Source organism: Nocardia vermiculata NBRC 100427 (assembly GCF_001613265.1).
GTDB classification, from domain to species: domain Bacteria; phylum Actinomycetota; class Actinomycetes; order Mycobacteriales; family Mycobacteriaceae; genus Nocardia; species Nocardia vermiculata.
This window is the reverse complement of record NZ_BDCA01000014.1, coordinates 1-57,671: the sequence shown is the minus strand read 5'-3', so window position 1 is coordinate 57,671 and position 57,671 is coordinate 1. Positions and strand designations below refer to the sequence as shown.

The 57,671-nt window shown below is 69.0% G+C and carries 50 protein-coding genes and 1 pseudogene (1 of these 51 running past the window's edge); 18 read left to right on the top strand and 33 right to left on the bottom strand.

Annotated features, from left to right (window positions below):
• The 4 genes from NV2_RS15845 to NV2_RS15830 form a co-directional block, all read right to left on the bottom strand.
• A protein-coding gene (locus tag NV2_RS15845; RefSeq protein ID WP_067874173.1) for a 3-methyladenine DNA glycosylase crosses the window boundary here: on the bottom strand, positions 1-503 show its 5' portion. The gene continues 397 nt to the left of window position 1, outside the view; the window shows 503 of its 900 coding nt (coding positions 1-503); its start codon is at positions 501-503; the stop codon falls past the left edge of the window.
• A gap of 7 nt (positions 504-510) precedes the next feature.
• A complete protein-coding gene (locus NV2_RS15840; RefSeq protein ID WP_067874170.1) occupies positions 511-1,575 on the bottom strand; it encodes a hemolysin family protein in 1,065 nt (354 codons plus the stop codon).
• On the bottom strand, positions 1,568-2,944 hold the full coding sequence (locus tag NV2_RS15835) for a hemolysin family protein (protein ID WP_067874555.1): 1,377 nt from the start codon (positions 2,942-2,944) through the stop codon (positions 1,568-1,570). The genes NV2_RS15840 and NV2_RS15835 overlap by 8 nt, the downstream gene beginning before the upstream one ends.
• Before the next feature lie 273 nt (positions 2,945-3,217).
• Positions 3,218-4,654, bottom strand: a complete 1,437-nt coding sequence (locus NV2_RS15830; RefSeq protein ID WP_067874168.1) for a GuaB1 family IMP dehydrogenase-related protein — start codon at positions 4,652-4,654, stop codon at positions 3,218-3,220.
• Between the two features lie 41 nt (positions 4,655-4,695).
• On the opposite strand from NV2_RS15830, the gene NV2_RS15825 reads away from it, so the two are divergent.
• Positions 4,696-5,154, top strand: a complete 459-nt coding sequence (locus NV2_RS15825; RefSeq protein WP_084474837.1) for a PPOX class F420-dependent oxidoreductase — start codon at positions 4,696-4,698, stop codon at positions 5,152-5,154.
• Positions 5,155-5,160: 6 nt separating this feature from the next.
• On the opposite strand, the gene NV2_RS15820 is transcribed toward NV2_RS15825, so the two are convergent.
• The 7 genes from NV2_RS15820 to NV2_RS15790 form a co-directional block, all read right to left on the bottom strand.
• The gene (locus NV2_RS15820) at positions 5,161-5,679 is read right to left on the bottom strand and encodes a DnaJ family domain-containing protein (RefSeq protein ID WP_067874162.1); all 519 of its coding nucleotides are present in this window, start codon (positions 5,677-5,679) and stop codon (positions 5,161-5,163) included.
• Positions 5,680-5,815: 136 nt separating this feature from the next.
• Positions 5,816-7,261, bottom strand: coding sequence for a DEAD/DEAH box helicase (locus tag NV2_RS32250; RefSeq protein WP_067874159.1), 1,446 nt, complete (start codon positions 7,259-7,261; stop codon positions 5,816-5,818).
• Positions 7,262-7,520: 259 nt separating this feature from the next.
• Positions 7,521-8,498: a M56 family metallopeptidase gene (locus tag NV2_RS15810; RefSeq protein ID WP_067874156.1), complete on the bottom strand. Its 978-nt coding sequence runs from the start codon at positions 8,496-8,498 to the stop codon at positions 7,521-7,523.
• 65 nt (positions 8,499-8,563) lie between these two features.
• A complete protein-coding gene (locus tag NV2_RS15805) occupies positions 8,564-9,001 on the bottom strand; it encodes a BlaI/MecI/CopY family transcriptional regulator (protein WP_067874153.1) in 438 nt (145 codons plus the stop codon).
• A 77-nt stretch (positions 9,002-9,078) separates the two neighbouring features.
• On the bottom strand, positions 9,079-9,951 hold the full coding sequence (locus NV2_RS15800; RefSeq protein WP_067874149.1) for an ABC transporter ATP-binding protein: 873 nt from the start codon (positions 9,949-9,951) through the stop codon (positions 9,079-9,081).
• On the bottom strand, positions 9,948-10,982 hold the full coding sequence (locus NV2_RS15795; protein WP_084474831.1) for a FecCD family ABC transporter permease: 1,035 nt from the start codon (positions 10,980-10,982) through the stop codon (positions 9,948-9,950). Before NV2_RS15795 ends, NV2_RS15800 begins: the two co-directional genes overlap by 4 nt.
• 92 nt (positions 10,983-11,074) lie before the next feature.
• Positions 11,075-12,109, bottom strand: a complete 1,035-nt coding sequence (locus NV2_RS15790; RefSeq protein WP_067874143.1) for a FecCD family ABC transporter permease — start codon at positions 12,107-12,109, stop codon at positions 11,075-11,077.
• 112 nt (positions 12,110-12,221) lie between these two features.
• On the opposite strand from NV2_RS15790, the gene NV2_RS15785 reads away from it, so the two are divergent.
• Positions 12,222-12,929 (top strand): IucA/IucC family C-terminal-domain containing protein, encoded by a 708-nt coding sequence (locus NV2_RS15785; protein WP_067874140.1) that lies wholly within the window; start codon positions 12,222-12,224, stop codon positions 12,927-12,929.
• A gap of 272 nt (positions 12,930-13,201) precedes the next feature.
• Here the strand turns inward: NV2_RS15785 and NV2_RS15780 are convergent, their stop codons facing one another.
• Positions 13,202-14,527, bottom strand: a complete 1,326-nt coding sequence (locus NV2_RS15780) for a bifunctional o-acetylhomoserine/o-acetylserine sulfhydrylase (RefSeq protein ID WP_067874137.1) — start codon at positions 14,525-14,527, stop codon at positions 13,202-13,204.
• A 350-nt stretch (positions 14,528-14,877) separates the two neighbouring features.
• On the opposite strand from NV2_RS15780, the gene NV2_RS15775 reads away from it, so the two are divergent.
• Entirely contained in the window at positions 14,878-15,267 is a 390-nt protein-coding gene (locus NV2_RS15775) for a PaaI family thioesterase (RefSeq protein WP_067874552.1), read from the top strand.
• A gap of 52 nt (positions 15,268-15,319) precedes the next feature.
• Positions 15,320-15,985: an O-methyltransferase gene (locus NV2_RS15770; RefSeq protein WP_067874133.1), complete on the top strand. Its 666-nt coding sequence runs from the start codon at positions 15,320-15,322 to the stop codon at positions 15,983-15,985.
• A 34-nt stretch (positions 15,986-16,019) separates the two neighbouring features.
• Here NV2_RS15770 and NV2_RS15765 read toward each other — a convergent pair whose 3' ends face one another.
• Both NV2_RS15765 and NV2_RS15760 read right to left on the bottom strand, forming a co-directional pair.
• Entirely contained in the window at positions 16,020-16,805 is a 786-nt protein-coding gene (locus NV2_RS15765; RefSeq protein WP_067874130.1) for a VOC family protein, read from the bottom strand.
• A gap of 140 nt (positions 16,806-16,945) precedes the next feature.
• Positions 16,946-17,665: a TetR/AcrR family transcriptional regulator gene (locus NV2_RS15760; RefSeq protein ID WP_067874127.1), complete on the bottom strand. Its 720-nt coding sequence runs from the start codon at positions 17,663-17,665 to the stop codon at positions 16,946-16,948.
• 84 nt (positions 17,666-17,749) lie between these two features.
• Between NV2_RS15760 and NV2_RS15755 the strand changes: the two genes are divergently transcribed.
• The gene (locus NV2_RS15755) at positions 17,750-19,237 is read left to right on the top strand and encodes an MFS transporter (protein ID WP_067874124.1); all 1,488 of its coding nucleotides are present in this window, start codon (positions 17,750-17,752) and stop codon (positions 19,235-19,237) included.
• Positions 19,238-19,348: 111 nt separating this feature from the next.
• Here the strand turns inward: NV2_RS15755 and NV2_RS15750 are convergent, their stop codons facing one another.
• Both NV2_RS15750 and NV2_RS15745 read right to left on the bottom strand, forming a co-directional pair.
• Positions 19,349-20,893: an NAD(P)/FAD-dependent oxidoreductase gene (locus NV2_RS15750; protein ID WP_084474800.1), complete on the bottom strand. Its 1,545-nt coding sequence runs from the start codon at positions 20,891-20,893 to the stop codon at positions 19,349-19,351.
• A gap of 139 nt (positions 20,894-21,032) precedes the next feature.
• A complete protein-coding gene (locus NV2_RS15745) occupies positions 21,033-21,701 on the bottom strand; it encodes a TetR/AcrR family transcriptional regulator (RefSeq protein WP_157102924.1) in 669 nt (222 codons plus the stop codon).
• 85 nt (positions 21,702-21,786) lie between these two features.
• Here NV2_RS15745 and NV2_RS15740 point away from each other — a divergent pair, with 85 nt between their 5' ends.
• Complete coding sequence (locus NV2_RS15740; RefSeq protein ID WP_067874118.1) at positions 21,787-23,250, top strand: cytochrome P450; 1,464 nt, start codon at positions 21,787-21,789, stop codon at positions 23,248-23,250.
• Positions 23,251-23,268: 18 nt separating this feature from the next.
• On the opposite strand, the gene NV2_RS15735 is transcribed toward NV2_RS15740, so the two are convergent.
• Positions 23,269-24,156, bottom strand: a complete 888-nt coding sequence (locus NV2_RS15735; protein ID WP_245662618.1) for a serine hydrolase — start codon at positions 24,154-24,156, stop codon at positions 23,269-23,271.
• Between the two features lie 125 nt (positions 24,157-24,281).
• Positions 24,282-24,488 (bottom strand): hypothetical protein, encoded by a 207-nt coding sequence (locus tag NV2_RS15730; protein WP_067874117.1) that lies wholly within the window; start codon positions 24,486-24,488, stop codon positions 24,282-24,284.
• 383 nt (positions 24,489-24,871) lie between these two features.
• On the opposite strand from NV2_RS15730, the gene recC reads away from it, so the two are divergent.
• Genes recC through NV2_RS15715 form a run of 3 tightly spaced genes read left to right on the top strand, consistent with a single transcriptional unit; the run spans position 24,872 to position 33,638 of the window.
• The gene (gene recC / locus NV2_RS15725; RefSeq protein ID WP_067874114.1) at positions 24,872-28,243 is read left to right on the top strand and encodes an exodeoxyribonuclease V subunit gamma; all 3,372 of its coding nucleotides are present in this window, start codon (positions 24,872-24,874) and stop codon (positions 28,241-28,243) included.
• Complete coding sequence (locus tag NV2_RS15720; RefSeq protein WP_067874111.1) at positions 28,240-31,626, top strand: UvrD-helicase domain-containing protein; 3,387 nt, start codon at positions 28,240-28,242, stop codon at positions 31,624-31,626. Before recC ends, NV2_RS15720 begins: the two co-directional genes overlap by 4 nt.
• The gene (locus tag NV2_RS15715) at positions 31,623-33,638 is read left to right on the top strand and encodes an AAA family ATPase (protein ID WP_067874108.1); all 2,016 of its coding nucleotides are present in this window, start codon (positions 31,623-31,625) and stop codon (positions 33,636-33,638) included. Before NV2_RS15720 ends, NV2_RS15715 begins: the two co-directional genes overlap by 4 nt.
• Before the next feature lie 12 nt (positions 33,639-33,650).
• Here NV2_RS15715 and NV2_RS15710 read toward each other — a convergent pair whose 3' ends face one another.
• Complete coding sequence (locus tag NV2_RS15710) at positions 33,651-34,352, bottom strand: TetR/AcrR family transcriptional regulator (protein ID WP_067874105.1); 702 nt, start codon at positions 34,350-34,352, stop codon at positions 33,651-33,653.
• Between the two features lie 161 nt (positions 34,353-34,513).
• On the opposite strand from NV2_RS15710, the gene NV2_RS15705 reads away from it, so the two are divergent.
• Both NV2_RS15705 and NV2_RS15700 read left to right on the top strand, forming a co-directional pair.
• Entirely contained in the window at positions 34,514-36,085 is a 1,572-nt protein-coding gene (locus tag NV2_RS15705; RefSeq protein ID WP_067874102.1) for a succinic semialdehyde dehydrogenase, read from the top strand.
• 35 nt (positions 36,086-36,120) lie between these two features.
• Complete coding sequence (locus NV2_RS15700) at positions 36,121-36,942, top strand: SDR family NAD(P)-dependent oxidoreductase (protein WP_067874536.1); 822 nt, start codon at positions 36,121-36,123, stop codon at positions 36,940-36,942.
• A 27-nt stretch (positions 36,943-36,969) separates the two neighbouring features.
• Here NV2_RS15700 and NV2_RS15695 read toward each other — a convergent pair whose 3' ends face one another.
• The 3 genes from NV2_RS15695 to NV2_RS15685 form a co-directional block, all read right to left on the bottom strand.
• Entirely contained in the window at positions 36,970-37,467 is a 498-nt protein-coding gene (locus NV2_RS15695; RefSeq protein WP_210749546.1) for an NUDIX hydrolase, read from the bottom strand.
• A gap of 147 nt (positions 37,468-37,614) precedes the next feature.
• Entirely contained in the window at positions 37,615-38,427 is an 813-nt protein-coding gene (locus tag NV2_RS15690; protein WP_067874534.1) for a putative protein N(5)-glutamine methyltransferase, read from the bottom strand.
• A gap of 106 nt (positions 38,428-38,533) precedes the next feature.
• On the bottom strand, positions 38,534-39,406 hold the full coding sequence (locus NV2_RS15685; RefSeq protein WP_067874096.1) for a YdcF family protein: 873 nt from the start codon (positions 39,404-39,406) through the stop codon (positions 38,534-38,536).
• A 205-nt stretch (positions 39,407-39,611) separates the two neighbouring features.
• Here NV2_RS15685 and NV2_RS15680 point away from each other — a divergent pair, with 205 nt between their 5' ends.
• Complete coding sequence (locus tag NV2_RS15680) at positions 39,612-40,460, top strand: bifunctional 5,10-methylenetetrahydrofolate dehydrogenase/5,10-methenyltetrahydrofolate cyclohydrolase (protein WP_067874093.1); 849 nt, start codon at positions 39,612-39,614, stop codon at positions 40,458-40,460.
• On the opposite strand, the gene NV2_RS15675 is transcribed toward NV2_RS15680, so the two are convergent.
• Positions 40,461-41,192, bottom strand: a complete 732-nt coding sequence (locus NV2_RS15675) for a L,D-transpeptidase (protein WP_307613566.1) — start codon at positions 41,190-41,192, stop codon at positions 40,461-40,463.
• A 148-nt stretch (positions 41,193-41,340) separates the two neighbouring features.
• A complete protein-coding gene (locus tag NV2_RS15670) occupies positions 41,341-41,997 on the bottom strand; it encodes a cyclodeaminase/cyclohydrolase family protein (RefSeq protein ID WP_067874088.1) in 657 nt (218 codons plus the stop codon).
• 224 nt (positions 41,998-42,221) lie between these two features.
• Between NV2_RS15670 and NV2_RS15665 the strand changes: the two genes are divergently transcribed.
• Positions 42,222-43,259 carry an LLM class F420-dependent oxidoreductase gene (locus tag NV2_RS15665; RefSeq protein WP_067874531.1) on the top strand — a complete coding sequence of 346 codons (1,038 nt, stop codon included), beginning with the start codon at positions 42,222-42,224 and terminating at the stop codon, positions 43,257-43,259.
• 119 nt (positions 43,260-43,378) lie between these two features.
• Here NV2_RS15665 and NV2_RS15660 read toward each other — a convergent pair whose 3' ends face one another.
• Positions 43,379-43,717 (bottom strand): STAS domain-containing protein, encoded by a 339-nt coding sequence (locus NV2_RS15660; protein ID WP_067874528.1) that lies wholly within the window; start codon positions 43,715-43,717, stop codon positions 43,379-43,381.
• Between the two features lie 263 nt (positions 43,718-43,980).
• Between NV2_RS15660 and NV2_RS15655 the strand changes: the two genes are divergently transcribed.
• Positions 43,981-44,574, top strand: coding sequence for a hypothetical protein (locus tag NV2_RS15655; protein ID WP_067874085.1), 594 nt, complete (start codon positions 43,981-43,983; stop codon positions 44,572-44,574).
• Between the two features lie 70 nt (positions 44,575-44,644).
• Here the strand turns inward: NV2_RS15655 and NV2_RS15650 are convergent, their stop codons facing one another.
• A complete protein-coding gene (locus NV2_RS15650) occupies positions 44,645-45,040 on the bottom strand; it encodes a hypothetical protein (protein WP_067874083.1) in 396 nt (131 codons plus the stop codon).
• A gap of 113 nt (positions 45,041-45,153) precedes the next feature.
• On the opposite strand from NV2_RS15650, the gene NV2_RS15645 reads away from it, so the two are divergent.
• The 3 genes from NV2_RS15645 (at position 45,154) to NV2_RS15635 (ending at position 47,938) form a co-directional block, all read left to right on the top strand.
• On the top strand, positions 45,154-45,609 hold the full coding sequence (locus tag NV2_RS15645) for a MarR family winged helix-turn-helix transcriptional regulator (RefSeq protein ID WP_067874080.1): 456 nt from the start codon (positions 45,154-45,156) through the stop codon (positions 45,607-45,609).
• A 34-nt stretch (positions 45,610-45,643) separates the two neighbouring features.
• The gene (locus tag NV2_RS15640) at positions 45,644-46,666 is read left to right on the top strand and encodes a Gfo/Idh/MocA family protein (protein ID WP_067874077.1); all 1,023 of its coding nucleotides are present in this window, start codon (positions 45,644-45,646) and stop codon (positions 46,664-46,666) included.
• Positions 46,667-46,822: 156 nt separating this feature from the next.
• Positions 46,823-47,938, top strand: coding sequence for a C40 family peptidase (locus NV2_RS15635; RefSeq protein ID WP_067874074.1), 1,116 nt, complete (start codon positions 46,823-46,825; stop codon positions 47,936-47,938).
• Between the two features lie 24 nt (positions 47,939-47,962).
• Here NV2_RS15635 and NV2_RS15630 read toward each other — a convergent pair whose 3' ends face one another.
• The 7 genes and pseudogenes from NV2_RS15630 to NV2_RS15600 all read right to left on the bottom strand — a co-directional run bounded on the left by NV2_RS15630 (position 47,963) and on the right by NV2_RS15600 (position 56,334).
• Complete coding sequence (locus NV2_RS15630) at positions 47,963-49,132, bottom strand: DUF5005 domain-containing protein (RefSeq protein ID WP_067874071.1); 1,170 nt, start codon at positions 49,130-49,132, stop codon at positions 47,963-47,965.
• A 485-nt stretch (positions 49,133-49,617) separates the two neighbouring features.
• Positions 49,618-49,744, bottom strand: a pseudogene (locus tag NV2_RS32970) (TetR/AcrR family transcriptional regulator); the annotation flags it as partial.
• Between the two features lie 325 nt (positions 49,745-50,069).
• On the bottom strand, positions 50,070-51,371 hold the full coding sequence (locus tag NV2_RS15620; protein ID WP_174550598.1) for a dihydrolipoamide acetyltransferase family protein: 1,302 nt from the start codon (positions 51,369-51,371) through the stop codon (positions 50,070-50,072).
• 23 nt (positions 51,372-51,394) lie between these two features.
• Positions 51,395-52,378 (bottom strand): alpha-ketoacid dehydrogenase subunit beta, encoded by a 984-nt coding sequence (locus NV2_RS15615; protein ID WP_210749547.1) that lies wholly within the window; start codon positions 52,376-52,378, stop codon positions 51,395-51,397.
• 19 nt (positions 52,379-52,397) lie between these two features.
• A complete protein-coding gene (pdhA, locus tag NV2_RS15610; RefSeq protein WP_084474794.1) occupies positions 52,398-53,513 on the bottom strand; it encodes a pyruvate dehydrogenase (acetyl-transferring) E1 component subunit alpha in 1,116 nt (371 codons plus the stop codon).
• A gap of 11 nt (positions 53,514-53,524) precedes the next feature.
• On the bottom strand, positions 53,525-54,982 hold the full coding sequence (lpdA, locus tag NV2_RS15605; RefSeq protein ID WP_067874057.1) for a dihydrolipoyl dehydrogenase: 1,458 nt from the start codon (positions 54,980-54,982) through the stop codon (positions 53,525-53,527).
• A 122-nt stretch (positions 54,983-55,104) separates the two neighbouring features.
• Positions 55,105-56,334, bottom strand: a complete 1,230-nt coding sequence (locus NV2_RS15600) for a PucR family transcriptional regulator (RefSeq protein ID WP_067874525.1) — start codon at positions 56,332-56,334, stop codon at positions 55,105-55,107.
• Between the two features lie 270 nt (positions 56,335-56,604).
• Between NV2_RS15600 and NV2_RS15595 the strand changes: the two genes are divergently transcribed.
• A partial coding sequence (locus NV2_RS15595) for an enoyl-CoA hydratase/isomerase family protein (RefSeq protein WP_245662617.1) occupies positions 56,605-57,671 on the top strand: 1,067 nt, incomplete at its 3' end.

The following is a 57,671-nucleotide window of genomic DNA, read 5'->3' as shown; positions in this document are numbered from 1 at the left end:
AGCGGCATCGCGTCGACGACCGCGTCGGTGCCGGCCCGGCCGAGTCGCAACGGGACCTGCTCGTGTCGTAGCTCGTCGCTGCGATACACCATCGCCCACTCGTGCAGACCGAAGCAGGACAGCAGCGGGGGGCGGGTGGCGGTTGCGGCCAGCAGCTCGGCGACGAATTCCACGGTGTCGCGGCGGCGTGCGAGGAAGGCCGGGTCGGCGGTGCAGACCGGCACCGCCGCGTCCGCGCCGCTGATCCGGCGGTAGCCGCGCCGATTCTCGTACTCGCCCGAATTCTCCAGAGCCACTCCGAATCCCGGATGCCAGCGGCGCAGTTGTGCGGGTTTGTGCCCGTAGTACGTGAACAGGAAATCGGTCACCGGATGTTTGTGCCCGTCGGCGCGTTCGCGCAGATAGGGCCCCACCAACGTCTGGACCCGATCCCGATGGGCCCGCGCCCGCTCGCGCCACTGCCGTTCCGGCAGTACATGGACGGTGACTGTGTCGGTCGTCATGCGGTGTTCACTCGGCGTTCCGATGGGTGGCGTCGCGCACGGTGCCCACGAACTCTTCGACCAGGTCTTCGAGCGCGACGATACCGACGGTGGTCCCGTGGCCGTCGATCACCCGTCCGAGATGGCTGTTGGTACGGCGCAGCCGGGCCAGTGCCTCGTAGAGCCCGGTACCGGCGGCGACCGAGGGCAGCGGCCGGATATCGGTACGCGGAATCGGTGTCGACGGTCCGGCCGAGTCGTCGGCCACCTTGTCCAGCACATCCTTGACGTGCAGATACCCGACCACGGAGCCGTCCGCGGTACGCACCGGGTACCGGGAGAAGCCGGTTTCGGCCACCGCGGATTCGATATCGCCCAGCGTGGTGCCGTCGCCACGCAACGGCACGCAGCGGGTCGATGCCAACGGCACCATGACGTCGGCGACGATCCGATCGGTGGTACCCAGCGCCTGGGTGAGCCGGCGGTGCTCCTCCTCGTCGATGAGCCCCTCGGAGCGTGATTCGCCGATCATCTCCGCCAGCTCCACCGAGGAAACGGTGGCGTCGAGTTCGTCCTTCGGCTCGATCCGCATCGCCCGCAGGGTGAGATTGGCGGCCAGGTTGTAGAGCCCGATCAGGGGGCGGGCCAGCCGCAGCCACCACAACATGATCGGCACCAGCAACAGTGCCACCCGCTCCGGACCGGCGAGTGCGATGTTCTTCGGGATCATCTCGCCCATCAGCATGTGCAGGATCACCACCAGCACCAGCGCCAGGGCGAAACCGACCGGGTGCAGCAGCTGATCGGGCATCCCGACGAGCTCGAACGGGCGCTCGAGCAGATGCGCGATGGCCGGCTCGCCGATCCGGCCCAGCAGCAGTGAACAGATGGTGATGCCCAGCTGAGCCGCGGCCAGCATCATCGACAGGTGCTCGGCCGCGCCGATCACCGTCCCCGCGCCACGCTTGCCCTGGGCGGCCAGCGTTTCCAGACGATCACGGCGGGCGGAGATGAGGGCGAATTCGGCGCCCACGAAGAAGGCGTTGGCGCCCAGCAGCACGAGGGTCAGTACCAGCCCGAACACATCACCCATGACTGAGCTCCCAGGTCGTTACCGCAGCCGCGTCGACCGGCTGCAGCAGCACCCGGTCGATACGGCGTTCGTCCATCCGTTCCACCCGGGCCAGCCAGCCGCCGTCACTGTGCGGATCCATGCCCTGTCCGGTCCCCTCCATCGGCAGCAGCACCTCGTCACCGGCGACCGGGATCCGTCCCAGCGTGGTGAGAACGAGTCCGCCGAGCGTGTCGTAATCGCCCTCGGGGGCGACGTACCCGGTGGCGCGGGAGACCTCGTCGATGCGCAGTAGCCCGGAGCAGTTCCAGCCCAGCGTGGTGCGCCGCACGTCGAGTTCCTCCTCGTCGTGCTCGTCGCGTACATCACCGAGGATCTCCTCGATGATGTCCTCCATCGTGACCAGCCCGGCGGTGCCGCCGTACTCGTCGACCACCAGCGCCAGCTGCATGCCGTCGGCGCGCACCCGCTCGAGCACGGTGTCGCCGTCGAGACTGGCCGGCACGATCGGAACCGGACGTGCGATCGACGACAGCGCGATCGTGGCGCGCCGGCCTGCCGGATACAGGAATGCCTGTTTGACGTGCACGATGCCGAGAGTGTTGTCGAGGTCGCCGTCGATGACCGGGAACCGCGACATGCCGGTGCGCCCGGCCGCGTCGATGAGATCGGCGATGGTGTCGTGCTGATCCAGCGATTCGATCTTCACCCGCGGAGTCATGAGATCCTCCGCGCTGCGCTCACCGAACAACAGCGAGCGGTCCACCACCAGAGCGGTGCGCTGATCGAGAGCCCCGCGCTGGGCCGAGGTACGTACCAGTGAGCCCAGTTCCTGCGGAGAGCGGGCCGAGCGCAACTCTTCGGCCGGTTCGATGCCCAGCCGCCGCACCGCCCAGTTCGCGGCACCGTTGAGTAGTCTGATCAGCCAGGAGAACACCGTGGTGAACACGATCATCGGCGCGGCGGTCCAGCGCGCCGTTGTCAACGGCTTGGCGATCGCGATGTTCTTGGGCACGAGTTCGCCGTAGATCATCGACAGCGACGTCGCCAGGACGAGGGCCACGACCAGTGAAATGGCCTCGGCGGTGCGCTCGCTCGCCCCGACCGCCGTGCAGAGCGGAGTGATGAACCGGGCCAGGACCGGTTCGGCGATGTAGCCGGTGACCAGTGTGGTGATGGTGATGCCGAGCTGCGCACCCGACAGCTGGAACGACAGGGTGCGATGCGCATGACGCACCTGGCGAGCGCGGCGATCGCCCTCGCGGGCGTGCGCCTCGACGGTGCTGCGTTCCAGGGCGGTCAGCGAGAACTCGGCAGCGACGAAGACCGCCGTGCCGAGGGTGAGTGCGATGAATCCCAACAGGCTGACGATGGTGAGGACAACGGTCACGATCTGCACCGCCCGCCGGTCGACGGTGGAGTTGTGGAGACGGAGGCGCCGGGTTGGTCACCCGGCTCGATAGAGGAGCCCTCCTGAGTGGCGCCCTCGGACGCGGGTGACAACTGGTTCCTTTCGCAGGGGACGAGCGGGACGATCTGTGCCGCCGGGGCAGTGCGCCCGCCGGTCGGCAAATCCTATGTTACCGGGCCCCGAAGTGGGGCCCGGCGCGGCGGCGCGTCGCACCGGGGCGGGCCACCCCGCCACCGCGGCCGTGCCGCCGTCTCACCAGCCCGAGGGCAGTGGACGGCCTTCGGCGAAACCGGCCGCCGACTGCACGCCGAGGACCGCGTTGGCGTGGAGTTCGGCCAGGGTGGCGGCGCCGGCGTAGGTGCATGCGCTGCGTACGCCCGAGCAGATGTGGTCGATCAGGTCCTCGACTCCCGGCCGTTCCGGATCCAGCCGCATCCGGGACGAGGAGATCCCCTCCTCGAACAGTGCCTTGCGCGCCCGGTCGAATCCGCTGTCGGCGGCGGTGCGGGCGGCCACGGCACGTTTGGACGCCATGCCGAAGCTCTCCTTGTACGCGTTGCCGTCGCGGTCCACGCGCAGATCGCCGGGGGATTCGTAGGTGCCGGCGAACCAGGAGCCGATCATCACGTTGGAGGCGCCCGCGGCCAGTGCCAGTGCGACATCGCGAGGATGACGCACCCCGCCGTCGGCCCAGATCCGGACACCGAGCTCCTGTGCCGCCGCGGCACATTCGGCGACCGCCGAGAACTGCGGGCGGCCCACGCCGGTCATCATCCGGGTGGTGCACATGGCGCCGGGACCGACACCGACCTTGACGATATCGGCGCCGGCCTCGGCCAGATCGCGAGTGCCGGCCGCGGACACCACATTGCCCGCGACCAACGGCACGCCCAGCTTCAGATCCGCGACGGCGCGCAGCGATTCCAGCATCTTGACCTGGTGGCCGTGGGCGGTGTCGATGACCAGTACGTCGGCGCCCGCGTCGACGAGTGCTTTCGCCTTCGCCGGGATGTCGCCGTTCACACCGACCGCGGCCGCGACGCGCAGCGCACCGGCCGCATCCACGGCGGGGGCGTAGATACCGGCACGAACCGCGCCCGTCCGGGTCATGACGCCGGCCAGGGAACCGTCGTCGTGCACCAGTACCGCGAGGTCGGAGTGCGCGGCCTCGAGCAGTTCGAAGATCTCGCGCGGCGACGTCGTCGCGGCGGCGGTCACGAAGTCGGCATCGGCGACGGTGCGCAGGCGGGCGAACCGGTCCACGTCCGCGCACGCGGATTCGGTGACCACACCGACGGGCTTGCCGTCCTCGGCCACGACCACGGCCCGGTGGGCGCGCTTATGGATCAGTGCCAGCGCCTCCGACACGGAATTGTCGGGCTCGAGGACGACCGGGGTGTCGGCGGTGAGCGAGCGGCTCTTGACCCAGCCGATGGTCTCGGCGGCCGCGCTGATCGGCAGATCCTGCGGCAGTACGACCAGGCCGCCGCGCCGCGCGACCGTCTCGGCCATGCGGCGGCCCGCGACCGCGGTCATATTCGCGACCACGATGGGAATGGTGGTTCCGGTTCCGTCGCTGGTGGACAGGTCCACATCGAACCGGGAAGTGACATCGGTGCGGTTGGGTACGAGGAACAGATCGTCGTAGGTGAGGTCGTACGGCGGCGTGTGTCCGGGAAGAAACTGCACTCCGGCCAGTGTAGGGGAAATTGCGTGGGATGATCGGGGTCATGCCACGTATCGCGACTGCTGAACAGGTGGACCGGGCCGAACTGCTCGAATTCGCTCGCCCGCGGCACCGGGGAGTTCTCATGACCAGCCGCGCCGACGGCCGCCCGCAGATGTCACCGGTGACCTGTGGTGTCGACGGATCCGGCCGGATCGTGATCTCGACCTATCCAGGACGGGCCAAAGCACGCAACATCCGGCGGGATCCGAATGTGTCGATCTGCGTGCTGTCCGAGGAATGGGACGGGCCCTATGTGCAGATCGACGGGCATGCCGAGGTGCTGGACATGCCCGAGGCACTCGACGGGCTGGTCGACTACTACCGGTGCATCGCCGGTGAACACCCGGATTGGGACGACTACCGCGCGGCGATGGCGCGTCAGGGCAAATCGCTGATCCGCATCGACGTGCAACGGTGGGGCCCGGTTGCCACCGGCGGATTTCCCCCGGCGGCGGAGTAAGGCGGCTCAGCCGCGCGCGAGCAGGCGACGCCACCACGAGCGCCGGGCCCGTGCCGGAGCGGTGGGCGTCCGCGCGGCGCTCGTCTCGGCCGCGGGCCGCGCGGAGTTCGCGGCGATGGACGAGCGGCGCGCCGAACGCCAGTTCTCGACCACGTCGGCGGTGTGCACGGGGGCCACGCGAACCTGTGGGCCGTGCGGCATTCGGACCCAGTCCACGATCCGGGAGTTGAGGTCGGCGACGTATTCGCGGACCTCGGCCTCCGAGTTCATCGCGGCGACGGTGTCGGGCAGGCGCTCCAGGTCGCGGCGCAGTACCAGTGAGGTGGGCAGCAATCCGTCACCGCCGACACCTTCGCGGTGCAGATAGTTCTTCAGCCACCAGTTCTCGTCGTACGGATCGCCCGTTCCGGGCAGTGGCTTGCCGGCGCCCGGCAGGTTGTCGAATTCGCCGCGTTCGGTCGCCTCGCGGACCTGCTTGTCGATCCAGGACTCGAATTGCATACCGGCTGGTTTGCGTTCGGTCATGAGGCCTCCCCGCAGTGTCGGCGTCGTCCATCGATCCTAACGCGGTGGGAATCGGCGACCTGTGCGGAACGGGCGCCCGGTCGGCCGCCGGTTCTCGAACCGTGGCGCCGGGGCACGCGGCACTGCCGAGATTCGCTTATCGTTTGCTGCGACGTGTGGGGCGTCCGCGGATTCCGGTATTTCGTCGGGCCCTGCCGGGTGTGTCGGAGGATTTCGGCGGCGTGTCGGCCGCCGCGGGGTCGGTGACGGGAAGGCCGCTGGGAGCCCGCGCACCGGTCACCTCGCGTAGCAGCGCGTCGTCCGGTCGAATGCGCGCTTCCCGGTAGGCGACACCGGCGTTGCGGAGGACGACCTGCGCAGCCTCGCCCGCATCGGTGATCAGGGTGACAACGGTGCCGGGCGCGCCCGCGCGCCCGGTGCGGCCGGAACGATGCAGATAATCCTTGGCGTCGGCGGCCGGATCGGCATGGACGACCAGAGTGATGCCGTCCACATGGATACCGCGCGCCGCCACATCCGTGGCCACCAGCACCGGTGCGGTGCCGTCGGTGAAAGCGGCGAGGGTGCGGTTGCGCTGATTCTGCGTGAGGCCCCCGTGGAGCACCACCGCGCCCGTCCCCGATTCACGCAACCGCCGGGCGAGCTTGTCCACACCGTACTGGGTGCGCGCGAAGACCAGGGTTCGCCCGGCGCGCGCCGCGATCTGCGCGAGCACCGGCCGTTTGTCGGCAGGGCGCATCCGCAGCAGATGATGGTCGACCGTGCGGGGAGCTGTCGCGGTGCCCACGGCGCCGGTGGTCCCGTCGGCGTCCGGGAGGGGGCGGGCCGGATCCTGTTGTTCCGCACCGGAAACAGCCCCCTCCTTCCCTTGCTGCGCCGGCACCGTGTGCTCGAGCGTCGCGGATCCGGTGGGGCCCGTCGACGAGCCGTCCGGGGCGGGCGCTGCGCCCGCCCCGATCTCGTGGCGAACGGGGTCGGTGAGGTAGTCGGTGACCAGCGCGTCGACCGCGCCGTCGAGAGTGGCCGAGAACAACAGGTGCCGGCAGTCGCCGGGCAGCCGGTCCAGGATCTCGCGCACCTGGTCGATGAATCCGAGCTGCGCCATATGGTCGGCTTCGTCGATCGCGACGATCGTGACCGCGCCCATACCGACCGCTCCCTGGGCGATCAGGTCGGTGAGGCGGCCGGGCGTGGCGATCAGCAGGTCCACCCCGCGCGCCAGCCGATCGATCTGACGTTTGATCGGCATTCCGCCCACGACTGCGGCGGTGCGCAGTCCCAGTGACAACGCCGGCTCGTCGAGCACCCGCTCGATCTGCACCGCCAACTCACGGGTCGGAGCCAGAATCACGGCCCGCGGTCGCTTCGGTGCGGAGGCGCCGCGGCGCAAGCGCACCAGCATCGGCAATCCGAATGCGAGCGTCTTCCCGGAACCGGTGGCGGCACGCCCCAGCACATCTCGTCCGGCGAGCACATCGGGGATCGTCGCGGCCTGAATGGGGAACGCGGTGTGCAGGCCGCCGCGGCGCAACGCCTGCACCAGTTCCACGGGGAGCCCGAGTTCGGAGAACGGGGGACCCATGCCTGTCCCGGGTCCCTCCGGACCAGGCGGTGCACTGTCGGTGGGACGGCGATTCCCGGACGAGGATCCGTGCTTGTGGTCCGGCGCAGGTGCCGGGGTGGCGCCGGTTCGGTCGGCAGCGGGTGCGGGACGACCACGCCCCGTACGTGGCGGTTGCGAGGTACGGTCCACGGCGCCTGCGCGCCCGGCGCCGCGGCCGTGCGGAGGCCGTCCGCGGCGGGAAGCAGACCGGCCCGATCTTCCGCGTGCTTGTCCGGACTCAGGCACGAAGCAGCCGGTTCAGCTCGACCAGCCACGGGATCGCGACCGCGAGGGTGGGCACGACGAGCAGCGCCGCCGCCGTCACATAAGCGGCTGTCGCGATGCGCAGATCGCCCAGTGGTCCGGTCAGACGTTGAATGCGGATCAGGGTGCTGGGCCCGCCGGCCGCCATGGCACCCTGCGGCGCGGCGGAACTCGAGCATGCCACCAGAGCACGGGCCAGCGGTGCCGGTCCGGTGACCTTCACCGCGGAGTCGTCGGCGAGCAGTTCGATCAGCAATTTCACCGAGTCCAGTGCCGACTTGCTGCGCACGATCCGGGGGAAGGCCTCGTGTGCGGCGGTGAACGCCTCCAGTACCAGGTCGTGGCGGGCACGCAGATGGGAACTCTCGTGGCTGACGATCGCCGTCAGTTCGGCGCGCGTCAGATTCGCGAAGGTGCCCTGGCTCAGGACCACACGCCGACGCAGGCCGGGCAGGCAATAGGCGATCGGCTCGGCCGCGGCGAGCACCCGGATATCCGCGGCCCGGGTGCCGGCCAGTGGCGCCGTCGCCAGCAGTTCACCGCGGTCCGGGTCGGCGGTCTGGTCGAGCAGGTCGACCAGCATGCGGTGGCGGGCGCGGCGGCGGCGAGTGTGCACACCGACCCGGAGCACGGCCCAGATCAGCCGGGCGCCGACCAGCAGGGTCAGGGCGAACACGACGACGTAGATCAGCCACAGCACCAGGCCCAGCGCATCGATCTCCTTGGTGGGAGAGGTGGTGGGGCGGCCGTCGGGGCCGGGAACCAGCAGCAGGCTCGCGATGGCCAGACCGGATCCGAAGGCCGACAGCACCGCGGCGAGGGCGACTGCCTGCCACAGCACCAGCGCCGCGCGCGGGGTCCGGTAGGTCCAGGTGGCTCGACCGAGCAGAGCCGGGACCGGTCCCGCCAAAAGCAAGGCGAGACCGGCGAATACCGGCGCTGTTGCGTTCATACTCAGCTCACTGCGTTGTGGGGCCAGGACCCGAGATCGCGGCGCCGGAGAGCGCCGCGCAGCAGCTACTGCGGCGGGGCGACTCCGTTGTCGTCGGACGCGGTGTTCTCGTCGTCGGACGGAGCGGGCGCGGCCTCGGTTGCTTCGAGCTTAGCGAGTGCATCGCGGAGTGCGGCAGCCTCGTCCTTGCCGACCTGCTCGACGAAGTGTACGAGCGCGGCGCGGCGGGAGCCGACCTCGTCGGCCTGTTGCAATGCATCGAACATCAGGCTGGCGACGAGTTCGTCACGAGTGTGTACGGGGACGTACCGATGTGCCCGGTCGTCGCGCTGCTGCACCACCAGATTCTTCTTCGCGAGTCGCTGCAGCACCGTCATCACAGTGGTGTACGCGAGTTCACGGTGTGCGGCGAGGGCTTCGTGGACCTGCCGGACGGTCTGCGGTTGATCGGCCGACCACAACTGGTCCATAACCGCTTTCTCGAGTTCACCAAGTCCTGCCATTCCTCCAGTTTACGGAGTCAACGACACAAAGGCGTACTACAAATCGTCGTAACCGGCCGGTAGCTGTGTGGGATTTTTCATAGCCCTGACCGGGAACTTTCCCCGGCGTTCGCACCGCGTGGCCCGCCGACCGCGCCGATCACGTGCCGGGAACCGATCGGCACGATCATCGGGCGCTCCGACACCGGATCGGTGTGTACTTCGGCCCGCAGGCCGAATACCGAGCTCAGCAGGTCGGCGTCGATGATGTCGTCGGGTGCCCCCTGGGCGACGATGCGTCCGTCGCGCATCACCACGAGCCGATCGCTGTAGCGGATGGCCAGGTTGAGGTCGTGCAGCACCATCACCACGGTCCGGCCCAGATCGTCGTGCAGGCGGTCGACCAGATCGAGCACCTCGAGCGAATGGGCGAGATCCAGATACGTGGTGGGCTCGTCGAGCAGGAGGATATCGGTGCCCTGCGCGAGCGCCATCGAGATCCACGCTCGCTGCCGTTGCCCACCGGACAGTTCGTCCAGGGTGCGGTCGGCCAGATCCGACACCCCGGTCTGGGCCAGGGCTCGCGCCACCTCGGTCTCGTCGTCGCCCGACCACTGCCGCAGCCAGGACTGGTGTGGGTGGCGTCCCCGTGCGACCAGGTCGGCCACGGTAAGCCCCTCGGGTGCGACCGGAGTCTGGGGCAGCATTCCGACGATGCGGGCCACCTCACGGGTCTTCATGGTGGCGATCGCCTTGCCGTCCAGCAGGACCCGGCCGGAATTCGGGCGCAGCAGTCGTCCCAGGCCACGCAGCAGTGTCGACTTTCCGCAGCCGTTGGGGCCGATGACCGTGGTGATCAGCCCCGGCTCGATGTCGACGCTGAGTCCGTCGACGATGGCGCGCCCGCCGTATCCGAGGGTGATGTCCTGGGCGGCGAGCTGGTGGGCGGTATCCGGGGTTCGGGTGGTCACAGTGTCGCCTTCCGGTTCACGCGTATCAGCAGCAGCAACAGGAACGGGCCGCCGAATGCGGCGGTGAGCAGGCCGACCGGAAGGTCGACGGGTACCACGGTGCGGGCGGCCACATCGGCCGCGATCACGATCACCGCGCCGGTCAGCGCGGCCCCGAGGATCGGCTCACCGGGGGTGCGCAGCAGCCGCCGCGCGATCTGAGGTGCGGCGAGCCCGACGAAAACCAGGGGACCGACCGCGGCGGTGGCCAGTGCGGCCGCCGCGACTGCCGCGCCGATCAGCACCAGCTGCTGGGTCTGCAACCGAACTCCGAGCGCGCGGGTGGTGTCGGTGCCGAATCGCAGCGCGGCCAGGCTGCGGGCGGAGCCGAGGGTGATGGCGGAGACCACGGTCAGTCCGGCGATGGCCGCGGCGGCCCGGGTCCAGTTGGTGCCGTCGAGCGATCCGGTCAGCCACAGTTGCGCCCGGGAGGCGTCGGTCAGGCTCGCCCGGGTGAGCAGCCAGTTGATGCCGGCGAGCAGAAATGCGTTGACGCCGATGCCGATCAGAATGAACCGCATGCCGCTGAGCCCGGTATCGCCACCACGGTTGCGGCCGAGGGCGAGCGCGGCGATGAGTGCGGCGGTGCCCAGGCCGCCGGCCAGCGCGGCCAGCGGAACCCCGAGGGTGGCGACGATTCCGGTCGCGGTCCCACCGGCGCCGGCGATGACCGCGACGGCGGCGAAACTCGCACCCGAGGTGATGCCGAGCAGATCGGGGCTGGCCAACGGGTTGTGCAGGATCGACTGGGTGACCGCGCCCGCGATGCCCAGGGCGGCGCCGGCGACCAGTGCCGTGACCGCGCGCGGCAGCCGCGACTGCATGATCACGTAGCGCTGGGAGCGGCTGCCGCCGCCGGTCAGCACGTCCACGACGCGATCGAGTGCGATGTGGTAGTCGCCGACGGAGATGTCCAGCGCGAACAGCATCACCACGGCGAGTGCGAGTGCGACGACGGCTACCAGAACCCGAACTCGCAGCACCGCCGACATTCCGGCGAAGCGGATGGCGGGCCGGACCCGGGGGAGCAGTTCGGTACCGGGCCGGACCGTGGTCTCGGCCGCCTCGGCGGTTTCGGGGCGGTTCACAGTTCTGCCACCTTCCGCCGGCGCACCAGGGCGATGAAGCAGGGGGCGCCGATCGCCGCCAGGACGATTCCGGCCTGGACCTCACCCGGTGGGGCCACCACTCGGCCGAGCACGTCCGCGAGTAGCAGGACGATGGCACCGAGCAGGCCGGAGTAGGGGATCAGCCAGCGATGATCGGGTCCGGCGATCATGCGACCCAGATGCGGCACCACCAGGCCCAGGAATGCGATCGGGCCGACCGCTGCGGTCGCGGCACCGGTGAGCAGCACCACCGCGGCCAGCCCGATCGCGCGGTTGCGGGCGATGTTCACTCCGAGACCGCGGGCGACGTCCTCACCCAGCCCGATGGCGTTGAGGCCGGGTGCGGCCAGGATCGCCAGGACGATTCCGCCCACGATGAAGGGCGTGATCTGCGCGGCGACCGCGGGGTCGTGTCCGGCGGGGGTGCCGACCACCCAGAAGCGATACGTGTCCAGGGAGGTGGGATCGAGCAGCAGGACGGCATTGGTCAGCGCCTGCAGCAGTGCGGTGACGGCCGTGCCCGCCAGCACCAGTGTCAGCGGCGTCGACCGACCCCCACCGGCGGCGGAGGCGGCGAACACGACCACCCCGGCGATCAGTGCACCGGCGAAGGCGAACCAGATGTATTGACTCGGCTGGGTGAGAGCGAACAGGTGCACCCCGAGCACGGCGAGGAAGGCCGCGCCCGCGTTGAGGCCCAGCAGGCCTGCATCGGCGAGCGGATTGCGGGTGTAGCCCTGGATCAGCGCGCCGGCGATTCCCAGTGCGGCACCGGTCAGGACCGCCAGAATAGTTCGGGGCAGGCGCAATTCGCGCACGATCTGCGCGGCCTGACCGTCGGCGGGACAGGTGAAGGGCAACCCGTCCGCGCAGGTGACGGCGTGTAGTACCGCGGCGGGTGACAATGCCTTCGCGCCGATGGCGAGACCGGCGACGACGGCGATCAACAGCACTCCGGTGAGGAATGCCAGGCCGCCCGCGCGGCGGGTGGTGGTGACGGCTGCGGACACGGCGGCGGGCTACTCCTGGGTGACGCGTTTCATGATTGTACGGCTCTTCGAGTCTGGTAAGCCTAACCTATCTTTCATTGCCGACCGTAACGCCGAACGTTGAGGGGGTTCGATGTCCGAACCAGTGACGATATTCCCGGCTCGTGATCCGGAGCCGTCATTCGATCAGATAAGCGTCCGGCTGCGCGCGCTGCAGCCCGGTCATCCGCGCGTCTATGCGATGGCTGCGATGGCCGATCAGGGCCGTCGTCGCTGGTGGCGGCTGGCCGACGGCGCACGGGAGGGGCGCATCGAGGTGATGTACCGCCGGCATGCGGCAGAGATGGCCAGTGCAGAGATGGCGGCCGAGGTCGTGGCGACCGCCTTGATCCACGCCGTGGTCGGGCGAGTGGTGGCACTGCTCGTCTGTGACAACCGGGCCTGGGATCCGGGACTGGAGAATCTGTGGATCCACACCGACAACGACGGCGGCGTGGACTGGGCGGGCCTGTCCGACACCACCGTTCGTGTTGTCGACGGCGACCCGCTGGCCGGTCGGCCGGGCGTGGTGACGCTGCCGTGTGATCGGGCCCTGCAGGTCTGGCTGGCGCACCGCTGCGAAACGGCGCTGACCATGGTGAGTGAGTCGCTGGCACGATGTGCCGGCCTGAGCCGGGCGCGCTTCTGGGCGCTGGTCGGGGAAACCGTCGTGGGTGCGGCGACCTACGTGCCGGAACTGGCGCGGACCGCAGCCGATACCGGGACCGAACGGGGTCAGGCTCTGCTGGCCGCATTCGCCGATCACGGATTGCCGGTGCGTCGCTCTTGCTTAGTTAGGTAAGCCTCGCCTACACTCTGAATCGGCGTCAGGATCGAGCGAGAGTCCCGAGGGCTGCGGTCGACTCCCCGATCCCCTGCCCGCGGCGGGCCCTTTGTCACGGAGGGCCCGCCGCGTCGTTTTCCCTGCATGCAAGTCTGCACGTTCTGCACCCTTGCATGCGGTGCGGATCGATACGACGATGCCCGGCTCCCGTCTGCGGAGGGGAACCGGGCATCGTCGTATCCACGGAGCCGGAGGTGCTCGTTTCGGGCCGCCGTCTCGTGCGGGCGCGACTAGTGCGTGGCCGCGAAACCGGTGCGCAGATCGGCGAGGATGTCCTCGATTCCCTCGATGCCGACCGCCAGGCGAACCAGGCCCGGGGTGACGCCCGCGCTCAGCTGCTCGTCCGGGGCCAGCTGGGAGTGCGTGGTCGAGGCCGGGTGGATGACCAGCGAACGCACGTCGCCGATATTGGCCACGTGGCTGTGCAGGGTCAGGGCGTCGACGAATTTCTTGCCCGCGTCCACACCGCCGGCGAGCTCGAACGCGATGATGGCACCCGTCCCCTTGGGGGCGAGTTCACGGCCACGCTCGTACCAGGGCGAGGACGGCAGCCCCGCGAAGGAGACGCTGGTGACCTCGGGCTGCTGGGTGAGGAACTCGGCGACCGCCTGCGCGTTGGAGACGTGACGTTCCATCCGCAGACTGAGTGTCTCGAGGCCCTGGCCGATCAGGAAGGCATTGAACGGGGCCACGGCGGCACCCATATCGCGCAGCAGTTGCACCCGTGCCTTGAGTGCGTAGGCCGGTGCGCCCAGATCGGCGAACACCGCACCGTGGTAGCTCGGATCGGGAGTGGTGAAACCGGGGAAGCGGGCGTTGCCCTGTTCGTCGGTGACGCGCCAGTCGAAGGTGCCGCCGTCGACGATCGCTCCGGCGATCGCCGTGCCGTGGCCGCCGAGGTACTTCGTCGCCGAATGGACGACCACGTCCGCGCCGTGCTTCAGCGGCTGGATCAGATACGGCGTCGGGACGGTGTTGTCCACGATGAGTGGCACCCCGGCGGCGTGTGCGACGGCCGACAGGCCGGGCAGGTCCAGGATGTGGCTCTGCGGGTTCGAGACCGTCTCGCCGTAGAACGCCTTGGTGTTCGGGCGCACCGCGGCGCGCCACTGCTCCAGATCGTCGGGATCTTCGACGAACGAGACCTCGATGCCCAGCTTCGGCAGCGTGTAGTGGAGCAGGTTGAAGGTGCCGCCGTAGAGCCGCGGGCTGGCGACGATGTGATCCCCGGCGCCGGCGATATTGAGGATCGCGACGGTCTCGGCGGCCTGTCCCGACGCGAGCAGCAGCGCTGCCACACCGCCCTCCAGTGCTGCGATGCGCTGTTCGACCGCGTCCTGGGTCGGGTTCATGATGCGGGTGTAAATATTGCCCGGCTCCGCCAGCCCGAACAGTGCCGCCGCGTGTTCGGTGTCGCGGAAGGTGTACGAGGTGGTCTGGTAGATCGGCAGCGCACGAGCGTTGGTGGTGCCGTCGGGGACCTGACCGACGTGGACCTGTTTGGTTTCGAAGCTCCAGGCCTGCGTCGGATCGGTCGGCTCGGCGGAGTCGGTCATCTGTTCTGCTCCAAGTGTCGATGGAAGGGCGAGTAGCGGCGGCGGCCGCCGCTCCGGCAGCCGCAGCCGCCACCGTATGTCCGGCGGGTGCCGACAGGCGAGATTTGCGCTCGCTGTGAGCGTAATCATAGCCGCGCCGGATAACGGACATAACGCAGTGTGGTGCAAGGGCTTTCGAGGTGGTATGGCGGTATGCCGGTCGATTACTCCCCGGACACGGGCTGCGCTGCGGGTAGCACCTCGCGGTGATACCGGCGTACCCATCGGTATCGAGGTCGTGTAAGTGTTCTTCTATGACACAGCACGACCGGTTCGAGGAGGGCTCGCTGGCGAATGTCACGCCCGAGCAGATGACGCAGTACAGCGAGGGGACCTTCAGCGATCTGATCGGCCTGAAATACACCGAGGTCGGGCCGGACCGAGTGGTCGGCGAATGGGTGGTGTCGCCGCAGCTGCACCAGCCCGCCGGCATCGTCAACGGAGGGGTGTACTGCACCGTCATCGAAACCCTCGCCAGCGTGGGCGGCGGTGTCTGGTTCGCCGATCGCGGTCATGTGGTCGGAGTCAACAACAACACCGATTTCCTGCGTGCGGTGCGTGAGGGCGCGCTGCGCGGTGTGGCGACCCCGGTGCATCAGGGGCGCTCGCAGCAGTTGTGGCAGGTGCACATCACCGACGACGAGGATCGGCTCGTCGCCCGGGGACAGGTACGCCTGCAAAATCTGGCCGCACCGGAATAGCGGCGCGCGCAGGTCGGCCCACTCGCACGATCGCGGTGGCAGACTGGCCGCTATGACGGATTCCGAATGGGGCACGGTCGATCGCTATCTGGTGGACACGCTGATCGGAGACGGTGATACCGATGTGGCGCGGGCCAACTCCGAGTCGGGTCTGCCCGCGATCGACGTGTCGCCGCCGCAGGGCAAGTTCCTGCATCTGATCGCGCTGACCGCCCGGGCGCGCCGGGTGCTGGAGATCGGGACCCTGGGCGGGTACAGCACCCTGTGGCTGGCGCGCGCGGTGGGACCGCAGGGGCGCGTGGTCACCCTGGAATTCGATGCGCATCATGCCGAGGTGGCGCGGGCGAATCTGGACCGCAAGGGCGTCGGGGAGCGGGTGGAGATTCGGATCGGCGCCGCGCTGGACGTCCTGCCGGGAGTCGAACAGGACAATCCCGAACCGTTCGACCTGGTATTCATCGATGCCGACAAGATCAACAATGCCGAGTACGTGCGATGGGCGCTACGCCTGACCCGACCGGGTTCGGTCGTCATCGTCGACAACGTGGTGCGTCGGGGTGCCCTCGCCGGCGGCGATCCGGACGATCCGGGGGTACGCGGCGCCCGGGAGGCCTTGCAGGTACTCGCCGCCGAACCCCGGCTGGACGCCACGGTCCTGCAGACCGTCGGTGGCAAGGGCTGGGACGGATTCGCCTACGCGGTAGTCGTGGCCGACTAGGCAGACGACGCGACCGCCGGGGAGTTCGTGGCGGTCAGGGGCGGCCGAAGGCCATCAGGGCGAGGGAGGCGCCGACCGGATCGGCGATCACGGCGAGCCGGGACGGACCGGGATTGTCGTGCGGCGGCCGGATCAACGCACCACCCAGTTCGACGGCGCGCGCAGCGGCCGCATCGCAGTCGGGCACGTGGATCGTCAGTTCCCACGCCGGAGCAGGCTCGCCCGGCTGGGCCCTGGCGGCACCGCCGAATTCACGTTCACCGGCCTCGGTGCTCAGCGCCTGATAGGGGGCCTCGGTCGAGGTCTCCCAGGCGGCGTCGGTGTAGTGCCAACCGAGCACGAGTGAGTAGTGCGCCATCGCTCCCGCCGGAGCGCCGGGTGCCGCGTACTGCACCCAGCACGGGTTGTTCGGTTGTGACCAGCGCTCGGTGCCTGGATGCGCGATGAGACGGGCGATGCCGTACGGTGCGCCGTCCGGGTCGGCGAGGAGTGCGAACTCGAGCCGATCCGGCACGGTCGTCGCTGCGGTGACGACCGCTGCGCCGTCGGCCACCGCGGTCTCGATCGTTCCGGAGACGTCCGCCACCGCGAAATAGGGCAGCCACCGGGCGGGCTGGGTGCCGCCGTCCGGTGTCGCAGCCGTGGTGATTCCTGCGACCGGAGCCGAATCCTGTCGCAGCAGTGTGTAGTTCGCGTGCGCGGGGCCGGTGTCGGTGGGCGACCAGCCGAACAGGTCGCGGTAGAACTGGGCGCTCACCTCGATATCGGGACTGGTTACGTCGAACCAGCAGGGTGCTCCCGGGACGAAGGACGGGGTCATCGGCGTCTCCTCGGTGTCGATTCGGTGCGGTCGCGCAGGTGACGGGATCAGTGGTGCCCGTCGCCGTATGGACGACGCCGAGTGTGCCGATTCATCGGTGCGAGCGGTGGTCGGCGCGCCGCTGCCACCCGGACCTCGGATCAGTGTGGTCGATCCGGTGTGCTCGTCCGGCTGCGTGCGGCGAATCCGTCACACATCGCCGACAACCCCGACCGCAGTTGCCGGACCGGGTCGAGCAGATCGCCGAGGCCGGTTCCTTCGAGCGGGGCGAGTGCCGCGGGGCTGGGGCGGCGCGGGGTGCCTTCCAGCAGTGCGGTCAATCCGGAGGATTCGTCGTGCTCGTCCACCCGTGCGGCCAGCATCGCGGCGCTGACCTGTTGCAATGCGACACCGGCGATATAGCTCCAGACTTCGAGCCCCATGGCGACGGCTTCGCGGTGATCGTCGGTCAGTTCCAGCAGTCCCTCGGTCAGCCAGGCCAGGCACGCCAGGCTGTGCGGGCCGAAGTTGTACCGTGGCACCGCGAAGGTGAACAGCACCCACGGGTGTAGCCGGTAGAGCTGCCAGTCGATCTCGGCTGCGGTGTCCACGCGGTCGCGCCAGGTCCAGCCGGGCTCCGGCTCCGGGTAGGGGTAGCGGCCGGCGATCTCATCGGTCATATCCGCCAGCAGTGCGTCCTTGTTCGGCACGTGGCGATACAGCGACATCGCACCGACGCCCAACCGGTCGGCGATGCGACGCATCGACAGTCCCTCGATACCGTCCCGGTCGGCCAGTTCGATGGCGGTGTCGACGATGGCCGCCCGGGTCAGCCGCTCGGTGGATGGGCGGTGCGCAGCGGAGCGGGAATGGCTCGGCATAGGAAGTCGTTTTCCTTTCGGCGACTGGGTGCGTACGCTGTACTCCGGTCGCGTACGACGTACGCACGAGGAGAAGGATAGGTGATGAACGGCACGGAGACTCCGCGGCGGGCCTGGCTGGGGTTGGCGGTACTGGTCCTCCCGGTACTACTGGTGTCGATCGACATGTCGGCGCTGTATCTGGCGATGCCGACGCTCACCGAACATCTGGATCCCACTGCCCAGCAGCAGTTGTGGATTCTCGACATCTACGGCTTCATGATCGCCGGACTGCTCATCACCATGGGCAATCTCGGTGACCTCATCGGCCGCCGCACCATTCTGCTCGGCGGTGCGGCGATATTCGGAATCGCCTCGCTGCTGGCGGCTTTCGCGCCCAGCGCGGGCGTACTCATCGCGGCGCGAGCACTGATGGGGCTCGGTGGTGCGACGCTGCTGCCCTCCAGCCTGGCGCTGATTTCGAGCCTGTTTCCCGAGGCGCGGGCGCGCGGTACCGCGATCGGGATCTGGACCGCGTTCTTCGCCGGTGGTTCGGCCGTCGGGCCGGTGGTCGGCGGCCTGCTGCTGCACAAGTTCTGGTGGGGCTCGATCTTCCTGATCAACACGCCGGTGCTGCTGATCCTGCTGGTGGCCGGACCCCTACTGCTGCCCGAGCACCGTTCGGCGGGGCGCGGTCCGCTGGATCCGGTGTCGGTGGTCCTGTCGATCGGCGGCATCCTGCCGCTGGTGTACGCGGTGAAGCGTGCGGCCGCCGAGGGAATCGATACCGTCTCGGTGGTACTCGCGGTGGTCGGTGTCGTGGTGCTGGTGGTGTTCGTGCGCCGCCAGCGGGTGCTGGCCGAACCGCTGCTGGATCTGAGTCTGTTCCGGCGCGGCCTGTTCCGGGTGGCCGTCGGCTCGTCCACCGTGGGCATGATGTCGCTGGCCGGAATGAGCTATCTGACCAGTATCTATCTGCAGTCGGTCGTCGGACGCGACGTCCTGGGCGCGGCACTGCTGGGCATTCCGGCGGCGGTGGCGGTGTTCGTCTGCTCGATGGGCGGTGCGCGGGTGGCCGGCCGGCTCGGTACGCGTGCGGCGTTCGTTCTGGCATTGTGCGCGGCGGCCGTCGGCAACCTGATGCTGCTCGGTATCGGGGTGGACGGTGGGATCGGCTGGTACGTAGCGGGTTCCACGATTGCCGGTCTCGGGTACGGCATCGTGTTCACGCTGGTATCCGAGGTCGCGGTGGCCTCGGTACCGCCCGAACGGGCCGGCTCCGCGGTCGGCGTGTCCGAGACCAGTTTCGAGCTCGGCAATGCGCTGGGTCTAGCCTTGCTCGGTTCCCTGGCCGCGCTCGTGTTCCGTTCGGGCGGCGACTTCGCGGATACGCTCGGTGAGACGATCGTGCGCCACGACGGTGACCCGGCGGCAGTGCACGCGGCACAGACCTCCTTCGTCGACGGTCTGCATGCTGCAGTGGGCACGGGCGCGGCGCTGTTGTTGCTGATGGCGGTCGCCGTCATAGCCTTGCGCGGCCGGAGTCCGGAGGAACAGCACGAGCTGCAATCCAGCACGGCGGCCACGCACTGACTCGGCGTGGGCCCGCGCGCCGTGGGCCACGGACTCGGCACCGGGATGTCGGCGGTGGCCGTAGGGGCTCGGCAGCGGACCGCGGTGTGCGCCCGCTGCCTAGTGGGTCGGTCAGCCCGCCTGCGGGCGGGTACTGCCTGCCGGCGCGGATTCGCCGGTGGGTGTCTCGCTCGCAGTGTCCGATCCGTCCGTGGCGTCGGCCGGTGGTGTCTCGGCGGCGGCTGGTTCGGCCGCAGTAGCGGCAGGCACGGTGGCTGACTTGTGCCGGGCGGCAGGTGTGTCGCCGGCGGCGGTGCGCTCCGGCTCGGCCCGGCCCCCGTTTCCGTTCATCGCTTCGAGGGCGAGCCGGGCGAAGACCCACTGCTCGGTGGCGGCCATCTGACCGCGGTGCCGGCCCAGGAAGGCGACGAACCACTGGAACACGGTGACGGTGCGGCTGCGGTAGCCGATCAGGTAGTACAGGTGCAGCACCAGCCAGACCAGCCAGGCGATGAAGCCGCTGAACTCGAGCTTGCCGATCTGGCAGACCGCATTGAACCGCGACACCGTCGCCATGCTGCCCTTGTTGAAGTACTTGAACGGCGGGCGCTGCTGCGGCGTCTGCTTACCGGCGACCTCGGCCTTGAGTTGTTTGGCGGCGTAGGTGGCACCCTGAATAGCGCCCTGTGCCTGACCGGGCACCCCGGGCACCGACATGAGATCACCGACCACGAAGACGTTCGGATGGCCCTTGATCGTGAGATCGGGTTCGACGACGACCCTGCCGGCGCGGTCGGTTTCGGTGCCCTCGGACCGGTCGGCCAGCATCTTGCCCAGCTCGCTGGCCTGCACGCCGGCCGACCACACCTTGCACGCCGCCTCGATGCGCCGCTGACTGCCGTCCTTGTTCTTGACGGTGACGCCGCGCGCGTCGACATCGGTGACCATGGCGTCGAGCTGGATCTCCACGCCCATCTTCTCGAGCCGTTCCTGGGCCTTGCGGCCGAGTTTGGGCCCCATCGGTGCGAGTACCGCGCCTGCACCCTCGACCAGCAACACCCGGGCATCGCGTGGATCGATGTTGCGGAAGGTGCCGACCAGAGTGCGATCGGCGAGTTCGGCGATCTGCCCGGCCAGTTCCACCCCGGTCGGGCCGGCACCCACCACCACGAAGGTGAGGAAGCGGTCGCGTTCTTCCTGGGTCCGTGCCAGTTCGGCCTCTTCGAACGAGCCGAGAATGCGCGCCCGCAACTCCAGCGCGTCGTCGATGGTCTTCATGCCCGGCGCGTGGGTGGCGAAGTGGTCGTTGCCGAAATACGACTGCTGGGCGCCGGTGGCGACGATCAGGCTGTCGAAAGGGGTGACCGTGTCCTGGTTGAGCAGTTCGGAGGTCACTGTCTTGTTCACCAGGTCGATATCGTGGACCTCGCCGAGGATCACCTGCGTGTTGTGATGTTTGCGCAGCACGATCCGGGTAGCGGGGGCGATCTCGCCGGTGGACAGGATGCCGGTAGCGACCTGATAGAGCAGCGGCTGGAACAGATGCGTGGAGGTCTTGGAGATCAGGACGACGTCGACGTTGTCGTGCTCGAGATGTTTGCACGCGAACAAGCCGCCGAAGCCGGACCCGATCACCACCACGCGGTGGCGTCGTTTCTCGACAGATTCGGTTCCCATCAGCGCTCCTCGCCGGACGTTCGGGGGCTACGACAGGGTCAACGGTAGTCGGCTACCTGAGCGCAAGTCACGGCGAACGCCGAATATCGGCGCGTCCGCACCCCGTGCAGGGCGGCGGTGCCGGCGAGGCAGGTCGTGATCACTGCGGTGTCGGGACCAGCGGTCCGGTGAGCCGGTCTCCGCCGACGCTGTCCACGGTGGGCCACAGGAAGGCTGCCAGCTGGTCGACGAATTCGGTGCGCGAACGGGTCGGTTCCCGGGCCCATGCCTCCGCCGACATCAGTACGGCTCCCACGGTTGCGGTCGCCCAGATCCGCGCCGGTGCCGGGTCGGCGTCCAGGCGACGCAGAATAGTGTCGAAAATCGCGGTGGCCCACTCGGATACCCGAGTGAAGAACGGCCGGTGCTCGGTGTCGCCGCTTTCGAGTCGTTGCATCAGCACCTGGTGCAGATTCGGGTTGGTGTCGACGAAAACGCACATCAGCATGATCACCTCGCGCATCAGTTGCCGGGCCGGCAACGGCTGGGCGAGCAGACGGTCCGCGGCGCAGATGATGGCATTCATATGGCGTTCGGCGAGGGCGTCGATCAGTGCCGGTAGATCGGCAAAGGCCGCGTACACCGCCGTCCGGGCATATCCGGCCTCGGCGGCGATCTGGGCGATGGTCATCCGGGAACCGGAGGCGCCGACGGCCCGCTCGGCGGCGTCGAGTATCTCCGCCCGGCGTTGCTGCGGATCGCGGGGTGGGCCCGGCGGACGGCCGGGACGCCGGGCAGATCCGGTTCCCACCGCTGTGTCTGTTGTCACAGCGCGATTCTACCTCTAATGTACAAGGTGTACTTTCCTTGCGGTCACATCGTCGTGTGACCGTCGTGTACGGGAGGCTTCAGCCATGGTCAGTGTCGACCCGCGTCCCGCAGTGACCGAGCGGGAGAACCTCGGCATCATCGAAATCCCGGACCGGCACCCGGTCGACCGGGTGTTGCGGCTGCTGCCCGCCCACGAAGAGGTGCTGGCCACCCCGCCGCCGGACAGTACGGCGGTCGCGGTGCGGGGAGATTCGGGACTGCCGTTGCTCGGGCGCAGCCTGCAGTTCCTGCGCTGGGGCCCGGCGGAGATGACCGACCGCTACCGCCGCTACGGGGCTGTCAGCTACAACAAGTCCTTCGGTGTGGACCGTGTCATGGTTGCCGGGCCCCAGGCGGTGGACGAGGTGCTGGGCAAGCGCCGCAACGATTTCGGGCAGGGCTGGGATCTGCTGATCGGCTCGTTCTTCCGCCGGGGCCTGTTGCTGCTCGAATTCTCCGAGCACATGTTCCACCGTCGCATCATGCAGCAGGCGTTCACCAGGGAACGCCTGGAATCGCATCTGGCACACCTGAGCCCGGCGGTGGAGGCGGCGGTGGGACGCTGGGCTGCGGACGGCACCCGCAGTCTGCGCCTGTACCCGACGGTGAAGGATCTCACTCTCGAGCTAGCCACCGAGACGTTCATGGGCGTCGACGCCGGACCGGAGCGGCAGCGGCTGGGCCGGGCATTCCTCGATTGCACGCATGCACCGCTGGCCATGATCCGCTATCCGGTGCCGGGCGGAGCCTGGCGTGCGGGCCTGCGCGGCCGCAAGGTACTCGAGCAGTACTTCACCGCGATGCTGCCGAGTAAACGCCGTGATGCGGGGGCGGACTTCTTCTCGGCGCTGTGCCACGCCCGTACCGAGGACGGGGATACGTTCTCCGACGCCGACGTGGTCAATCACATGATCTTCCTGATCATGGCTGCCCACGACACGACGACCACCACCGCCACGGCGGTCGCCTATTACCTGGGGCGCCATCCCGACTGGCAGGAGCGGGTGCGGGCCGAGGCGCAGGCGGTGTTGGCGGACTTGGACGGAGCCCCGCCGACGATTGCGGATCTGGACCGGCTGCGCGATCTCGAGCTGGTGATCAAGGAGAGTCTGCGGCTGGTCCCGCCGGTGCCCGGACTGGTCCGCCGGGCAGTCCGCGATACCGAGTTGGCCGGGTACTACATCCCGGCGGGCACCCACGTCGACGTTGCCTACGCTGTCAACCACATGCTGCCCGAATTGTGGTCGCACCCCACGCGTTTCGACCCCGAGCGGTTCTCCGAGGAGCGGCGGGAGGACAAGTCCCACCGCTTGGCCTGGATGCCGTTCGGCGCGGGCGCGCACAAATGTATCGGCATGCACTTCGGCACCCTCGAGGTGAAGGTCGTCCTGGCCGCGATGCTGCGCACCTTCCGGTGGCAGGTCCCGCGGGACTATCTGATGCCCTGGGGCTTCAGTACGATCCCGTTCCCGCGGGACGGCGCGCCGATGAGCCTGACCCGGCTGTGAGTGGAGCTCTCGTGTTCGTCAGCGACCGGCGAACAGCAGTTGCGCGACGTGGGTGGTGGTCTCCGAACCTTCGGTGTACCCACCCTGATCGCCGAGGGAGTTCATCACGGCCAGCGTGTAGCGCTCGCCGGGACCGGCGAAGCCGACGGAATTGACCACCCAGCCACCGTTTTCGTCCGACCAGCCGTTCTTCAGGCCGGGCTGCATCGCGTCGCCCGCACCCCACACGCCCCAGTGCTGGTTGGTGTCCACATGGCGCATGCGGTCGAGGAGATAGTTGCGGTCGTCGGGGTGCATATGGTCGAGGACGTTGTTCATCAGGCGGTCCAGATCGGCCGGGGTGCACTGCTGAAAACCCCAGTCCGGGAAGGCACGTCCATTGGCCGGGGGCTGCGGCGTGAGGCTGCTCATGCCGTTGGCGCGGAAGGCGTTGTTGAACGCCAACCGGTCCGGTCCGGCGTATTTGCTCCACAGGTAGTCGGCGGCGGCGTCGTTGGAGGTCGCCAGCATGGATTCGAGTTGCCTGCGGTCCTCGGGGGTGAGCGAGATCGCGCCGACCCGGTTGCGGTTGATCAGGTCCTCGGCGATGGCCAGCTTGATGGTCGAGGCCGTCCAGAACATGGTCTCGGCCGCGCCGTTGGCATAGGTGCCGCCGGTGACCCGGTCGCGCACCACATAGCCGGTGACACCCGGCCGGGAGGCGAGGTAGTTGTCGACGGCCGCGATACGGCTGCTCATATCGCAGTCGAGCCCGTCGCGGCAACCCTGCACCCGTAGTGGTGCGGCGGTGGCCGGGGCCGGGGTCAGCGCGGGAGCGCTCGTCATCAATGCCGCGGCGACGACGCAGGCGCCGGCGGCCAGGCGAGTGTTTCGAATTCCGCGTGACGCGGTCCGGGGATAACGCACGGTGACACACCTTAGCCATCTCCGCACCGATCGCGCACCTCTCGATCCCGTTCCGTCGGTGTGCCCGTAGTCGGAGATCGGTGCAGGTCAGCGTCTTTCGGACATGACTCGCGGGTCGTTGCAGTTCAGCGGAATGCGGAGAAGAGTTCTTCCACGCTGCGGCCGTTCAGGCGGTAGCAGTGCGCGAACGCCTCGGAATGCGCGTCGCGATCCCAGCGGTGCAGCACGACCCCGCGGCCGTAGTGCCGGGAGTTGATCAATTCCCACGTCTCGCCCGATCGCCGTACCGTGAACCCGGATCTCGGCATGAGGGGGACCACTGTCGCAGACATGACTCGAACCAGCCTTTCGATACCGCTTCTCCCGAAACCTCCCCGCACAGCACTGTGACATACGGCAGCGCGCGCAGGTGCTCGACACGCGGCGGCGAAGTGCGGACACTGCCTCCGCCGGTTCCGTTGCGCCGGAAGCGATTGTGTTGCCGAAAGTTTGGTGAGATGCTACATCTGGCGTATATGCAGTGGTGGTAGCTGGTGTTGCCGAGATTGCGGACCGTGGGCTTTGTGGGAGCGGGAGCGGATGCGGCGGACCGGGGTTGCGGTGGCCGGACACCGCCGGCGGGTTTGTAGGATCGGGCGCGCACGATATGCGCACGATATGCGAGGACGCCACCCATCGCGATCGACCGCCCGGAGCGTGAACAGAGAGGCCGAAGGTGCTGCACATCCACCGAGCGGACTCGGCGAGCACCCTCGCCGCTGCCCTCGCGACGATGCTGTCCGAACCGCTGCCGGACCCGTTCGCCACCGAGGTGGTCGCCGTCGGCGCGCACGGGGTGCAACGGTGGCTCAATCAACGGCTGTCGCAGACGCTCGGTGCGGTTGCCGGCGACGGGATCTGCGCCAACATCGATTATCCGAGCCCGGCCGCGCTGGTCGCCGCCGTCTCCGCGGCCGCAGCCGATATCGATGCCGACTCCGACCCGTGGGCGCCGCAGCGGCTGGTATGGCCCGTGCTGAACGCGCTCGACGCGGCACTCGACCAGCCGTGGGCCGGGGTGGTGGCTCGTCATCTGGGTATCGGCGCGGGCCCGGCGCAGGCTTACCGCGCCGGTCGCCGGCTGGCCACCGCCACCCATATCGCGGGCCTGTTCGATGCCTACGGCAGCACCCGGCCCTCGCTGATCACCGACTGGGCCTCCGGTGCCGACACCGACGGCTGCGGCTCCCCGCTGCCGGAGGATCTGTTGTGGCAGCCGCGGTTGTGGCGGGCGGTGCGCGAGGCCATCGGCACCCCCGCGCCGGCGCAGCGCATCGCCGCGATTCGCCACCGTCTGCGCGAGGATCCTGCGAGTATCGATCTGCCGCATCGGGTTTCGCTGTTCACACCGCATCGTCTCCCAGCCGGTCAACTCGCCGTCCTGGAGGCACTGGCCGAACATCGCGACGTGCACATCTGGCTGGCGCACCCGAGCCCGATGCTCTGGGACTCGATAGCAGCGCAGGCAGGCAGCTGCCGGGCGCACGACCCTTTGGTTGCGCCGCGCCGGCAAGCGTCGGACCCACCCGGTGCCCATCCGTTGCTCGCGGCCCTGGGCCGTGAAGTGCGGGAACTGCAGCACCGGCTGACGGCGCTCGACTCGGCCGATACCCTCCACCCGGAGGTCGGGGATCCGCGGCGTGGTGACGCAGGCGCCGGCACCCTGCTGTGGCGCCTGCAGCAGGCCGTTCGCGCGGATCGGCCGCCGTCGAGTTCCGATGCTTCCGGTCACGACGACAGCGTGCAGTTCCACGCCTGCCATGGCCCGGCGCGCCAGGTCGAGGTGCTACGCGATGTGCTGCTCGGCGTGTTCGCCCGGGACACGAGCCTCGAACCGCGCGACGTAATCGTGCTGTGCCCGGACCCCGACGGCTACGCACCACTGGTACGTGCCGCATTCGGGCAGGGCCCGGCGGCGATCGAGTACGACTCCGGCCCGGCACACGGCCTGCGGGTCCGCCCGGCCGAACGCGCTGCCGGTGCCGCGAACTCGGTCCTCACCGTGCTGGAGGATCTGCTCGCACTCGCCGAGGACCGCATCGCCGTCACCCAGGTGCTGGATCTGGCTGCGGCCGAGCCGGTGCGGTACCGCTGCGGGTTCGACGACGAGGACATCGAACGACTGCGGGAGTGGGCGACCGAAACCGGTGCCAGGTGGGCGATCGGGCAGCGACAGCGCCACGCCTTCGGCCTCGGCGACTTCGCCCAGAACACACTCAACGCTGCGGTGGATCGCATCCTGCTGGGGGTGGCGGCCGGTGAATCGGGTGCGGACTGGCTGGATCTGGCGTTGCCGCTCGACGATGTCGATTCCGGTGACGTCGCCCTGGCCGGTCGGTTCGCCGAATTCGTCGACCGGCTCGCAGTATGTGTGCGCGATCTCGGCGGGCCCACCCCGGATCAGCCGGCCGGTGCGCCGCGGCCGGCGCGGGAATGGCTGCGAGTGGTGCACCGGGCGCTGGACCTGCTCACCGACCTGCCCCCGGCGAGCGCGTGGCAGGGGGTGCAGGCGCGCCGGGAGGTAGCGACGATCCTCGAACACGGCGGCGAGACGATGCTGCGGCTGCCCGACGTGATCGCCGCGCTGCGGGCCCGGTCGCGTGCGCGTGCCCCACGCTCGAACTACCGCACCGGCGAACTCACCGTCTGCGGGCTCGCGCCGATGCGCGCGGTGCCGCATCGGGTGGTGGTGCTGCTCGGGCTCGACGACGAGGTCTTCCCGCGCCTCGGCACCGCCGGCGGCGACGATGTCACCGCACGGGCGCCCCGGGTAGGGGAACGTGACACCCGGGGCGAGGACCGCGGCATGCTGCTGGACGCGGTCCTGGCCGCGCAGGACCACCTGGTGGTGCTCTATACCGGTGCCGATCCGGTGACCGGGGCGATCCGCCCGCCGGTGACGCCGCTGGCCGAGCTGATCGATGCGGTGCGCGTACACAGCGGTGGTGAGGTCGTGCGCCGTCATCCGTTGCAGTCCTACGATCGTCGCAATTTCGAACCCGGACAGCCCTTCGGATTCGACACTCTGGCGCTGGCCGCGGCCCGTGCGGCCGCCGCCCCGGCCCAGCCGAGTCGGCTGTGGCTGCCGGGCCCGTTGCCGGCACCGGCCCGCACCGATGTGGAACTGGGGGACCTGGTGGCGTTCGCCGAACATCCGGTGCGAGCATTCCTGTGGCAGCGCCTGGGCATCCGGGTGCCCGAGGAGGACGAGGACATCGATGAGCGCCTGCCGATCGAATTGAGTGGTCTGGCCACCTGGAATATCGGTGAACGCATGCTGTCGGCCCGCCTCGACGGCGCCGATCCGGGAATGCTGCGGGCCGCCGAGTGGCGGCGCGGGACACTGCCGCCGTTCGCGCTCGGTTCGAAGGTGCTCGCCGACGTCGAGTCCACTGTCGAGCGCCTGGTGGAGGTCGCCGCGCCGCTGCGCGAGGCTCCGGCGCGGGCGGTCGATGTCGAGGTCGACCTGGGCGACGGGCGACGCCTCACCGGGACGGTCGCCGCGGTACACGACGACGCCATCGTGCGTGCCACCTACTCTCGGCTGGCACCCAAACATCGGGCGGCGGCCTGGGTGCGATTGCTGGCGCTGGGCGCTACCGAACGTCATCAGAGCTGGCGGGCGCACAGTGTCGGCCGGGGCAGGTTCGGGCGGGTGAGTTGTTCCACGCTCACCGTCCCCGCTCCGGCGCGTGCCGCCGAACTGCTGCGCGACCTCGCCGACCTCCGAGAACAGGGACTCACCGAACCCCTGCCGTTCGCACCGTCGGCGACCGCGTTGTACGCCGAACGCCGTTGTCGCGGTGCGGATCTCGACGCCGCCCGCGCGGCAGCCGCCGACGAGTTCTCCGGCGGAACCAATCGCCGCGCCTTCGGCGACCATACCGACCGCTACCTGACCTACCTGTGGGGGCCCGGGCCCTCGTTCGAGCAGTTGGAGGGCACACTGCCACAGCCCGACCGGCACGGTGAGACCACGGCGTTCGGTTCGGTGGCACGGCGGTTGTGGAATCCGTTGCTGGCCGGCGAATCCCAGGGGCAGCCATGACCGGGCAACTGACCACCACCACGCCGACCGGCTTCGGCACGGACCCGGCAACACAATTCGATCTGTGCGGGCCGCTGCCGACGGGCACCACCGTGCTGGAGGCCAGCGCAGGGACCGGGAAGACCTACGCGATCGTCGGCCTGGCCGTGCGTTTCGTGGCCGAAGGCCTGGTCGACATCTCGCAGTTGCTGCTGGTGACCTTCAGCCGGGCCGCGACCCAGGAACTGCGCGAACGCACCCGCGATCGATTCGCGACGGTGGCGGCCGCACTCGTCGATCCCGGTGCCGCCCGTGGCAGTGCCGACGAACTGATCGCCCATCTCGCCGCTGCCGGTGCCGACGAGGTGGAACGCCGCCGCGGCCGGTTGCTGGCCGCGCTGTCGGATTTCGACGCCGGCACCATCTCCACGACCCACGGTTTCTGTCAGCGCATGCTCGACGAACTCGGCATCGCCGGTGAACACGATCCGCGGGTGCGGCTCGTCGAGGGCGTCGACGAACTCGTCGGCACCGTCGCGGAAGATCTGTATCTGGCCCGCTACGCCCGCGGTGGGGCGCCGAGGCCGGTGCGCGACGCGCAATCGCTGGCCGCGGCCGCGGTCGCGGATCGTCGCGCGCGATTGGTGCCCGGCGACGAGCTCGGTGATCATCCGGCCGCGGAGGCCGCGGCGTTCGCGGCCGCCGTTCGCGCGGAAGTGGAACGGCGCAAACGGCTTTCGGGCATTCGCGACTTCGACGATCAACTGGTGCTGCTGCACGAGGTGCTGGCCGACCCCGAACACGGGGAACGCGCCTGCCGCCGGATTCGCGAACGCTTCCGCGTAACCCTGGTGGACGAATTCCAGGACACCGACCCACTGCAGTGGGACATCCTGCGCACGGCATTCCACGGCCACACCACCCTGGTGCTGGTCGGCGACCCCAAACAGGCCATCTATGCCTTCCGTGGTGCCGAGGTCCTCAGCTACCTGGACGCGGTCGCGCACGCCGGTGACCGGCGTGAACTCGACACCAATCGGCGCAGCGACGCCGGACTGCTGGCGGCGGTGCGACATCTGCTCGGCGGCGCCGCACTCGGACATCCCCGGATCACGGTGCCCGATGTCACCGCGGTGCGCCCGTACAGCCGCCTTACCGGACCGGGCGGCGCACCTGTTCCGTTGCGGCTGCGGTGTTTTCCGCGCCAGGGCGCGGGCGCATTGAACGGTAGTGGGTTCCCGGCGGTCGGTCGGCAGCGCGAGCGGGTGGCCCAGGACGTCGCGGCAGATATCGTCCGTACCCTGGAATCGGGGATCCGGATCGATCGGGGCGCGCACGACGCACATCTCGGTCCCGACCTCGGCCCCGGTGATATCGCGGTACTGGTGCGCAATCGCGCCCAGACCGATCTGGTGCGCGCGGCCCTCGACCGTGCGGGTGTGGCGTCGGTGTTGGCCGGTGGCGCCAGCGTGTTCGCCACCGGCAGCGCCACCGACTGGCTGTGGGTGCTACGCGCGCTCGAGCAGCCGCACCGCGGCGACCGGGTGCGGCTGGCGGCGACCACACCGTTATTGGGCTACTCCGCGGCCGATATCGATGCCGGCGGTCCGGATCTCGTCGGCCGGATCAGCACCCGGCTGCGGGAGGCGAACCGGATCTTCGCGCGCGCCGGATTCGCGGCGGTCTTCGATCGGCTCTGCGCGCAGTCCGAACTCGCGCCGCGTCTGCTCGCCGAACAGGGTGGCGAACGTCGGCTCACCGATCTGCGTCATCTCGCGCAACTGCTCGACGAGGTCGCCGCGCGCGAATCGCTGGGGCCGACCGCCCTCACCCGGTGGCTGGCCGATCGGGTGCGCGACCCCGCCTCCGGCACCGTGTCCGGCCGTAGCCGACGCCTGGACCGGGATTCCGCGGCCGTGCAGATCGCGACCGTCCACGCCAGTAAGGGCCTGGAGTTCCCGCTGGTCTATCTGCCGTTTGCATGGGACGGGGCGAAGAATCCGAAGCCGGCCACACTGCTGTTCCACGCGGACGGAGAGCGAATTCTCGATGTCGGTGGTCCGGAGGCTCCGGACTACGCGGCCCATCGGCGGTTGTGCGAATCCGAGGAGGCGGGGGAGGAGTTGCGGCTGCTGTATGTCGCCGTGACCCGGGCACAGTGTCAGGTCGTGGCGTGGTGGGCGCCCACCTACGGTACGGCCGCGGCGCCGCTGCACCGGATGATCCTCGGGCGCGACCCCGGCAGTGCGGAGGTGCCTGCCCGTGTAGAGGTCCCCGCCGATCCGGAAATGCTGGGGCGGCTCCAGGAATGGTCCGCCGCGGCCGGGCCCGGCCTGATCGGGATCGAACCGTTGCGCGCGCCCGACTCCGCGCGCTTGCGCACCACTCACGCACCCGGCGACTCCACCCCGCTGGCGGCGGCGAGCTTCGATCGCCGGATCGACCACGAGTGGCGACGCACCTCGTATTCGGCACTGACCGCCTCGGCGCACGAGTCGGTTCCCGGTGCGGAAGCGGTCGATACGCCCGGCGACGATCTCGGTGCCGGCACCGATGAACCGCTCACTCCCGCACCGGAAATCGATACCTCGGCGAGCGAGGAGTTCGCCGATGCGGCCCCGTCGCCGATGAACGAGCTGCCCTACGGCGCCGAATTCGGCACCCTGGTGCACGGCGTGCTGGAACTGGTCGACACCGACGCGCCGGATTTGAGCGCCGAGGTCCGCAAACGCTGTGAACATGCCGCCGCGGAGGTCATGGCCGAGCTGGATACCGTGGTGCTCGCGCGGGCGCTCGAGGCGGTGCTGCGCACCCCCTTCGATCCGGTGGCTCTGGCCGATATCCGGTCCCGGGATCGGTTGAACGAACTGGAATTCGAGCTGCCGCTGGCCGGTGGCGACGATCCGGTGGCACGGCGGGTGACGGTGCATCGGATCGGTGACCTGCTGCGCACCCACCTCGATCCCGCTGATCCGTTCGCCGAGTACGCCGACGCGGTGGATCTGCTCGACGATGTGGTGTTACGCGGCTATCTGACCGGCAGCATCGACGCCGTCCTGCGCACTGCGGGCCCGCGTTTCGTGGTCGTCGACTACAAGACGAACCGCCTCGGTACGGGGGAGCTGACGGTCGCTCACTACCGGCGCGACCGGATGGCCGAGGAGATGATGCGCTCGCACTATCCGCTGCAGGCACTGCTGTATTCCGCTGCGCTGCACCGCTATCTGCGCTGGCGGATGCCGGGCTACGATCCCGGGCTGCATCTGGGTGGCGTGCGGTATCTGTTCGTACGCGGGATGATCGGACCCGCTACGCCGCCCGGGTACGGCGTCTTCGACTGGGATCCGCCGCCGGCGCTGGTGGTCGCGCTGTCGGAGCTGCTGGCAGGAGGTGAGCCGCGGTGACCGCTATCGAGCTCGCCCAGCGGGCCACCGGCCTGCTCCGTACCTTCAACACCGCCGGTGTGGTGTCGGCGGCCGATGTGCACGTGGCGCTGCGACTGGGCCGGCTCGGCGGGGAATCCGGGGAACAGGTGCTGCTGGCTGCGGCGCTCGCGGTGCGTGCGGTGCGGTCCGGATCGGTCTGCCTGGAATTGCGGCGCATGCACGAAATCGGTGTCGATGGTGAAGGTTTCGATCTCGGTGACGAGGCGCCGATCGATCCGGCGCTGCTGCCGTGGCCGGAGGTCGAACCGTTGTGTGCGGCGTTGCGGGCCAGCCCGCTGGTCTGCGGCAGTCCCGCGGGCCCGCTGTGCCCGCTGCGGCTGGTCGATACCGCCGGTGGCCCGCTGCTGTATCTGGACCGGTACTTCCGGCAGGAACAGACGATCCGCGGGGTGCTGGCCGCCCGTGCCGAGGGACACCCCCTGGTCGACCCGGATACCGTTCGCCGCGAACTCGACCGCCTGTTTCCCGGGACCGGCGACCCCGGTGCTGCTCCGGACCGGCAGCGCATCGCCGCCGCGGTGGCAGCCACCAGCTGGACCACCGTGGTGGCCGGTGGGCCGGGTACCGGTAAGACCCACACCATCGCCCGTATCCTGGCGCTGCTCGACGCGCATCGGCGGGCGGTCCCCGGCGCCGGGCCGCTGCGGATCGCTCTGGCCGCACCGACCGGCAAGGCCGCGGCGCGGCTGCAGGAGTCGGTGCGGGAACAAGCCGGGGAGCTGGCGCTGCCGGAGTTGACGGCCGCCACCGTGCACCGGCTGCTGGGCTGGCAGCGCGGCGGCACCACCCGATTCCGCCATCACGAATACAACCGCCTGCCCTACGACGTGATCGTGGTCGACGAGACCTCGATGGTGTCGCTGACGATGATGAGCCGGTTGCTGCCGGCGGTGCGGCTCGATGCCCGGCTGGTCCTGGTCGGCGACCCCGATCAGCTGGCCTCCGTCGACGCCGGAGCCGTGCTCGCCGATCTGGTCGCGGGCCCGGTGCTGGGCCCACCGAATCCGGCACTCGACCGGATCCTCGGGACAGGAACCGGGACCGGCGCTGCGGCGGTCGCTGCCCCGGCGACCGGTGCCGGTTCTGGTCCGGCCGCGGTGACCGATGCGGTGCCGGGCGCCGGCGTCGGTGCACACGACGCTGCGTCCCCGGGACCGGACGGCAGCCCGGGCTCCGGCCCGGCCCCGGGCGAGGAACTGAGCGAGCGGGAGCGGAACCGGCTGCGCGGCGGGATGATCCGGCTCACTCGTGGCCGCCGGTTCGGTGGCCGAATCGCGGAACTCGCCGTCGCGGTGCGGGCCGGTGATGCGGATACCGCACTGGGGCTGTTGAGTGCGGGTGGGCCGGAGCTGTCGCTGCACGGTCCCGACGACATCGCCGAGACACGCGTCGACGTGGTGGGTGCGGCTCGCGAGTCCACGGCGGCCGCCGAGCAGGGTGATGCCGCCGCGGCACTGCGGGCCATGGAATCGCATCGGCTGCTGTGCGCGCATCGGCAGGGGAGTTTCGGCGTCGAACGCTGGGACCGGATGGCCCGCGGGTGGGTGGCCGCGGCCGGTCTCGGCACCGAAACCTTTGCCGGGCAATGGTTTCCCGGTCAGCCGCTGCTGGTGACCGCCAACGATCATGAAGCCCGCATCTACAACGGTGATACCGGCGTGATCGTGCGCGACGGGGAGGGCGGGCTGCGCGCCGCACTACAGCGTGGCAGCGAACCGTATCTGGTCCACCCGACCCAGTTCCCGGGCGTGACCACGGTGTACGCCATGACGATCCACCGCAGTCAGGGCAGCCAGTACGGCGCGGTCACCATCGTGCTGCCCGGTGCCGAGTCGACCCTGCTGACCAGGGAATTGCTCTATACCGCAATCACGCGTGCCCGGCGGCGGGTCCGGATCATCGGGGACGCCGAGGCACTGCGTGCCGGCATTTCCCGGCGGGTACTGCGGGCGAGCGGGCTGCGCGGCTGAACACCCGGGGCGCTACCGCCGGGTGGCCGGGAAGATATCCGGAATCGTCAGTGCCCGTTCGACATCCTCGCGGCGGCCGATCGTGACCAGCACCGTGCGGATCATGGTCAGTCGTGCTTCGGCAACCTCGTCCGGGGACGATTCGCCGCCCGGTGACGTGGTGACCGACAGCCGGTAGACGACGAATTCGCACATGTGCAGGGCGGTGTCGAGATCCAGGGCGGTGGGCACGGCCCGGCCGAGTTCGACGAATTTGGCCCGCACCAGCGCACGGATATCGGTGAAGGCCGCCTCACGATACGCCGAGACCGGTGAGGCGGGATCGTGGAGTTCGGCGAAGACCGGACGCAGCATCGCGCCGTGTCCGTGCGCCCAGCCGAGGTAGGCGTCGATGATGCCGATTCCCAGCGCGACGGGCTCGTCGGAGCGTTCCAGCGCGGTGCGGATTCCCCCGACCAGCCCGTCGTTGGACAGGGTGAGTATCACATCGAGCGGTGCGGTGGCGTTGGCGAAGTAGCGGTAGAAGGTGGGCCGGGAGATTCCGGCCTGCTCGATGACGCGGGCCACGCTCAGTCCCCGCGAACCGACCTCGGTGAATACCGCCGCGGTGGCGTCGACGATGCGGGAACGGACTTCGTCGGCTTGGGCGGGGGTCTGCGGCGGCCGGCCGCGGCGGGTGCGGCTGTGAGTGCTGACCACCGCGTCCTCCGGCATTCGTGGCATCTCCCTGATCGGTGGTGACGGACTTGACAGCGCCCGGCTTCGCCCATTTAATCTAACATCACTGTTAATCTAACACCGGTGTTCAACAAATTCCGTGTGGCAGCACTCGGCGCCGCATCGAGTTGAACGGCCGCCGATCGAGAGGGCCGACCATGACGACCGCCCCGCACCTGGCCACGACCTCCGCGCTGCCGCGAGATCTGGTGGAACGCCTGCTGGCGCGTGCCCGGGCCGGTGGTGCCGAATCGGTGCCCGTGTTCGCACCGGCCACCGGCGCGAAGATCGCCGACCTGCCGCAGTCCTCGCTTTCCGATATCGATGCCGCCTTCGTCACCGCGCGCGCCGCCCAGCGCCGGTGGGCCGCGGTGCCGGTGCGTGAGCGCATGGCGGTGCTGCGCCGGTTCCACGATCTGGTGTTGGCCGAACAGGGCACCATCCTCGACATCGTGCAGACCGAGGCGGGCAAGTCTCGCGTGCACGCCTTCGACGAGGTGGGCGACGTCGCGGTCAACGCCCGCTACTACGCGACGGAGGCGGCGCGGTTGCTGTCCCCGCGCTCACCGCGCGGTGTGATGCCGGTGCTCACCAAGGTCGAGGTCCACCACCGGCCCAAGGGCGTGGTCGCGGTGATCTCGCCGTGGAACTATCCGCTCGCACTCGCCGCCTCCGACGCGCTGCCCGCCCTGGTGGCCGGCAACGCGGTCGTGGCACGGCCCGACAACCAGACTGCGCTGACCGCACTGTGGGCGATCGACGCCGCCGAACGCGCCGGCCTCCCCGCGGGCTTGTGGCAGGCGGTGCTGGGCCGCGGTTCGGTGATCGGTGGCGAGGTGATCGCACGGGCCGACTATGTCGACTACACCGGCTCCAGCGCTACCGGCCGCACCATCGGCCGGCAGGCCGGCGAGCGGCTGATCGGGTGCTCCCTGGAACTGGGAGGCAAGAATCCGTTGCTGGTGCTCGGCGACGCCGATGTCGACGCGGCGGCGCGGATCGCGGTGCGCGCGTGCTTCGCCTCGGCCGGGCAGCTGTGTGAATCCATCGAGCGCATCTATGTCCACGACGGTGTCTACGACCGTTTCGTCACGGCGTTCACCGCGGCGACGAAGTCGGTGCGGCTCGGCTCGGACCTGGACTATTCCTACGAGATGGGGTCGCTCACCTTCCCACGGCAGCTCGACACCGTCACCGCCCATGTCGAGGATGCGGTCGCCAAGGGCGCCACCGTCCTGGCCGGTGGCCGTGCCCGTCCGGATCTGGGCCCGTACTTCTACGAACCCACCGTCCTCGAGGGAGTGCGCGCGGGTATGACCGTCCACCGCGAGGAGACCTTCGGCCCGGTGGTGTCGGTGTACCGGGTGCACAGTGACGACGAGGCCGTCGAGCAGGCCAATGACACCCCCTATGGGCTCAATGCCAGTGTGTGGAGTCGCGATACCGCGCGGGCACGCAAGGTCGCCGCGCGGGTGCGAGCCGGCTCGGTCAATGTGAACGAAGGGTTCATCGCGGCGTGGGGCAGTGTCGCGGCCCCCTCGGGCGGGCTCGGCATCTCGGGCACCGGCCGCCGTCACGGGCCCGAGGGCCTGCTGAAATATGTCGATACCCAGACCATCGCCGTGCAGCGTGGGGTGCCGATCGCACCGCTGCCCGGCATGTCGGAGTCGATGTGGGCCAAGACGATGACACTGTATTTCGGTGTGATGAAGGCACTGCGACAGAAGTGATCTCGCCCGCTCGGGCATTCGGGAAAGGGAACGGAATGGATACGGTCGCGGGGAAGAGAGTGCTGATCACCGGTGCCGCGATGGGCCTGGGGAAATCCTTCGCCCAGCGCGCGGTACGCGAACAGGCCGCCGAAGTCGTGCTGTGGGATATCAACGAGCTCGCGCTGCGCGAGACCGCGGCGGAGTTGCCGGCGGGGACCGCGACCCGGGTGCACCACCACGTTGTCGATGTCTCCGACCAGCAGTCGATCGCCGCAGCGGGTACCGCGGTGCGTGACGCGATCGGCGGCATCGATGTCCTGGTCAACAATGCCGGGATCGTGCGTGGCAACAGCTATTTCTGGGAGACCCGCGAGCGCGGCAACATCGACAAGACGATGGCGATCAATGCGCTCGCGCCGATGTATGTCGCGTTGGAATTTCTGCCCGGCATGGTCGAGCGCAGGACCCCGGGGCGGATGCTCAACATCGCCTCCTCGGCGGCGCTGGTCGCCAATCCACGCATGAGTGTCTATGCCGCGTCCAAGTGGGCCGCGCTGGGCTGGTCGGATTCGGTACGTCTGGAACTCGAACAGTCCGGCAATGAGCACGTGCAGGTCACCACGGTCTGCCCGACCTACATCAACACCGGAATGTTCAACGGCGCCAAGGGATTCTGGTTCACCCCGATCCTGGAACAGGAAGACGTCGTCGATACCGCGTGGGGCGCCATGAAGCAGGGGAAGGCGTTGGTGGTGCTGCCGTGGACCTCACGATTCAACCGCGCCATCACCGGACTGCTGCCACTGAAACTGCGTGACTTCTACCTGAACAAGGTCGGTGTGTATCACTCGATGGACGAATTCACCGGGCGCTGAGCATGATTCGCCGCTCCGGGGTGGCCGCTAACGCCAGGGCAGGGTGACCGGTTGCTCCGGTATCCGGCCTTCGAGGAGGTCGCCGAGCAGGCCGGCGAGGCCTAGGGGGTACACCGTCTGGTCGGTCGTGGCGAGTTCTTCTGTACTCCACCAGCGGTATTCGTGGATGGCGTCGCTTTCGTAGCGCAACAGTCCACTGGTGTCGACCGTCGCGGCCGCACTCGGCAGCCGGTGAAAGAAGTAGTCCTCGCGGAACACTCCCGACAACCAGCCGGGTATATCGAGATGTCCGGCAGCGACCGCGATCTGCGGGCCGAGGCCGGCGGCGGTGACCCGCACCCCGGTTTCCTCGCCGAGTTCACGCGCGGCCGCCTCCGCAGGTGATTCGTCCGGGTCGAGTCCACCGCCCGGCGTGATCCAGAACAGCGGGTCGAGAGTGCCGCGAAAACAGAGCAGCAGGATCCGATCGTCGGAGTCGGCGAGAATGACCCGGCCCGAACGGCGTACATAGCGCTGCTGCTCCACAATCGGCCATGGTAGCGGTCGGCGCATTGCTCCTGGTACACCCTGTGCAGTGTGAGCGAACCGGGTGCTGTCGCGACCGATCAGCAGGTCCGAGCCGTCGGGAATCGTGCGGGGGCGTGCTCGGCGTCGAGGCGGCCGGTGGCGCGCCTACCTGCGGGGCGTGGGTGCGTCGATGGTCCGACGCGCACCGTGCAGCACCGTGGCATCGTATTCGGGGGAGTACGCGACCGAGGGGAGCAGACCGGCCGCCGCGACGATCGCCGCCGCGGAATCTCTTTGTGCAGTGCTGATCTCGACCAAGAGCACCCCTCCGGGAGCGAGCTGTCGTGCGGCCTGGCCGGCGAGCCGGCGCAGCACATCCAGCCCGTCGGCCCCGCCGTCGAGTGCGGTCCGTGGTTCGTGGTCGCGCGCCTCGGGTGGCATGTGGGCGATCATTGCCGTCGGCACGTACGGGGTGTTGGCGAGCAGCAGGTCGATGTGGCCGAGCAGTGCATCCGGTAGCGCGGAGCACAGGTCGCCGTGAAAGACTTCGCCCCCCACCGGTTCCAGATTGCGCCGGGCACAGGCCACGGCCGCGACATCGATGTCGGCGGCCACCAGATCCACGGTGGCGCCGTTCGCGCGCAGCGAGCCGGCCGCCGCCAGTCCCAGGGCGCCCGAGCCACAACACAGATCGACCACCGTACGGTGCGCGCCCGGTCCGGCGGCGGTCGCCGCCACGGCCTCGTCGACGAGGAAGGCGGTCCGTTGCCGGGGCACGAAAACCCCGGGGTCGACGCCGACCCGCAGGCCCCGGAACTCGGCCCAGCCCAGCAGGTATTCGAGAGGTTCACCGTCGACGCGCTGAGCGACCAGCCGCTGCAGCGCGCCGGAGGAGGGGGCTGCTTCCCGTAACAGTGCGGCCTCCTCCTCGGCGAACACACATCCGGCACCGCGCAGGGCTGCGACGACGGGGTCCACCTCGCCGGTACCGGAGGCGGCATTGTCGTATCCGGCACCGGATGCGGGAGAGTCGATCACCGAATCATTGTCGGTGTGCTGTCAACCGGCTTTTCGGTGTGTGCCGTCAGCGGGATGCGGGCAAGAGGAAGGTGCGGGTGGCGTCGACATAGATGTTGTGCTGGGCGGCCTTGTTCGGCGGCGGTAGTTCCGAGACCAGCTGATCCAGCGACGTGGTGGCGCCGACCACGTGCGTACCCGCGACCATGAAGTCGGCCACTGCGCGCCGGATGTGGTTGGGCGAGGTCACCACGATCGCGCTGGTGGCTCCCGCATCGTGCAACAGCTTCGAGCTGAACAGGGCGTTCTGCACGGTCGACGTCGCGCGATCCTCGACCAGGATGCGCGAGGCCGGGATGCCGCGTCCGATCAGCCAGCCGGCCATGGCGGACGCCTCGGTGACCCCGTTGGTCGGGTTACCGCCGGAAACCACGATCGGCGACATCGGCGCCGCGAGCGCCTGCAGCCATGCCGCGGTGAGGCGGTTGACCAGCTCCGGGCGCAGGCTCCCGTCCGGGAGCAGGCCGTAGCCGAGTACCGCGATGCCGGTCTGCGGTCCGGCGATCGCCGGCAGCGGATTGGGCAGGGTGCCCACAGCAGCACCGATCGCGCCGATCAGGTTGCGCGCACCCTGCGCCATCTCCGGATCGATGGCCGCGAGCCGGTTGAAGGCGTTCTCGCGGGTGATCACGTCGCCGGTGTAATCCGACCAGATTCCCTGCAGTGCCAGAGCCTGTGCATCGTCGGGGGTGGTGTCGAGCAGCGCGCGCAGGTCGGCCAGGCCGGCGGCCTCGTCGCCCTCGACGAAGTTCTGCTGCGCCGAGTTGTACAACGGTGCCGGGCCCTCGGCGGCGGTCGCGGTCGTGGCGATCGGGCCGGCCAGCAGGGTGGCGGCCGAGGCCGCGACGAGAAGCTGTTTCACATGTCTGGCGATGTTCACTGCAGTCGGTACCTTTCCGGCGAGGTGGATCGGGGTTAACGGTCGGTAGGTATGGGTAACCTCGACCACCATACGGGGCGAGGCAACACACTCCCCGGATTTGCTGCTGTCCTACTCGTGCCCCGAATTCTTCATGTCCTACTCGCGCCCCGGACCGTGACGGTGGGCGTCGGCAGATCGCGCCCGGCCGATAGGGTGGAACGTCGTGGACACCATTTCGCTGACCGGCAAACAGCTCGCAGCCGACCTCAACGCCGAGACGAAACAACGTGCGGCCACGCTCACCGAATCCGGAGCCGCACCGCGGCTGGTACTGGTGGTCGCCAACGACGACCCGGCCAGCGGATGGTATGTGGGCTCGCTGCAGCGTGCCGCCGCTCGTCTCGGAATCGAGTGCGAGACCAACGATCTCGGGCCGGCGGCGAGTGCGGACGAGATCCGGTCGGCGCTGACCGTGCTCAGCGCGGATCCCGCCGTGCATGCGGTGATGTTGCAGACGCCGTTACCCGCCGGGGTGGCCCTCGACGACGTCAGTCCGTCCATCGCGGCGCCCAAGGACGTCGACGGTGTGAGTCCGCTGTCGCTGGGGCTGCTGGCGGCCGGGCTGCCCGGTTTCGCGCCGGCCACCGCGCAAGCCGTCGTGGAGTTGGCGAAACACCACGAGATCGCCCTGTCCGGACGCCATGTCGCCGTGGTCGGGCGTTCCAATGTGGTCGGCAAACCCCTGGCACAGCTCTTGCTGGCCGAGAACGCGACGGTGACGGTGTGTCACTCGCGCACCACCGACCTGCCCGGCGTCACCTCCACCGCGGATATCGTCGTGGCGGCCGTGGGTCGTGCGGGGTTGATCGGCGGTGACCATGTGCGCGAGGGCGCGGTGGTCATCGATGTCGGCACCAACGAGGGGCCCGACGGGGGCATCGTCGGTGACGTCGACGCCGAGGCGGTGCAGGGCCGCGCGGCGGCGCTGAGTCCGGTGCCCGGCGGTGTGGGGCCCGTCACCACCGCGCTGCTGATGCGGCATGTGGTGGAGGCGGCCGAAGCCGCCCGCTGATCACCAGTGGGCGGTCACCGGATCGCCCACACTCACAGTGTTGTAGTACCACTCCGCGTCGCCCGGAGCGAGATTGATGCAGCCGTGGCTGACGTTCGCATAGCCCTGGTCACCGACCGACCACGGTGCCGAATGCACGAAGACGCCGCCCGAGGTGAGCCGTTCGGCGAATTCGCCGGTGAGGTAATACCCCTCCGGGTCGTCGAGTGGGATCCCGATGGTGCGGGAGTCGAAGACGATGGTGCGGTCCTTCTCCATGACGGGGAAGGTGCCCACCGGGGTTTCCCGGCCCGGCTTGCCCATCGACGCCGGCATCACGCGCGGTGCCTGCCCGGGTACGAACACGGTGAACGTGTGTGCCGACATATCGGCGTCGGCCGTGGTGCCGCCGTTGGTCCGGAACTCGGTCCGGGTGTCGCCGGCACTCACGGTGAACCCGGTATTCGCCGGCAGCATGCCGTTCGAGGTCCACACCAGTTCGCGGTCGCTGCGCCAGGAGAACGTGCCGTTCAGGTGGCCGACGTGCACGGATTGTTCGGCGCGGGCACGGTCGGTGACCGGTGCGCCGAACCGAACCGTCACCGGATGGGCGATGCCGACCACGGCTCCGTCGCCGGGGGAGATCGAGGTGATCGGTGTGTGGTGCGGGGCCACCGTCACCGCGGCCGCCGTACCGGATGTGACGGCCGCCAGTAGTGCGATTCCGAATGCCAGGAACAAATGACGCATCATGTTCCGCATGGCGCCACCCCCTCAGGTGGTTCGTGTCCAAGACCTCGATTCTAGTTCCGGATGATCATGATCCCCGGAATAGTTCCCGCTTCGTGATGATCGCTACGGCGTGGCTAATCGAAATCCGACCGAGGGTGTGGTATCCGAATCAGTCCACGACGGCGGCGAGGACCTCGGTGTGCAGTGAGTCCGCGCGGGCGAAGATCTCGTCGATGCGCCGCAGTGTCGTGGCGAATTCTGCGGCACTCTCGTCGTCGAGCGATCCCACGTTGATCGCGATATTGAGCTGCGACGAGGCGGCGGCAGCGCGTGCGGCGTCCGCGGCGGCCCCGATATCGGTGACCACATTCGGATTGCCGATCGGCAGCAGATCGGCGGCCAGCGACAGGACCTCGTCCGCCTCGGCGACCACTGCGGCGGGCACCCGTGCGGCCTGCTGCAGGGCGGCGGTGATCGCCGCCTTGCGGGCCGTGAGCTGCTCGTCGGTGTCCTTGGGTAGCTTGTATGCCGCACCGACCGCGGTGAACGCCGCGGCATCCTCGTCGGCCAGGGTCAGGCTCCGGGTGCGGGCGGCGTCGGCGGCCGCGATGATCCGGTCGACGGCCGGGCGGTTGTCGGCATCCTTGGCGCGGGTGGTGTAGCGCGCGACCATGGCGACCAGGGCTGCTCCCTGTGCGGCGTGGAGTGCGGCGACCGCACCACCGCCGGGAGCGGGGATCTTCGCGGCGAGATCGTCGAGGTATCGGCCGATCGTCGAAGCGGCGAACGTCGTGGTCTCCGGCGACGATGCGCTTGCCTGGGACATGCTGGGGGGCCTCCCGTTTCGATGAATCGGCGTGCGGTACGCCGATAACCGTACCGGGCGGCGAGGGTCGCACCGGACCGGGTGGCGCGGCCCTGTCGCGGGTGCCGTGCGGCCGGTGTGCAGGATGGTGGCTGGACGCGCGCCTGGGTGCGGCGGTTTGAGCGCGGTGCGTGGCGTGCGTTACCCTGAATGCAACTGGTTGCATATGAATGGAGTTGCATAAGATGCGTATCGGGCTGGGCATCAACTATGCGGGCGGCTTCAAGGAGGTCGCGGCCGAGGTCGCCGATCTGGAGCGGGCCGGCCTGGACATCGTCTTCGTCCCCGAGGCCTACTCCTACGACGCGGTGAGCGGACTGGGGTACCTCGCGGCCAAGACCGACCGGGTGCAGCTGGCCTCGGGAATTCTCCAGCTCTACACCCGCACCCCCACCCTCACCGCGATGACCGCGGCGGGTCTGGACTACGTCTCCGACGGCCGCTACATCCTCGGCCTCGGCGCCTCGGGCCCCCAGGTCATCGAAGGTTTCCACGGCGTGCCCTACGACGCCCCGATCGGCCGCACCCGCGAGGTGGTGGAGATCTGCCGCAAGGTATGGCGCCGCGAACGCCTGGAACATCAGGGCAAGTACTACAACGTCCCGCTGCCCGCGGGCCAGGGGACCGGGCTGGGTAAATCGCTGAAGCTGATCAATCATCCGGTGCGTGACCGCATTCCGGTGCTGCTGGCCGCGCTCGGACCCAAGAATGTCCAGTTGGCCGCCGAGGTCGCCGAGGGCTGGCAGCCGATCTTCTTTCTTCCGGAGAAGGCACAGGACGTGTGGGGCGAATCGCTGGCCGCCGGTACCGCGAAGCGCGATCCGGAACTGGGGACACTGGATGTGTACGCCGGTCCGGCACTGGCGATCGGTGACAACGTGGAACCGCTGCGCGAATTCGTGAAGCCACATCTGGCCCTCTACATCGGCGGTATGGGCGCCAAGGGCAAGAACTTCTATCACACCCTCGCCACCAAATACGGCTACGGCGCCGAGGCCGACCGTATCCAGGAGCTGTACCTGGCCGGCAAGAAGGAGGAGGCCGCGAAGGTGGTCCCCGACGATCTGGTGCGCGATATCTCACTGATCGGCTCGGCCGGGTTCGTGAAGGAGCGGGTGGCGGCATTCCGGGAAGCCGGTGTGACGGTCCTGAACGTGGTTCCGCTGGCCGCGACCGCGCCCGAACGCGTGAAACTGATCGAACAGCTGCGCGAGCTGGTCTGAGTCCGACGGCTCGACACGACACGGCCGGTAGTCCGATGCGGACTACCGGCCGTATTCGTGCTGTCGGTAGCGGCTCGCAGCCGGTTGCCTCGGTGCGACGGCTGGGGCTACCGGCGTGGTCAGCTCTGGTGCAGCGATGCCAGCGCCGCGTCGAGTGTGGGATGCAGGGTGAACACCTGGTCGAGGTTGGTCAGTTTGAGCTGTCTGCTGGTGGCGGGGCCCTCGGCGACGAGGACGATACGAGTCGAGCTGCCGGCCCGCTGATGGGCGGCCACGAGTGCTGCCATCCCGGCCGAGGCCAGGAAGCTCACCTGCAACAGGTCGATGATCAGCGCCTCGGGTGTGCCGCCGAGGGTTGCCTCGATCGCATTCTCCAGTGCGGGAGCGGTCGCCAAGTCGACCTCGCCGGCCACCGTGAGCACGGTCGCATCGTCGTGCACGCTGACCGAGGTGGTCATCGCGTCGGCGAGGGGATACGCGTCTCCGGAAGTGTTGGTCACGGTTGCTCAATCTACCTTCTCGGGATGAACCGCCGTCGTGTGACGGGTTATTGCCTTCCTGTGCAACGAGATAACCCGGGCCGGACGGCCCAGCACGGCCTCGCTGCGACCTGGTGATTCCGTCAACTTGCGGACGGCATCGTTACTGTCCCCGGACCGCGCGAGCTCGCCCCCGGCGGCTGCCGCCGTCGCGGGCCCGCACGTGGTGGCAGGATGCCCGTGTGGGTGATCATTTCGAGCGCATCGTCGACCTGGACGTGCTCGCGGCCGAGGCGGACGCACTGGCCGAGCACATTGTCGATTGGATGGTGGCGCAGCGCTGGCTGCTCCGGACAACCTCGCGGGAGGCGATGTACAGCCTCCAGGTCGACGAGGGGTATCTGCCCGGCCCCGACTGGCCGCAGCTCACCCACGAGTGGGGCGACGACTGGATTCCGGGCCCCGTCGCCGTCATCGTGGGCTGGCACGACCACTATCCGGGCCAGGGCGGGATCGAACCGGCCTCCGCGGAATGCCCGCAGTGCGGGGACGCCACGGTGATCATCGACTACCCGCAGGAATGGGAGGCCGACCCCGCGGTATGGCAGCCGTTCCAGGATGCGATCGGCACGTGGAAGCGCACCGGCACCGGATCGGTGACCTGTGCCGGTTGTTCCACGCCGAGCCCCGTCACCGCATGGCACTGGGCGGATAACTTCGCACTGGGCGCCCTCGCCTTCGACTTCTGGGGCTGGCCGCCGCTGTCCGACGACTTCGTGACCGAATTCGCGGCCCGGCTCGGCCATCGGATCGAACATCACACCGGCAAGTTCTGAACCGCTGCGCCCTCCGGGGCCGGCTGCCGGGCCCGTCCTGTCTCGGTGTGGAGATCGACAGTGCGGTTGATCAGGCAGGCGGACGGACGCGCCGTAGCGCGTCGAGGGTGGTTTCCGGTGAGGTGTTGAAGCAGAAGGTGATTCCCGGGGCGGCCTCGACCACGGTGTTGACGATGCGTTCGAACAACGGGGTGTGCTCGGGTAGTGCCCGTACCGCACCGCCGATCATGATGAGATCGAACTGCTGCCCGGCCAACAGTTTTCGTAACTCGGTCTCGGTTGCCTCCGGTGAGGTGCCGGCCAGATACGGCGTGATGTCGAATTCGGTGTCACGCAGGGCATCGTTCGCGGCGTCGACCCGCGCCGTCAGGTCCTTCTCGGTCAGCTGCGGGTGATTGCTGTAGTCCATCGATCGTGGATGCAGTCCGATGGTCAACGCTCGAGGGCGCGCGGTCGGTGCGCTCATGTCGCTCCCTTCGAGAGGCACGAGAGGATGCGTGGGACGGGGGATTCACGTGGGATCATGTGGACCGGAGCCGATAATAGCTTTGTGAGCAAAGATAATTCTGGAGAAAGGTCATGTCAACCGAGTCCGATGTATCGCTCGACGAGAGTATTCGCGCCCTGGTCCTGCTGATGCCACGCCTGGTCGGGCGGGTCAAGCGCCTGCCGGTTCCCGAGGCGCTGCGGTCCTTCGACCTGGCACCACGGCATCTGTCGTTACTGACCTACGTCCTGTTCGATGGACCGCTGACGGTGAATCAGCTGGCGCAGCGGTTACAGGTGGCGCCCACGACCGTGAGTCTGATGGTCGCCGACCTGAGCCGTCAGGGTGTCGTGGATCGGCAGCCGGACGAGAGCGACCGCAGGCGAACCCTCGTCACCATCGCAGCGGATCATCGCGCGTCGGTGGCGGCGTGGCTCGGCGGTGCCGATCGCGGCTGGCGCGCCGCGTTGGGGCCGTTGACGCCGGAGCAGCGTGCCCTGGTCGTATCGACGCTGCGCGCGTACGAGGAAGCCGTCGCCGAACGGTGAGCGCTCACCCCTGCGATCCCGAGGAGTTACACGAATGTCCCAGATCGGAGTTGCCGTCGTCGGGTACGGACTCGCCGGCGAAGTGTTCCATGCCCCGCTGATCGCTGCCGACCCCGCGCTGCGGGTCGCGGCAGTGGTGACCTCGTCGGCGGAACGCGGCGAACGGGCGCGGCGGGAACACCCCGGGGTGCGGATCTTCGGTTCGCCGGACGAATTGTTCGCTGATCCGGCCGGCATCGGCCTGGTGGTCATCGCCGCGCCGAACCGCAGCCACGCGTCGCTGGCGTTGCGGGCGATCGCGGCCGGACTTCCGGTCGTGGTGGACAAGCCGTTCGCGGTGACCGCCGGTGCCGCCGAGGAGGTGATCGCCGCCGCCGACAAGGCAGGGCTGCCGCTGTCGGTGTTCCAGAATCGACGCTGGGACAGTGATTTTCGCACGGTGCGGAAACTAGTTTCCGACGGCAGCCTGGGCGAGGTGTACCGCTTCGAGTCCCGGTTCGAGCGGTGGCGGCCGACGCCGAAAGGGAGTTGGCGCGAACTCGGAACCACCGATGAGGGGGCCGGCAGTCTCTACGATCTCGGCAGCCACCTCGTCGACCAGGCGTTGACGCTGTTCGGTCCGGTCGTCGACGTGTACTGCGAACGCGATCGCCGCCGCGCCGGTGTCGAGGCCGACGACGACGCCTTCCTCGCCCTCACCCACGCCGGCGGGGTCCGATCACATCTGTGGATGAGCGCCGTCGCGGCACAGTCCGGCCCACGATTCCGTGTTCTCGGTTCCGAGGCCGCCTACCTCACCCACGGTATGGATCCGCAAGAGCAGGCGCTGCGTGCCGGGCGGCGACCGGGCGACAGAGAGCCGTGGGGCACAGTGGAATCCGACCACTGGGGAAGACTGGGAACACCGGGCGAGACCAGGTCGATTCCCACCCTGCCGGGAGATTGGCCGGCGTTCTATCGCATGATGGCCGCCGCTGTAGCCGGGGCAGGCCCCGTCCCTGTCGATCCGCGGGACGCACTGGAAACCGTGCGGATAGTGGAAAACGCCACACGATAGCGGCGAGCCGGCGCCCGAACGGCCGGACGGCCATTTCCCGGCGCCGGGAATGTCCGAAAATCGTGCTACAACGCACTGAGGTGTGGAACGGGTTGCCCGCAACCGCTCCTCGTACAGGTTGTCGTGGCTGCACGGCCGGCGCAGAGAGTAGGTCCGATGAGCCCGATCACTGTCGAGCGGCTGGAGATCGCCCCGCTGCCGCATCCGGCCGGTGCCAGCGCGGGCCTGAATGCCGTCATCGACGCCGTCGAGAAGCACATCGACCGGTCGATACTGCTGCTGGCTTCCGGGGACCCGGGCAGTGCGCCCGACTTCACGCTGTGGCTCGACCGCCGGAAACTGCCCGGCGAGCGAGACCTCGACCGGCCCGAGAACAGGTCCGACGTGGTCGAGAAGTACACCGACCGGCAGCAGGAAGTGAAGGATCTGACCGCCGAGCTCGACCGGAAGAACAATGCCATCAACGACTCTCAGGTTGCCGCCTTCGGCACCTCGAACCGTGCCTACGAGAACATCACCGACGTCGTCCGGGACTTGCGGGGCAGGCTCGAGGATGCGCCGGCGCCGACGGAAGGTCCGGACCACGTCTATCGCCTCTCCGCGGCCGCGGAGATCACGCTGCTGCTGGCGCTGGTGAACGCGGCCGACCGGGTGCACGAAGAAGTCGTCACCGCGGTGGACGGTATCGATACCCAGGCCCGTGACATTCAAGGGTCGGCACCGGCCGTCCCCCGAGGGTACGACCACAACAACGGTGGGATGCCCGCGGCGACCAACCCTTACCAGCCGCCGCAGGCCAGTGCGGCCAGTTACCGGATCACCGACCCGAAGGAGGAGCCGGTGGACAAAATGCTCGCACTGGCCCGAGGGGAAGTCGGGACCAGCGAGACCAGCGACGCCTTCGCCGAAAAGCCGTACAACAACGGCAGCGCCTGGTGTGCGTCGTTCACCAGTTGGTTGTGGAACGAAGCCGGTTACGACGTCTCCTGGACCGACTTCGATTATGTGCCCGCGGTCTGGAACGACGCCGCCGCAATGGGTTTGCAGGCCGGGGCCGCGCAAGCCCAGCCGGGCGATCTGATCGTATTCGACTGGGAGGGCGACGGCACCCCCGACCACATCGGGGTCGTCGACTCGGTGAACGGTGGCACGATCCACACCATCGAGGGCAATTCCAGCGACCGGGTGCAACGCATGCAGTACGCGATGAACTCCGGAAATATCGTCGGTATCGTCAAACAACCGCCCACGGGCACCGATCAACGAATGTAGCTGTGCCCGAACGTGATCGCGTTCTTATCGACATGCGGGGTGAGCGGGGCGGCCGGGGGAGTCCGGGTGGTATTCGTCGTGCAGGTCCACGGTGATGAACCGGGGGCGGTAGATGCCGGTGTCGCGGTACACGTCTCCGCCGGGGGCCGAGTCCAGGCTGTTGACGTTGTATGAGACGACCAGCCGTGTGGGGGAGGAGAATTCCGGATGGGCGTGTGCGTTGTAGGCGTAGACGTCGGCGTCGCGATAGGTGCCGGAGCTGCCGGCCTCCGGGGCTCGGTACAGCGTTTCGGCGGGGCCGAACGGACCGCTGGGGTAGGCGCCGAATCGCGCCGTCACCTCGCTGCCGATCCCGCCGTCTCGCATGGAAATCAGCGCATAGGCACCGGGACGGAGTCGATGAACGGAGAACTCGGCGCCGACACCCGAGGTGATGCGGGCCGAGGCGTCCACGTCGCGCGACCACCCGCGCCCCGTCCAGACCGACAGCGGTCCCCGGAGATCACCACCCGCGACCCGGGCGATATGCAGATAGCGATCGCCGCGATCGGTTTCGACACCGTAGAGGTAGGTCCACGCCCCGTCCGGCTGGACCCACTGACCCCACTGGATGTTCCGGGACCGTGGCAGCGGCGTGACCGATACGGGGTGATGCAGGTCGTCCGGGGCGAACCGCGCCAGCGACGAACCGGCGAACTCGGCATCGAGCGGCCCGGCCCCGGCCGCACGCCACTCGGTGAGCGGAATCTGCAGTGCCCCGTCCAGGTAAGTGGCGGCACCCAGCCAGAACCAGTGGGACGCATCGGGTGCTGCGAGGACGGCGGCGGGCGTGTCGTGCTCACCGCCGAGGATGGTCGACATCCGTCCGTCGGCTCCGCGAACAACCAGCGAGTTGTGAACGAAACCGGCACCTGGTGGGCGAGTCGGCGCGGTGACGGGAGCGAGGAAGGTGTCGGAGAAGGCGAAGACCTCGCGGTTACCGGGCAGTGGCGCCGACCAGGTGGAATCACCGCCGGTCCAGCCGGCGCCCGAATCGCCGTAGTGAGCGAAGGCAGAGTTCAGACACTCGAGCGGTGCCGCGCCGAGCACCGATATCGCGGTACGGGGTGCGTCCGGCCGAGGCGGTGCCGGCACGCACGTCCCCAGCGCAAGCGCGACCAGCACGGTGAGTACGAGGAGCCGGACGGAACGCACCGCGACATCGGCCCTTTCGAGAGTCGACGGGACGGCGGACTAGGACCGGGCGCCGGATATCGGAGCGGGGGCGTCTGTCTCCGGCTGGGTCGATGTCAACTGCACACCGGCCAGACCGCCCCAGCACAGGCTCACGGTGGTGGCGACGGCATCGGACTTGCGCAGATGCTTACCGGTGATCGCCCAGTCCTGGGCACACGATTGCGCGATCGCGACCAGTTCCGCGGTGATCAGCCAGTTCTGTTCGGGACGGGCGAAGGGGTAGGGGGCCAGGGCGCGGTCGAGAGCGGTAGCGCAGATCTGCGCGGCCTGGTGGGCGATGTGCTGGGCCGACGGCTCGTCGGCCACGCCGGCGCCGGCCAGCAGTGCGGCGGCGCGAGGATGGATATCGGCGAAATCGAATACCGCGGCCACCGTCGCCGCGACGATCGAGCGCATATCCTCGGCACGGTCGAGTGCGGTGGTGAGTGTTTCGCCCAGGACCTGCACCGCATCGTGCAGCACTGCCAGATACAGTTCCAGCTTGCTCGAAAACGATTTGTACAGCACCGGTTTACTGATCCCGGCCCGGCATGCGATTTCGTCCATACTCGCTGCCCGGTAGCCGCAGGCGGCGAACAGACCCGCTGCCGCGGCCATGATCACACGCCGACGTTCCTGCTTGGCTCGGGCCGTCCTGCTGTCCACGTTGTCGCCACCTCCCAGAATTCCACGGTACCGCTCGGTCTTCCCGCCGATGTCGGCAGCTCACCCCGCGCCGCATAGATGATATTTATTATCACTGATAATACCGAAGGCTCGGGCCCGTGGGGCACAGGCCCACGACAGCGGCCCAGCGATGTGATCCGGGGCGGGGTGGAGGTGAGGCGGGCGGCGGATCGGATGGGTGCTCGATACCGCCGCCCGGCCTCGACCGGACGGAACCGACGCGGTGGCGTCAGGTCACGATCCGCAGGGGGTGTTCGATCAGGTCTTTCAACCGGGCGAGGAATTGTGCGGCGACGGCGCCGTCGATCACGCGGTGATCGGCGGACATGGTGACGCGCAGGATCTTCCGGCTGACGACCCGGTCGTCGTCGAGGCGTAGTTCGTCGGTAGCCGCGCCGACCGCCAGGATCGCACCTTCGGGCGGGTTGATGACGGCGGTGAAATGTTCGATGCCGTACATACCGAGGTTGGAGATGGTGAAGGTGGCGCCGCTCATCTCCTCGCTGCGCAGCTTCCGGTCGCGGGCTCGCTCGGCCAGCTCCCGCGTCTGGGCGGCGATGGCCGACACGGACTTGCGGTCGGCGTCGCGCACCACCGGGACCAGCAAACCGGCGGGGGTGGCCACGGCGATGCCGAGATGGACGCCGTGATGGCGCCGGGCGGTGTCGCCGGCGAAGGAGACATTGACCGCGGGATCGGCCCGCAAGGCCACCGCGACGGCCTTGACCAGCAGATCGTTGACGCTGACCTTCCCTGTTCCTGCGGCGGCGAGCGTCTCGTTGACCTGGGCCCGGAAGGTGAACAGCTCGGTGACGTCGATGGCGCTGGTCAGATAGATGTGCGGCGCCTGCTGCTTACTTTCGGTGAGCCGCGTCGCCGACACGCGCTGAATGGTGGTCAGCGGAACCTCGTCGTACTCGCCGGTCGCCGGCTGCGCGGGGCCGGTCGCCGGTGCGGGCGCCGCTGGTGATGCCGGTACGGGCGTTGCCGGCGGTGCCGGTGCGGTCGACGCGGAAGCGCCCGTCTCGTGGGCGGATTCGACATCCCGACGGGTGACGCGGCCGCCGGGACCGGTGCCGGTGATCGTCGCGATGTCGATTCCCAGTTCCCGGGCGATCTTGCGGGCCAGCGGTGAGGACTTCGTGCGGGTGCCGGCAGCCGCGCTCTCCGGCGATTGCCCGCCGGGCACGCTCGGTGCGGTGTCGTCGCCGAGCCGAGCCGCCGTGGTGTCCGGCGCGGTAGGGGACGGCGCCGCAGCGGAGCCCGATCCCGGACCGGCGGTCGCGGCAGCGCCGGACCCGTCGCCGACGATCGCGATCGGTTCGCCGATCGGTACGCGCACGCCGGGTTCGACGATGATCTGCTCGAGAACGCCGTCGTCGTAGGCCTCGAGTTCCATGAGTGCTTTGTCGGTCTCGATTTCGGCGATGACCTCGCCGCGGGTGACGGTGTCGCCGACCTGCTTGAGCCAGTTGTCGACCACCCCGTCTTCCATGGTGTCCGACAGCCGGGGCATGGTGATTTCAGGCACTGTGATGTCCTCCGAATCCGGTGTCAGCGGCGCTTGCCCAGGGCGGCAAGGGTTTCCAGCGCGGCCGTGTAGAGGGAATCGGCCGACGGCAGTGCCAGCTTCTCCAGCGGTTTGGCGTAGGGGAGCGGCACCTCGGCCATCGCCACCCGGCGGACCGGCGCGTCGAGATAGTCGAAGGCACCGTCGGAGATGGAGGCCGCGACCTCTGCGCCGATGCCGTAGGTGAGCCAGTCGTCCTCGCCGACCACCGCGCACCCGGTTTTCCGCACCGAGGCCACCACCGTGTCGCGGTCCAGCGGACGCAGACTTCGCAGATCGATCACTTCCGCGGAGATCCCGTCGCCGGCGAGGCGCTCGGCGACCTGCGTGCACACCGTCGCCATCCGGGAGTAGCCGATCAGTGTGATGTCGGTGCCGGGCCGGGTCACCGCGGCCTTGCCGATTTCGACGCGCGGAAGAGTGTCCGGCACTTCACCTTTGGTGTTGTAGAGCGCCAGATTCTCCAGGAACAGCACCGGGTCGTCGTCTTCGATCGCCGCGGCGAGCAGGGCGCGGGCATCCGCGGGAGTGCTGGGTGCGACGACTTTCAGGCCGGGGACGAACGCGTAGTAGAGCTCGATGTTCTGCGAATGAGTGGCGCCGAGCTGCTGGCCGCCACCGCCCGGGGTGCGGATCACCATGGGCACGCTGGTCTGGCCGCCGAACATGCCGTAGATCTTGGCGGCATGATTGACGATCTGGTCCAGCGCCAGGAGCGAGAAGTTGATCGTCATGATCTCCACCACCGGGCGCAGGCCCAGCATCGCGGCACCGATGGCCGCGCCGACGAACCCTTCCTCGGCGATGGGGGTGTCGCGCACCCGCTTCTCGCCGAACTCGTCGAGCAGTCCGGCGGTGATCTTGTAGGAGCCTTCGAAGACGCCGATCTCCTCACCGATGAGGAAGATGTCGTCGTCGCGTCGCATCTGATCGCGCAGGGTTTCGCGCAGCGCTTCGCGATAGGTCATGACTGGCACGGTGGGGTCCTCAGACGGTGAAGAGCGGATCGGCGGGCAGGCGATGGGAATCGCCGGCGACCGGGGTGGCGTAGTTGTAGTCGAACAGGCTCGACGGCTCCGGATGCGGGCTGGCATCGGCGAATTCGACCGCGGCAGCGACCTCGGCGGTGACCGACGCTTCGATCTCGGCGGCCGAATCCTCGGTCAGCACACCGGCTTCGAGCAGGGCGGCATGCCAGCGCACGATCGGGTCGTTGTCCCGGGCGACCGACACCGCCTCGCTGCTGCGGTATTTGGCCGGGTCGACCACGGAGTGGCCTTTCAAGCGGTAGCTGACCGCCTCGAGCAGGGCCGGTTTCCCGTCGTGCCGAGCTTGTTCGATGAGTTCACCGGCGATGTCGCGCACGGCCAGTACATCGGTCCCGTCGACGCGCTCACCGCGCATCCGGTAGGAGGAGGCGCGCTTGAACAGCTCCGGTTCGGCCGAGGACTTGTCGACGGTGGTCCCCATTCCGGTCTGGTTGTTGACGACCAGGAAGACGATCGGCAGATGCCACAGGGCGGCGATGTTCAGCGATTCGTGGAAGGCCCCGATATTGGTGGTGCCCTCGCCCATCTGGCACACCACCACGTCGTCGTCACCGCGGTAGTCGATGGCCAGTGCGGCGCCGACGGCCAGCGGGACCTGACCGCCCACGATGGCGTAGCCGCCCAGCAGCCGTGCCTCGGTGTCGTACATGTGCATCGAACCGCCCCAGCCCTTGGAGGTGCCGGTGGAGCGACCGTAGAGCTCGGCCATCACCCGGCCGGGTTCGATGCCCTTGGCCAGCGCATAGCCGTGCTCGCGGTAATTGGTGAACAGATAGTCGGTGGGCCGCATCGCGGCACCCACGCCGACCACGGTCGCCTCCTCGCCGAGATTCAGGTGGCAGTATCCGCCGATCTTGGCCTGCTGGTAGCTCTGTGCGGTGCGCTCCTCGAAGCGCCGCACGAACAGCATGTCGCGGTACAGGCCCCGCAGCACCTCCGGATCGGTGGTGGTCAGGGCTGATTGCGCTGGAGGGGCAGTGGCCGCCTTCTCCTTCACGGTGGCCGGGCGGTTCGCCTTGCGCGCGGGTTTGCGGGGCGCGGTGCTCGTGGTCACGAGGGGTCTCCTCAACGCTTGCGGGGCGGCGGGATGTGGACCGGCAGGCCGAGCCCGGTCAGGGCCGCCTCCATGCCGATCTCGCCGAGGGTGGGGTGGGCGTGGATGGTGTCGGCGAGTTCGTCGAGCGTCGCCTCGAGTGAAATCGCCAGGGCGCCTTCGGTGATCAGGTCGCTGGCCGAGGGGCCGATGATGTGCACGCCGAGAACTTCCTGGTGCCGTGCCCCCGCGACGATCTTGCAGAAGCCCTCGGTATCGCCGCAGGATTTTGCCCGGCCGAGCGCGGCGAAGGGGAAGGAGGCGGTGATCACCTCGTGCCCGGCGGCACGGGCGGCATCCTCGGTCAGTCCCACGCTCGCGATCTCCGGATGCGTGAACGTCGCCGCCGGAATCACGGTGTAGTCGATTCGTGCGGGGTGGCCGGCGATCACATCGGCGGCGGTCAAACCCTGATGGGAGGCGACGTGGGCCAGTAATGCCTTGCCGGTCACGTCGCCGATGGCATGGACGTGCTCGACCGTGGTCCGTAGTCGGTCGTCGACGGGAATGAAACCGCGCTCGTCCGTGGCGATTCCGGCCTTCTCGAGGTCGAGGTCGGCGGTGTTGGGGCGGCGTCCGACGCCGACCAGGACCACATCCGCATCCAACGTTCGTGGCTGCGGGCCCTCGACAGCCACCTGCAGTGCCGCACCGGCCTGCGTGACCCCGGTGACCGTGGACCCGGTGAGCACGGTGATGCCCTGTTTGCCGAAGGACCGGCCCAGCGCGTTGCCGATCTCCTCGTCCTCCAACGGAACCAGTCGTTCCTGCATTTCGACTACGGTCACCGCGGCGCCGAAGGTGGCGAACAGGCTCGCCCATTCGGCGCCGACCGCGCTGCCCCCGATCACAACCAGGCGTTCGGGTACTTCGGTGAGACCGAACGCGCCGTCGGAGGTGATGACACCGGGCAGGTCGGCGCCGGGCACCGGCAGCAGCGCCGGCACCGAACCGGTCGCGATGATTACGTCGGCGGCCTCGATCGTGCGGGTCGGCTCGCCGATCGGCGCGGCGGCGTAGCGGGGGCCGCCGTCGAAGACGGGCGAGCCGCCGGCGGCGAACACCTCGACCGTGGTGGGGCCGATGAACCGGGCGTGGCCCTCGACGACGGTCACGCCGTTGGCCTTCAGTAGGCCCGCCACGCCTGTGGTGAGGTCGGTGACGACGGCGTCCTTGCGTGCCCGTACGGCGGTGAAGTCGAACCCGACGTTGTCGGCCCGGATACCGAAATCTGCTGCGGCACGGACGGTCTGCAGGACCTCGGCGGAACGCAGCATGGCTTTGGTGGGAATGCAGCCCCAGTTCAGGCAGACGCCGCCGGGGCGTTCCTTGTCCACCAGCGCGACGCGTAGGCCGCGGGCGGCGGCGCGGATCGCAGCGACATAGCCGCCCGGTCCACCGCCGACGATCAGTAGATCGAATTCCGGCACTTGTGGTGCTCCTCGTCCTGAATTACCGACCCGAAATCCGGTTGTGGTTGTGGGTCATCAGGTTTCGAGTCTCGCCGGTGGCGAGGGAACCGGCAATTCTCCCGGCGCCCAGGAAACGATGCTCAGGATTGGGCGCTGTGCACAATCTCGCCCTGTGCTTCGAGTAATTCCAGTGCGATGAGGGCCAGTGACAGATCCAGTAGCCGGCGCTGCCCCTCGAGTGGTGCGCCGAGCAGCGTCGCGATCCGCTGGAGCCTGTTGATCACGGTGTTGCGGTGACAGTGCAGCAGTGGTGCCGCATTGGCCGCCGAGCAGGTCTCGGCCAGCCACACCGTCAGGGTCCGAATCAGAACGCCGCGTTCTTTCGCGGGGAGCCCGAGCACCGGTCCGAGGGTCCGGTGCACCAGCAACCGCGCCAGATCGGGTGAGCGCAGCAGCAGCGCTTCGGAATACCGGTCGTGCAACGAGACCACGACACCCGGGGACGCGTCCGGTGCGGTGTCGAGCGTCAAGGCCGCGAGTTGATGCCCGGTGGCGGCCTCGGCCAGGCCGGCAATGGTGGGCGAGAGTGCGGCGCAGCCGCGGACCAGTGGTTCCAGCGCCCTCGCCACCTGGTCGGCGCCGTGGTGCTCGAGTGCGACCAGACCGACCGTGGAGTCGCCGCGATCGTGCCAGACGGAGCGGATCCCGTGCGCGGCCAGTGCCGTTTCGGTGCCCAGCCGCAGCGGGTGGCTGTCGCCCCGGGCGACGACGACCAGGTAGTCCCCGTGCACCGGAATATTCAGCTCGCGGGCCGCGCGGGTCGCGAACAGTACGTCGTGGGCGCGTCCGGCCAGCAGATCTTCGATGAGGGCGTGGCGGCGGCGTTCGTCGCGCCGGACCCGATCCAGTTCCGCACCGCGGTACGCGGTGACCAGGGCCGAGGACATCCCGTCGATGACCGCCCACATGGCCGTGCCGGTCTCTCGGAAGTCGGCGGGGGTGATGGCCCCAGCACGATCCAGCAGTGCTTCGAACACGATGCGCCCACCGAGGCGGAAGGTGCGCTGCATCGCCTCGAGCGGCACACCCTGCCCGGCGCGCTGTTCACCGATCGCCGCGGCGACATCGTCGTTTTCGGCGCCGGCGCCCTTGTCGCCGAGCAGGTCGAGCACCCGGGTGAGGAACCGCCGGCACCCGTGTTCCAGATCCGCGCGGGTCACGGCCGAATAGTCGGTCCACTCCGGGTCGTCGGTGAAGATCGCCGCCATCAACCGCCTGGTGAGCTCGGGAATGTCACCGCGACAGGCCGCCGCCAGCTCCGCCGAATTCGTCACCTGCCCGGCCGGCCCGGACCTTTTCGATAGTGCCACATTCGCTACCGTACGTCGCACGATCGTCCCGGTTCGCACCAGAGGCGCCCGGCAGCTGCTGTGCGTCGGCGCCGGCGGCCGGAGTGCGGACCTGGGCCCGGGGCCGAGGTGGTGCGCCTGCCGTACCTGTGCCGGGACCGAGCTGCCGGGCCAGGAGCTCGCGTAACCGGGAGCCGGGAGTGGCGCGGCCGGGTGAGATGGGTGTGCGCCCGGGTTCCGGCGCTGCGCCCCGTTCGGAGATCCGGGTCGGCCGGGTGCCAGGATCGAAGGGTGGAGCAAGCATTGTCGCTCGCCGGGGGCGAGCTGGAGTTGGGGCTGAATGCGGCCGGAGATCCCGAGTCGCCGGTGCTGGAGATTGCGCTGGACGAGTGGCGCGATGCCCCCGCGGACCGGATTGCGCGGACGGCGCAGGCAGTCGCGAGCACTCTGCGGCTGACGGTCGGTGTACTCGAATCCGAGCCGACGCCCGAATTGGCGCGTTTGTTGGAGGCGACCACACTGACGCTGGGCACCGCCACGGCGGGTGCCGCGGGTGTGCAGGGTGCGTACCCCCAGCTCGTCCCCCGCGACGATATCGCCGCGAGCCTGGATGGGCTCCGGGCCGCGGTGGGACGGAATCCGCGCTCCAGCGTGACGTTGGCCAGGCTGCTGCGCCAGACGGCCACTCCCGATATCGAGGCCGGTCTGGCCGCGGAGGCGGCCGCATACTCGATGCTGCTCGGCGGTACGGAGTTCGCCGCGTGGCGGGCCGGACGCCCGGTGCGTCCGGTGACCGCGTCGCCGCGGCCTCCGGTTCGGATCGAGCGTTCGGACGAGAATCTGACGATCGTGCTCGACAACCCCGAGCGTCGCAATGCGCTCAGTATGCGGTTACGCGAAGCGTTGCTCGAGGCATGTCGGCTGGCCGAACTCGATCCGTCGATCGAGCAGGTCGCGTTGCGTGGTGCCGGTCCGGTCTTCTGCAGTGGGGGAGATCTCGACGAGTTCGGTGTCGCGACCGACCTGGTCGCGGCCTATCTGGTGCGGCTCGAGCGGGCGCCGTGGCGGATCCTCGACCGGATGCGCGATCGGGTTACCGCCTACGTGCACGGTGCCTGCATCGGCGCGGGAATCGAGATGTCGGCCTTCGCCGGCCGGGTCGTCGCCGACCCGGACGCCTACTTCCTGTTACCCGAGATCGGGATGGGACTGGTCCCCGGCGCCGGTGGCACCGTGAGCGTGCCGCGGCGGATCGGCCGGTGGCGGGCGGCATGGATGATGCTGACCGGAGAGCCGATCGACGCGGAGCTCGCGCTGCGCTGGGGGCTGGTCGACGACATCACACCGCACCGGCCGAG

Bases quoted from the DNA above. Each gene is read 5' to 3' on its own strand.
- NV2_RS15840 (WP_067874170.1), bottom strand. From the start codon at position 1,575: ATGGGTGATGTGTTCGGGCTGGTACTGACCCTCGTGCTGCTGGGCGCC.
- NV2_RS15825 (WP_084474837.1), top strand. From the start codon at position 4,696: ATGCCACGTATCGCGACTGCTGAACAGGTGGACCGGGCCGAACTGCTC.
- NV2_RS15820 (WP_067874162.1), bottom strand. From the start codon at position 5,679: ATGACCGAACGCAAACCAGCCGGTATGCAATTCGAGTCCTGGATCGAC.
- NV2_RS32250 (WP_067874159.1), bottom strand. From the start codon at position 7,261: ATGGGTCCCCCGTTCTCCGAACTCGGGCTCCCCGTGGAACTGGTGCAG.
- NV2_RS15810 (WP_067874156.1), bottom strand. From the start codon at position 8,498: ATGAACGCAACAGCGCCGGTATTCGCCGGTCTCGCCTTGCTTTTGGCG.
- NV2_RS15805 (WP_067874153.1), bottom strand. From the start codon at position 9,001: ATGGCAGGACTTGGTGAACTCGAGAAAGCGGTTATGGACCAGTTGTGG.
- NV2_RS15795 (WP_084474831.1), bottom strand. From the start codon at position 10,982: ATGTCGGCGGTGCTGCGAGTTCGGGTTCTGGTAGCCGTCGTCGCACTC.
- NV2_RS15785 (WP_067874140.1), top strand. From the start codon at position 12,222: ATGTCCGAACCAGTGACGATATTCCCGGCTCGTGATCCGGAGCCGTCA.
- NV2_RS15780 (WP_067874137.1), bottom strand. From the start codon at position 14,527: ATGACCGACTCCGCCGAGCCGACCGATCCGACGCAGGCCTGGAGCTTC.
- NV2_RS15775 (WP_067874552.1), top strand. From the start codon at position 14,878: ATGACGCAGTACAGCGAGGGGACCTTCAGCGATCTGATCGGCCTGAAA.
- NV2_RS15770 (WP_067874133.1), top strand. From the start codon at position 15,320: ATGACGGATTCCGAATGGGGCACGGTCGATCGCTATCTGGTGGACACG.
- NV2_RS15765 (WP_067874130.1), bottom strand. From the start codon at position 16,805: ATGACCCCGTCCTTCGTCCCGGGAGCACCCTGCTGGTTCGACGTAACC.
- NV2_RS15760 (WP_067874127.1), bottom strand. From the start codon at position 17,665: ATGCCGAGCCATTCCCGCTCCGCTGCGCACCGCCCATCCACCGAGCGG.
- NV2_RS15755 (WP_067874124.1), top strand. From the start codon at position 17,750: ATGAACGGCACGGAGACTCCGCGGCGGGCCTGGCTGGGGTTGGCGGTA.
- NV2_RS15750 (WP_084474800.1), bottom strand. From the start codon at position 20,893: ATGGGAACCGAATCTGTCGAGAAACGACGCCACCGCGTGGTGGTGATC.
- NV2_RS15740 (WP_067874118.1), top strand. From the start codon at position 21,787: ATGGTCAGTGTCGACCCGCGTCCCGCAGTGACCGAGCGGGAGAACCTC.
- NV2_RS15730 (WP_067874117.1), bottom strand. From the start codon at position 24,488: ATGTCTGCGACAGTGGTCCCCCTCATGCCGAGATCCGGGTTCACGGTA.
- NV2_RS15720 (WP_067874111.1), top strand. From the start codon at position 28,240: ATGACCGGGCAACTGACCACCACCACGCCGACCGGCTTCGGCACGGAC.
- NV2_RS15710 (WP_067874105.1), bottom strand. From the start codon at position 34,352: ATGCCGGAGGACGCGGTGGTCAGCACTCACAGCCGCACCCGCCGCGGC.
- NV2_RS15705 (WP_067874102.1), top strand. From the start codon at position 34,514: ATGACGACCGCCCCGCACCTGGCCACGACCTCCGCGCTGCCGCGAGAT.
- NV2_RS15700 (WP_067874536.1), top strand. From the start codon at position 36,121: ATGGATACGGTCGCGGGGAAGAGAGTGCTGATCACCGGTGCCGCGATG.
- NV2_RS15675 (WP_307613566.1), bottom strand. From the start codon at position 41,192: ATGATGCGTCATTTGTTCCTGGCATTCGGAATCGCACTACTGGCGGCC.
- NV2_RS15670 (WP_067874088.1), bottom strand. From the start codon at position 41,997: ATGTCCCAGGCAAGCGCATCGTCGCCGGAGACCACGACGTTCGCCGCT.
- NV2_RS15665 (WP_067874531.1), top strand. From the start codon at position 42,222: ATGCGTATCGGGCTGGGCATCAACTATGCGGGCGGCTTCAAGGAGGTC.
- NV2_RS15660 (WP_067874528.1), bottom strand. From the start codon at position 43,717: ATGACCACCTCGGTCAGCGTGCACGACGATGCGACCGTGCTCACGGTG.
- NV2_RS15650 (WP_067874083.1), bottom strand. From the start codon at position 45,040: ATGAGCGCACCGACCGCGCGCCCTCGAGCGTTGACCATCGGACTGCAT.
- NV2_RS15645 (WP_067874080.1), top strand. From the start codon at position 45,154: ATGTCAACCGAGTCCGATGTATCGCTCGACGAGAGTATTCGCGCCCTG.
- NV2_RS15640 (WP_067874077.1), top strand. From the start codon at position 45,644: ATGTCCCAGATCGGAGTTGCCGTCGTCGGGTACGGACTCGCCGGCGAA.
- NV2_RS15635 (WP_067874074.1), top strand. From the start codon at position 46,823: ATGAGCCCGATCACTGTCGAGCGGCTGGAGATCGCCCCGCTGCCGCAT.
- NV2_RS15615 (WP_210749547.1), bottom strand. From the start codon at position 52,378: ATGACCTATCGCGAAGCGCTGCGCGAAACCCTGCGCGATCAGATGCGA.